The organism is Sphingomonas cannabina (assembly GCF_021391395.1).
In the GTDB taxonomy this organism is placed as follows: Bacteria; Pseudomonadota; Alphaproteobacteria; order Sphingomonadales; family Sphingomonadaceae; genus Sphingomonas; species Sphingomonas cannabina.
The window spans coordinates 3,804,910-3,858,179 of the sequence record NZ_CP090059.1 but is presented as its reverse complement, the minus strand read 5'-3'; the positions used below and the strand labels follow the sequence as shown (position 1 = coordinate 3,858,179).

Genomic DNA, 53,270 nt, shown 5'->3' with positions numbered 1-53,270 from the left:
CAAGATCCGCCAGTACATCGTCAAGACGCTGCCGCAGGCCGCGATCTCGAAGGTGGTGATCGAGCGTCCGGCCAAGCTGTGCCGCATCTCGATCTACGCGGCGCGCCCCGGTGTGATCATCGGCAAGAAGGGCTCGGACATCGAGAAGCTGCGCAAGACGCTCGGCGCGATGACCAGCTCGGACGTGTCGCTGAACATCGTCGAGATCCGCAAGCCCGAGATCGACGCCAAGCTCGTCGCGCAGGGCATCGCCGATCAGCTCGAGCGCCGTATCGCCTTCCGTCGCGCGATGAAGCGCGCGGTGCAGTCGGCGATGCGCCTGGGTGCCGACGGCATCCGCGTCGCCTGCGGCGGCCGTCTCGGCGGCGCCGAGATCGCGCGGTCGGAGGGTTATCGCGAGGGCCGGGTGCCGCTGCACACGCTGCGCGCCAACCTCGACTATGCCGAGGCCGAGGCGCACACCGCTTACGGCGTCTGCGGCGTCAAGGTGTGGATCTTCAAGGGCGAGATCCTGGGTCATGATCCGCTCGCCCAGGACCGTCTGATGGTGGAGGCGCAGACCTCCGGCGTGCGCCCCGCGCGCGATGACCGCGATCGCAGGAACTAAGCCATGCTGCAACCGAAGAAGACCAAGTTCCGCAAGCAGTTCAAGGGCCGCATCCATGGCGATGCCAAGGGCGGCACGGCGCTGAACTTCGGCTCCTATGGCCTGAAGGCGATGGAGCCGGAGCGGATCACCGCGCGCCAGATCGAGGCGGCCCGCCGCGCGATCACGCGTCACATCAAGCGTCAGGGGCGGTTGTGGATCCGCATCTTCCCGGACGTCGCGGTGTCGTCGAAGCCGGCCGAGGTCCGCATGGGCTCGGGCAAGGGCGCGCCGGAATTCTGGGCGGCGCGCGTCAAGCCGGGCCGTATCCTGTTCGAGCTGGACGGCGTGCCCGGCCCGCTTGCGGCGGAAGCGTTCGAGCGTGCGGCGATGAAGCTGCCGATCAAGACCAAGGTCGTGGCGCGTCTCGGCGACACGTCGCACCTGGAGGGTTGATAGAGATGACCAAGGCAACCGATCTTCGGGCGAAGACCGACGATCAGCTCACCGAGGAGCTGGGCAACCTCAAGCGCGAGGCGTTCAACCTCCGTTTCCAGGCGGCGACCAGCCAGCTCGAGAAGCCGAGCCGCGTGCGCGAGGTCCGTCGCGACATCGCCCGTATCAAGACGCTGCAGTCCGAGCGCTCGCGCTCGGCTGCCAAGTAAGGAGTCCCGAGACATGCCGAAGCGCGTGCTGACCGGGGTGATCGTGTCGGACAAGGCCGACAAGACGGTGGTGGTGAACGTCGAGCGCAAGGTGAAGCACCCGCTCTACGGCAAGATCATCCGCCGCTCGAAGAAGTATCACGCCCATGACGAGGCGAACGAGTTCAAGGCCGGCGAGACGGTGCGGATCGAAGAGACCGCCCCGATCTCCAAGCAGAAGACCTGGAAGGTGATCGAGCGGGTCAACACCCACACGACGCCCGAGATGATCGCGGCGGACGCTTAAGTCCGCATTGGAACGAAGGCGCGTCCCGGTCGGAATCGGGCGCAGTTGAGAAGGAACCGGATCGATGATCCAGATGCAGTCCAATCTCGACGTCGCTGACAACAGCGGCGCGAAGCGGGTGCAGTGCATCAAGGTGCTGGGCGGCTCCAAGCGCCGCACCGCCGGCGTGGGCGACGTCATCGTCGTCAGCGTCAAGGAGGCGGTGCCGAGGGGTCGCGTCAAGAAGGGCGACGTCCACCGCGCGGTGATCGTTCGCACGTCGAAGGACATCCGCCGCGCCGACGGCTCGGTGATCCGCTTCGACGGCAACGCCGCCGTCCTGGTGAACAAGAACGAGGAGCCGATCGGCACCCGTATCTTCGGCCCGGTGGTCCGCGAGCTGCGCTCGAAGGGCTATATGAAGATCATTTCGCTCGCGCCCGAGGTGCTGTGATGGCTGCTGCCAAGATCAAGAAGGGCGACCAGGTCATCGTCCTGTCCGGCAAGGACAAGGGCAAGACCGGCGAGGTCGTCAAGTCGCTGCCGAAGGACGGCAAGGTCGTCGTGTCGGGCGTCAACGTCGCCGTGCGTCACCGCAAGCCCTCGCAGGCCAACCCGCAGGGCGGCCTCGAGCGTTCGGAAGCGCCGCTCCACGTCTCCAAGGTCGCGCATGTGACCAAGGACGGCAAGCCGACGCGCGTCCGCTTCGAGGTGAAGGACGGCAAGAAGGTCCGCGTGGCCGTCAAGACCGGGGAGGTCATCAATGGCTGACAACTACACCCCGCGCATGCGTAAGCTGTACGACGACCGCATCGCCAAGGCGATGACGGAGAAGTTCGGCTACAAGAATGTGATGGAAGTGCCCAGGATCGAGAAGATCGTGCTCAACATGGGCGTGGGCGAGGCGACGCAGGACAAGAAGAAGGTCGAGCAGGCAGCGTCCGAGATGGAGCTGATCGCCGGTCAGAAGCCTGTCGTGACGCGCGCGAAGAAGTCGATCGCGCAGTTCAAGCTGCGCGAGGGCATGCCGATCGGCGCGAAGGTCACCCTCCGCCGCGAGCGCATGTACGAGTTCCTCGACCGCCTCGTCACGATCGCGCTTCCCCGCGTCCGCGACTTCCGCGGCCTCAATCCCAAGTCGTTCGACGGCCGGGGCAATTATGCGATGGGTCTCAAGGAGCAGCTGGTGTTCCCGGAGATCAACTATGACCGGATCGACAAGGTCCGCGGCATGGACATCATCGTCACCACCACCGCGAAGACCGACGAAGAGGCTCGCGAGCTGCTGCGCCTGTTCGGCTTCCCGTTCATCGGCATGACCGGTGAGCAGGCCCAGGCTGCGTAAGAGAAAGAGAGCTTAAGTCCATGGCGAAACTGAGTTCGATCAACAAGAACGAGCGTCGCAAGAAGCTGGTGAAGAAGTACGCCGGCCGTTATGCGAAGCTGAAGGCGCAGGCGAACGACGAGAGCCTCGGCGAGACCGAGCGCCTCATCGCGCGGCTCAAGATGGCGGAGATCCCGAGGAACGGGAACCCGACGCGCATCCGCAACCGCTGCGAACTCACCGGCCGTCCGCGCGGCTATTACCGCAAGTTCCGTCTCGCCCGCGTCATGCTGCGCGATCTGGCCAACAAGGGCCTGATCCCCGGCATCACCAAGTCGAGCTGGTAAGGGTAAAAAGATGGCAGTGACCGATCCCCTGGGTGACATGCTCACCCGCATCCGCAACGGCCAGCGCGCGCGCAAGGACTCCGTCCTGACGCCGGCGTCGAAGCTGCGCGCCCGCGTGCTCGACGTGCTCCAGCGCGAGGGCTATATCCGCGGCTACAGCGACGAGCAGATGGGCCCCGCCGCGGGCATCCGCATCGAGCTCAAGTATTTCGAGGGCCAGCCGGCGATCAAGCACGTCGCGCGTGTCTCGAAGCCGGGCCGCCGCGTCTATTCGGGCTCGCAGGAGCTTCCGCGCGTGCGCAACGGCCTGGGCATCACCATCGTCTCGACGCCGAAGGGCGTGCTCTCCGACGCGGAAGCGCGCGAGCAGAACGTCGGCGGCGAAGTGCTGGCGGAGGTGTTCTGATGAGCCGCATCGGCAAGAGGCCGGTTTCGGTCCCGGCGGGCGTCACCGCCACGATCGAGGGTGGCCAGCTCAACGTGAAGGGGCCGAAGGGTACGCTTTCGCTCCAGCTGCGTGACGAGATCAGCTACACGGTCGAAAGCGACGGGATCGTCGTCAAGCCGGCGAACGACACCAAGCAGGCGCGCGCCTTCTGGGGCATGCAGCGCACGCTGGTGCAGAACCTGGTGACCGGCGTGACCGAGGGCTTCTCGAAGCGCCTCGAGATCACCGGCGTCGGCTATCGCGCCAACGCGCAGGGCAAGAAGCTCAAGCTTCAGCTCGGCTACAGCCACGACGTCGATCTCGACGTGCCGGAAGGCCTCGAGGTCAAGACCCCGGATCAGACCACGGTCGAGATCTCGGGCAGCGACAAGCAGAAGGTCGGCCAGTTCGCCGCCGAAGTGCGTCGCTGGCGCAAGCCGGAGCCGTACAAGGGCAAGGGCATCAAGTACGCGGGCGAGTATATCTTCCGCAAGGAAGGGAAGAAGAAGTAATGACCAAGGGTCTCTCTCTCTTCGAGAAGCGGCGTCGCCGCAACCGCACCGCGCTCCGCGCGCGTGGCGGCGGCCGTCCGCGGCTGTCGGTGCATCGCTCGGGCAAGCACATCTACGCCCAGGTCATCGACGATGCCGAGGGCAAGACGATCGCGGCGGCGTCGACGCTCGGCGCCGACAAGACCGGCGCGACCATCGAGGCGGCCAAGGCCGTCGGCGCGAAGGTCGCCGAGGCGGCCAAGAAGGCAGGCGTGACGCAGGTCGTGTTCGACCGTGGCGGCTTCCTGTTCCACGGTCGCGTCAAGGCGCTGGCGGAAGCCGCGCGCGAGAATGGATTGGAGTTCTAAGGCATGGCTGACGAGAACACCCAGGTCGAGGGCGCGCCCGTCGAGGCCGGTGCCCCCGCTCCCGAGGGCGGTCGTGGTCCCCGTGGCGGCCGTGGCCGTGGCGGCGGTGACCGCGGCGGCCGTGGCGGCCGTGACGGCGGTCGTGGCCGGCGCGACGATCGTCGCGGCAGCGGCGAGGAAGGCGGCGAGGAGCTGATCGAGAAGCTCGTCCACATCAACCGCGTCTCCAAGACGGTGAAGGGCGGCAAGCGCTTCGGCTTCGCGGCGCTGGTCGTCGTTGGCGACGGCAAGGGCCGCGTGGGCTTCGGCCACGGCAAGGCGCGCGAGGTGCCGGAGGCGATCTCGAAGGCGACCGCTTCGGCCAAGAAGAAGATGGTCCGCGTGCCGCTCAAGGAAGGGCGCACGCTGCACCATGACGGCCGCGGCCACTTCGGCGCGGGCAAGGTCTACCTCCGTTCGGCTCCGGCCGGTACCGGCATCATCGCGGGCGGCCCGATGCGTGCCGTCTTCGAGAGCCTGGGCGTGGCGGACGTGGTGACCAAGTCGATCGGCACGTCGAACCCGTACAACATGATCCGCGCGACCTTCGAGGCGCTCGGCGAGCAGACCTCGCCCAAGAGCGTCGCGCAGCGCCGCGGCAAGAAGATCGCCGACCTGCTCGGCCGCGGTGGTTCGCAGACCGCCGAGGCGGATGCGGCCGCGATCGCGGAGTAATCTGAGATGGCAGCGAAGAAGGAAGCCGCGGCCGGCACGGTGAAGATCACCCAGACCGGCTCGCCGATCCGCCGGACCAAGGACCAGCGCGCGACGCTGATCGGTCTGGGCCTCAACAAGATGCACAAGACGGTCGAGCTCAAGGACACTCCCGAGGTCCGCGGCATGATCCGCAAGGTGCAGCATATGGTGAGCGTGGAATCGTAAGATTCCACGTCATCCCGGCGAAAGCCGGGATCTCCAGCAACAGGCGAACGGACTGCGGCATGAGATCCCGGCTTTCGCCGGGATGACGATTTTGGGACGGGGCGGCCCTTCCGCCCCTGCGCGACAAAAGCGAAAGCGAGTGCACAGACATGAAACTCAACGATCTCCGTGACAACAAGGGCGCCCGTCAGGGCCGCGTGCGCGTCGGCCGCGGCATCGGCTCGGGCCTGGGCAAGACCGCCGGCCGCGGCCAGAAGGGTCAGAAGAGCCGCGAGGGCGTCTCGATCAAGGGCTTCGAGGGCGGCCAGATGCCGCTCCACATGCGCCTGCCGAAGCGCGGCTTCAACAACATCTTCGCCAAGGATTATGCCGAGGTGAACCTGGGCGCGATCCAGAAGGCGGTCGATAACGGCAAGCTGACCGGCACCGACATCGACCAGGCCGCGCTCAATGCGGCGGGCCTGACCCGCGGCGGCAAGGACGGCGTCCGTCTGCTCGGCAAGGGCGAGCTCAAGGCCAAGCTGAACTTCACCGTCGCCGGCGCGTCCAAGTCGGCGCGCGAGGCGGTCGAGAAGGCCGGCGGCACGGTGACGATCCCCGAGATCGTCCCCGCCGCCGAGAAGGCCGCCGCCAAGAAGAACACCGGCCGCGCCGGCAAGAAGCGGGCGGCGAAGTAAGCGTTATATCGCTTCCCCGGCGAAGGCCGGGGCCCAGCTTCGGGCCGCTCGCAACTGGGCCCCGGCCTTCGCCGGGGAAGCAATGGAGCTTGAGAGGTTAGACAACCTTCCAAGCGTGACTATATGAGCGGCGGCGGGCGGGTTTCGCGCTCGTCGCCGTTTCAGTTTCCAGGACCGCAGACACGATGGCATCCGCAGCCGACAGCCTCGCCAGCAGCATCAACCTGGCCAAGTTCAGCCAGGCGACCGATCTCAAGAAGCGCCTGTGGTTCACGCTCGGCGCGCTGATCGTGTTCCGGATGCTGAGCTACGTCCCGCTGCCGGGCATCGACCCGACCGCGCTCGGCCTGCTCAGCCAGCAGACCCAGGGCGGCGTGCTCGACTTCTTCAACACCTTCTCGGGCGGCGCGCTCACCCGCATGAGCCTGATCGCGCTCGGGGTGATGCCCTACATCACCGCCTCGATCGTCGTGCAGCTCGCGACCTCGCTGTCGCCGACGCTCGCTGCGATCAAGAAGGAAGGCGAGAGCGGCCGCAAGAAGCTCAACCAGTATACCCGCTACGGCACCGTCGCGCTGACCGCGGTGCAGGGCTATTTCATTGCCGTCGGCCTGGAGGCGTTCGGCGCCAGCCAGGGCGTGCAGGCGGTGATCGCGCCGGGCATGCTGTTCCGCATCGCCGCGGTGATCTCGCTGATCGGCGGCACCATGTTCCTGATGTGGCTGGGCGAGCAGATCACCAGTCGCGGCATCGGCAACGGCATCAGCCTCATCATCATGGCCGGCATCGTCGCGCACCTCCCGACCACCCTCGTCCAGCTGTTCGAGGGCGGCCGCACCGGCACGATCGATACCTTCAAGCTGGTCGGCATCATCGTCGCGGTGGTCGGCCTGGTGCTGTTCATCTGCTTCATGGAGCGCGCCCAGCGCCGCATCCTGATCCAGTATCCCAAGCGCCAGACGCAGCGCGGCGTCCAGGCCGAGCGCAGCCACCTGCCGCTCAAGCTCAACACCGCCGGCGTGATCCCGCCGATCTTCGCCTCGTCGCTGCTGCTGCTGCCGCTGACGATCACCCAGTTCGCCGGCCAGCACGCTGCGGGCGAGAGCCGCCTCGGCGACTTCGTGATCACGCTGAACCAGTATCTCCAGCACGGCAGCCCGATCTACATGGTGCTGTACGGGCTCGGCATCGTCTTCTTCTCGTTCTTCTACACCGCGGTTGTCTTCAATCCCGAAGAGACGGCCGACAATCTCAAGCGCTACGGCGGCTTCATCCCCGGCATCCGCCCGGGCAAGAACACCGAAGCCTATTTCGATTACGTGTTGACCCGCATCACCGTGATCGGCGCGGCCTATCTCGCGGTGATCTGCCTGCTGCCCGAATATCTGGTGTCGGCGCTGTCGATCCCCTTCTATCTCGGCGGCACCAGCCTGTTGATCGTCGTCAACGTGACGATGGACACGGTGACTCAAATCCAGTCGCACCTGCTGGCGCACCAATATGGCGACCTCATCAAGAAGGCGAAGCTGAAGGGCGGCCGACTGCGCTAAGCGCAGCGCGTATTCAGGGAGACAGCGTTGAACATCATCCTGCTGGGACCGCCGGGGGCGGGCAAGGGGACCCAGGCGAGCCGCCTCGAGGCCGATCGCGGCATGGTCCAGCTCTCGACCGGCGACATGCTGCGCGCCGCGGTCAAGGCGGGCACGCCGATCGGACTCAAGGCCAAGGCGGTGATGGAGGCGGGCGAGCTCGTCTCCGACGAGATCGTCTCGGGCATCATCGGCGAGCGGCTCGACATGCCGGATACGGCGAAGGGCGCGATCTTCGACGGCTATCCCCGCACCGCCGCGCAGGCCGAATCGCTGGATGACCTGCTCGCCGAGCGCGGCCGCAAGCTCGACCATGTCATCGAGCTGACCGTCGACGAGGACGCGCTGGTCGAGCGCATCACCGGCCGCTTCACCTGCGCCAATTGCGGCGAGGGCTACCACGACAAGTTCAAGCAGCCGAAGGTCCCCGGCACCTGCGACGTCTGCGGCCACCACGAGTTCAAGCGCCGCCCCGACGACAATGCCGAAACGGTCCGCACCCGCATGGCGGAGTACCGCGCCAAGACCGCGCCGATCCTGCCGATCTACGAGGCGCGCGGCATCGTCAGCCGCGTCGACGGCATGGCCGACATCGCCCATGTGACCGAGGCGATCGAGGCGATCCTGGACGGGAAAGCCTGAACTACTAGCCGTCATGCCGGACTTGTTCCGGCATCCACGCGTCAACAGGCCATGAAGCCGGTGGTACAGTGGACCCCGGACTAAGTCCGGGGTGACGTTGTATGTAGGGCGGGCTACTCTGTTCCTCTCAAATGGGAGGGGATCGATGAAGCACCTGTTCGCACTGGCGGCTCTGCTCGCCGCCACGCCCGCCGCGGCGGAGGTCACCGCCTCCACCCCCGCCAGCTTCGTCGTCGAGCAGACGCTCACCATCGACGCCCCGATCGCCACCGCCTGGGAGACCCTGCGCGCGCCGCAGAAATGGTGGGATCCGGAGCACACCTATTCCGGCGACAGCGCCAATCTCTACATGGACGCACAGGCGACCGGCTGCTTCTGCGAGCGATTGCCCGACAAGGGCAGCATCGAGCACGCCCATATCGTCTACGTCGCCCCCGGCCGCATGATCCGTATGGTTGGCGCGCTCGGCCCGCTCCAGGCGGAGGCGGTGGCGGCGACGCTCAGCTTCAAGCTCGACGGCGAGGGTGCCAACGCGACCAAGGTCACGCTCACCTATGTCGTCGGTGGCTACATGCGCCAGGGCGGCGAGACGCTGGCGCCGCTGGTCGACAAGGTGCTCGGTACGCAGCTCGCCCGCCTCAAGGCCGCCGCCGAGGCTCTGCCCGCGCCCGAGCCGGCTAAGAAGAAGTAGCGGCCCAATTCCTCCCCGAGACAAACTCGGGGAGGAATGTTGGCCAACATGACGCGATTTTCATCTCCCCGTCACCTCGCCGTGAGGTGAGCGGGGCTAATCCTTCCCTCGACCCGGCGGCCCCTGCCGGGCCGGAGAGTTGAAGGAGAAATCGCCATGACCCGTCTGCTGCTGTCGACTGCCGCCCTTGCGCTGATCGCCGCCCCCTCGCTCGCCGAGGCGAAGAAGGCCGCGCCGGCCCCGGCCAAGCACCACCATGTCGTGAAGAAGGCCAAGACCAAGACCACGACGACCACGACCGCTCCGGCTCAGACCAAGGCGCAGTAATCATGGGTTCCCTCGGGGAGGCCCCTGCTCCCCGAGGGGGCGCGGCCGGCGGAGAGACTCCCCTCTCGCCGGCCGCTTCCGCTGCGGTGGACAGCGGTGCTATCCAGCGTCGGATGACGCGCAAGATCCTGGTCGTCGAGGACGACGCCTCCACCGCCGCCTATCTCGCCAAGGGACTTGGCGAGGCCGGCTATGCGGTCGAGGTCGCGAACGACGCGCGCGACGGCTTGTTCCTCGCCAGCGAAGGCACGTTCGACGTGCTGGTGGTCGACCGGATGCTCCCGGGCTTCGATGGTCTTGCGATGATCGGCGCCGCCCGCGCCGCCGGCATCACCGCGCCCGCGCTGGTGCTGTCCGCGCTGGGATCGGTCGACGACCGCGTCGGCGGTCTCAAGGCCGGCGCCGACGACTATCTCACCAAGCCCTTTTCCTTCGCCGAGCTGCTTGCCCGGGTCGAGGCGCTGCTGCGCCGCGCCGATGCCCGCAGCGCCGGCGCCCAGACGGCACGGCTCAGCGTCGGCGACCTCGAGATCGACCTGCTCGCCCGCACCGTCACCCGCGCCGGCCGCGCGATCCCGCTCGGCGCGCGCGAGTTCAGCCTGCTGGAGTATCTCGCCCGCAATGCCGGCCAGGTGGTGACGCGCACGATGATGCTCGAGAAGATCTGGAACTATCACTTCGATCCCGGATCGAACGTCGTCGACGTCCACATCGCGCGCCTCCGCCGCAAGATCGACGAGGGCTTTCCGACGCCGCTCCTCCACACGGTCCGGGGCGCTGGGTACAAGCTCGCTGCCGCCTGATCGTCACACCCGTCATGCCGGACTTGTTTCGGCATCCACGGTGCAGCAAGCTGACAGGCCATAGGATAAGCGGCACGGTGGACCCCGGCCCAAGGCCGGGGTGACGGAGTAGGGATGACACTGTCACAGCAAAGCCGCGCAGGAAGCTGGAGATGAGACTCTCCACTACCGCCCGCATGGCGCTCGCGGCGATCCTGCTCGCGCTGGTGTCGGGGCTCGTGCCGGTCGCCTTCCTCTGGCACGCCACCCATGATGACGCGATCGAGGAGCTGCGCCGCGACACCGTCGAGCAGTCGGAATCGCTTGCCGCCGTTGAGCGCCGCGCCGGCGAGGCCGCGCTTCGCGTCGCGATCGAGCAGGCCCGCGCCGCCGACGACGGCTCGCTCGTCGCCGCGATCGTCGACCGCAGAGGCACCCGGCTCGCCGGCGCCGGCCCCGACCGCTTCGACATCACGCTGACCGACCCCGCCTTCCGCATCGAGCGCCTCGCCGCCGACGGCCCCTGGTCGCAGCGGGAGGCCGGCTTCATCGCCCGCCGCATCGGCGCCGGCTGGCTGGTGAGCGGCCGCCAGCTCGACGATTGGGAGACCGCCCAACGCACCATCGAGCGCGCGCTGTTCCTGTCGATGCTGTTCTCCTTCCTGCTCGGCATCGCCGGCGGCCTGGTGCTGACCCGTTACGTCACGCGGCGCATCGACGCCGTCGCGACTACCGCCGATGCCGTCGCGGCCGGCGACCTCGCCCGGCGGGTCGTGGTGGCGGAGGGGCGGGGCGACGCCTTCGATCGCCTGGGCGGGCGGGTCAACGCGATGCTCGACAAGATCGAGCGGCTGATGGGCGAGCTGCGCATCGTCACCGACAGCGTCGCCCACGACCTGCGCTCCCCGATCGCCCGCCTGCGCGCCCGCGCCGAGGCTGCGCTCGCCGCGGAGGACCCGGCCCAGCGCGACGCCGCACTCGCCGGCCTCGTCACCGAGACCGAGATCGTGACGCGGATGCTCGCCGTGCTGCTGGAGATCAGCCGCTCCGAAGCCGCCACCCGCACCAGCTTCGCCGAGGCCGCGCCCGCCGAACTGCTGACCGCGCTCGCCGAGCTTTACGAACCGCTCGCCGAAGAGGATGGGGTGACGCTTCACCTCGCGCTCGACGCCGATCCGTCGCCGATGCCGCTCCATCGCGAGCTGCTGTCGCAGGCACTGGCGAATCTCGTCGACAACGCGCTGCGCCATGCCGGCGACAGCGGCGAGATCGTGCTGCGGCTGACGGCGGGGGAGGGGGAGATCCGTTTCCAGGTCGAGGATCGCGGCCCCGGCATCCCCGCCGAACAGCAGGCCGAGGCCCGCCGCCGCTTCGGCCGTCTCGACCCCGCCCGCAGCAAGCCCGGCGCCGGCCTCGGCCTCGCGCTGGTCGAGGCGGTGGCGAGGCTTCACGGCGGCCGACTCGACCTCGGCGACAACGGACCCGGCCTGATCGCCGCGATCGTGCTGCCGAGGGGCTAGAGTCTGTCCGTCACAGATTGAATCGTCATTCCCGCGAAGGCGGAAACCCATTGTCGCTGAAGCTGAAGTGTCTCACCTCGGCCAGCCGGAATGGATTCCCGCCTACGCGGGAATGACGTCGGTTCAAAGCGATGGCGCGTTGACCGCCAGCTGCGCGTCGAAAGCGCGCTGATAGGCCGGGCGTGCTTCGCCGCGGGCGACATAGGCAGCCAGATTGGCATATTCGTCCAGGATTCCCGACATTCTCAGCCGGAGCAGGACCGACACCATCAGGAGGTCGCCCGCGCTGAACGTGCCGTCGAGCCAATCGGCGGAACCCAGGCGAGCCGAAAGCTTGTCCAGCCGGGCGCGGACTCGATCCATCACCAACGGCAAGCGCTCCCCCGCCCACGGCTTGTCGCCCTCGAATACTCGGGCGGTCACGAGTTCCAGGATCGGTGGTTCCACGGTGTTGAGCGCCGCGAACATCCAGGTGATCGCGCGCGCCCGGGCATCCGGTTCTTCCGGCAGGAGGCCGCCATGCCGCTCCGCGATATGGAAGACGATCGCCCCCGTCTCGAAGATCGAGAGATCGCCTTCCTCATAGGTCGGGATCTGGCCAAAAGGATGGAGGGCCAGGTGCGCCGGTTCCTTCATCCCCGCGAAGGACACGAGACGAACCTCGTAAGGCTGCCCCGCTTCCTCGAGCGCCCAGCGAACGCGGGTATCGCGCGCCAGGCCCTTCCCACCGTCGGGCGATCGTTCAAAGGCTGTGATGGTGATCGTCATCGTGTCCGTCTCCCTGCTTGAGCCGCTCCCTTTTTGCGTCTCACCTTGGCGACGAACGAGCTTTCCGGAAATCGACACGCTCGGCGACATTTTTATCGCTGTCCAGATCGCCGGTTCAGATCATCTTGCGCCTGAGCGGCTTGGCATCGGACCGCCCGCTGGCGCATCACCCCGGTCATGGACCTGCTTACCCTGTTCGGCCTCGCCGCCGTCACCGCCATGCTCGTCTGCTATGCGCTGGAGACGCGGTCTCCCTGGTGGACGCTCGCCTTCGCCGTCGCCTGCCTCATGGGATCGGCCTATGGTTTCCTCCAAGGCGCCTGGCCGTTCGGGCTGGTCGAGCTGGTGTGGTCCGGCGTCGCCTTGCGCAAATGGCTGGGTCTGCACGCCGCTCCGGCACCGCATGCTTGACTCGCCCCGCCCGCGCGCCTATCTGCGCCTCATTCCGAAACACCGGTTGACCCGGCGGCGCGTTCGTGCGCTCGCCGGAATTTCGCGTTTCGGGATGCAACGCGATGAGATGGGGCCAGCCAGCCATGCCGGCCCCGTGGAGCTGGGAGAACAACTTTCATGGCACGTATTGCGGGCGTCAACATCCCGACCAACAAGCGCGTGGTGATCGCGCTTCAGTATATCCACGGCATTGGTCCGGCCAAGGCCAAGGAAATCACCGAGAAGCTGAACATCGCAGCCGAGCGCCGCGTTCAGGACCTGACCGACCAGGAGGTCCTTCAGATCCGCGAAGCGATCGACGCCGGCTACACCGTGGAGGGTGACCTCCGCCGTGAGACCGCGATGAACATTAAGCGGCTGATGGACCTCGCTTGCTACCGCGGCCTGCGCCATCGCAAGGGCCTGCCGGTCCGCGGCCAGCGCACGCACACCAATGCGCGCACCCGCAAGGGCAAGGCCAAGCCGATCGCCGGTAAAAAGAAGTGAGGTTGAGCCGCTGAACGCGGCTCCCTTTCCGCTACTCGAGGTCAGGATTTTCCAATGGCACAAGCACCGCAGCGTCTTCGCCGTCGCGAACGCAAGAACATCACCGCCGGCGTCGCCCATGTGAACGCCAGCTTCAACAACACCATGATCACCATCACCGACGCGCAGGGCAACGCGATCTCCTGGTCGTCGGCCGGCATGATGGGCTTCAAGGGCTCGCGCAAGTCGACGCCCTATGCCGCCCAGGTCGCCGCCGAGGACGCGGGCCGCAAGGCTGCCGAGCACGGCGTCCGCACGCTGGAGGTCGAGGTCAAGGGTCCAGGTTCGGGCCGCGAGTCGGCGCTCCGCGCGCTGCAGGCGGTGGGCTTCCAGATCACCTCGATCCGCGACGTGACCTCGATCCCGCACAACGGCGTCCGCCCGTCCAAGCGTCGTCGCGTCTAAGTCATCCGTCGCCGGCGCGCGGTTGATCGCGCTGCGCCGGCATCCTCACCGGCCGGAGCTTATGGCCAGAAGCTCCCGCCCAAAACCATAGGGGAAGCCCGTGTCCGTCAACGCAAAGAATTGGCAGGAACTCAAGAAGCCGACCGGTCTCGAGAAGAAGCCGGGCGGCGACGGCAAGCGCAAGGCGACCTTCGTCGCCGAGCCGCTGGAGCGTGGCTTCGGCCTGACGCTCGGCAATGCGCTGCGCCGCGTCCTGCTCTCGTCGCTCCAGGGTGCCGCCGTCACCTCGATCAAGATCGAGAACGTGCTGCACGAGTTCTCGTCGCTCGCCGGCGTGCGCGAGGACGTGACCGACATCGTCCTGAACGTCAAGCAGCTCGCGATCCGGATGCAGGGCGAGGGGCCGAAGCGCCTCCAGCTCGCCGCGACCGGCCCGGGCGAGGTCAAGGCCGGCGACATCGCCGTGTCGGGCGACATCGAGGTGATGAACCCCGATCTCGTCATCTGCCACCTCGACGACGGCGCGACGCTCAACATGGAGCTGACCGCCGATGCCGGTAAGGGCTATGTCCCCGCGGCGTCTAACCGTCCGGCGGACGCGCCGATCGGCCTGATCCCGGTCGACGCGCTCTACTCGCCGGTGCGCCAGGTCTCGTACAAGGTCGAGAACACCCGCGTCGGCCAGGAGCTCGACTACGACAAGCTCACGCTGACCGTCGAGACCGACGGCACGGTGACGCCGGAGGACGCGATCGCCTATGCGGGCCGCATCCTGCAGGACCAGCTGGCGCTGTTCGTCCACTTCGACGATTCGGCGGTCACCCGTGCCGCCCCGGTCGGCGTCGCGGCTCCGGCGGCGGGCGCGGAGCCGGCCGGCGACACCGCGACGATCAACCGCTTCCTCCTGAAGAAGGTCGACGAGCTCGAGCTGTCGGTGCGCTCGGCCAACTGCCTCAAGAACGACAACATCATCTACATCGGCGATCTGGTCCAGAAGACCGAGGCCGAGATGCTGCGCACGCCGAACTTCGGCCGCAAGTCCTTGAACGAGATCAAGGAAGTGCTCTCGAGCATGGGCCTGCGCCTCGGCATGGAAATCCCCGGCTGGCCGCCCGAGAACATCGAAGAGATGGCCAAGAAGCTGGAGCAGGAGATTCTGGGGTAAGTCATTCCTCCCCGAGCTCGCTCGGGGAGGATTTGAAGACGGCGATGGTGACGGCCTTACGGTCACCTGGTCTCGGGTTCCGTAAGACGGCCCGTTAACGAACGAAGGAAGTGAACCATGCGTCATCGTGTCGGCGGCCGTAAGCTGCAGCGCACCTCGGCCCACCGCGCCGCCCTGTTCCGCAATATGGCGGCCGCGCTCATCAAGCATGAGCAGATCACCACCACGCTCGCCAAGGCGAAGGAGCTTCGCCCCTATGTCGAGAAGCTGGTGACGCTCGCCAAGAAGGGCGGCCTCTCCAACCGCCGCCTCGCGCACGCACGCCTGCTCGACGACGCGCAGCTCACCAAGCTGTTCGACGTCCTCGCGGCGCGCTACGCCGACCGCAACGGCGGCTACACCCGCATCATCAAGGCCGGCATCCGCGCCTCCGATGCCTCGCCGATGGCGATCATCGAGTTCGTCGACCGCGACGTCTCCGCCAAGGGCCAGGATTCGGGTCCGGTGCTGGGCGACGAGGACTTCGACGAGGCGGCGTAAGCCCTTCGGCAATTTCGGACTTGTGAAGAAGGTCGCGGCCGATAGGCTGCGGCCTTCTTTTCTTGTCTGGGGACCTTGATGCGCCGCGCCCTGCTCCTAGCTCTGCCGCTCCTTTGCCTTTCCGTTCCATCGCCAGCCCAGGACGCCATGCCCGCCATCCATTACCCCGAGACGCGCCGCGTCGATCAGGTCGACGAGCAGTTCGGCGTCAAGGTCGCCGATCCCTATCGCTGGCTCGAGAACGACGTCCGCACCGATCCCGCGGTACGCCAGTGGGTGACGGAGGAGAACAAGGTCACCGACGCCTATCTCGCCACGCTCCCGGGCCGTGACGTCTTCCGCCGGCGACTCAAGGCGCTCTACGACTATGAGCGCTTCGGCCTGCCGGTGAAGAAGGGCGGCCGCTATTTCTACAGCCACAATTCCGGCCTCCAGAACCAGGCGGTGCTCTACGTCCGCGATCGGCTAGACGGCGAAGGCCGGGTGCTGATCGACCCCAACACTTGGTCCAAGGACGGCGCCACCGCTCTCGGCGAGTGGGTGCCGAGCGAGGACGGCCGCTACGTCCTCTATTCAATCCAGGACGGCGGCACCGACTGGCGGACCGTCAAGGTGCTCGACGTCGCCACCGGCCAGCCCGCCGCCGATACGGTCGAGTGGGTCAAATTCTCCAACCTCTCCTGGGCGAAGGACGGCTCCGGCTTCTATTACTCCCGCTTCGCCGCGCCGGCGGAGGGTGCCAAGTTCCAGGCGCTGAACGAGAACCAGCAGGTCTATTTCCACAAGATCGGCACGCTCCAGTCGGCCGACAGGCTGGTCTACGCGACGCCAGACCATCCCAAGTACGGCCACAGCGCGCAGGTGACCGACGACGGCAAATGGCTGGTCATCACCACTGCCGAGGGCACCGACAACCGCTACGAGATCACGGTCGTCGATCTGACCGCGCCCAATCCCACGCCGCGCACCATCTTCAAGGGGCTGGAGAACGAGTGGAGCTACATCGGCAACCAGGGTGGCAACTTCTTCTGGGCAACCAACAAGGACGCGCCGCGCCTGCGCGTCGTCTCGACCAACCTCTACGCCCGCTCGGCGGTCCCGCCGCTCCATGAGGTGGTGCCGGAGGACAAGGCGGTGCTCGACGGCGCCTCGCTGGTCGGCGGCAAGCTGGTGCTCAGCTACCTCGCCGACGTGAAGACCGAGGTCCGCCGCTACACGCTCGACGGCAAGCCCGACGGCACGGTCGCGCTGCCCGGCATCGGCTCGGCGGGCGGCTTCGGCGGCGATCCCGACGATCCCGAGACCTTCTTCGCCTTCACCAGCTTCACCACGCCCTCGACCATCTACCGCTACGACGTCGCCAGCGGGAAGGCGGATGTGTGGGCGGCGCCGAAGGTCGCGTTCAACCCCGTCGACTATGAGGTCGCCCAGCATTTCTACACGTCGAAGGACGGCACCCGCGTGCCGATCTTCGTGTTCCACAAGAAGGGTCTCGACCTGAAGGGCGGCGCGCCGACCATCCTCTACGGCTATGGCGGCTTCAACATCTCGCTGACCCCGGCCTTCTCGCCCAAACAGATGGCGTGGGTCGAGCAGGGCGGCGTGTTCGCGGTCGCCAACCTGCGCGGCGGCGGCGAGTACGGCAAGGCGTGGCACGACGCCGGCCGCCTCGCCAACAAGCAGAACGTGTTCGACGACATGATCGCCGCCGGCGAGTTCCTGATCGCCCAGGGCATCACCACCAAGGACAAGCTCGCGATACAGGGCGGCTCCAACGGCGGCCTGCTGGTCGGCGCCGTGGTCAACCAGCGGCCGGACCTGTTCGCGGCGGCGCTGCCCGCAGTCGGCGTGATGGACATGCTGCGCTTCGATCGCTGGACCGCCGGCCGCTACTGGGTCGACGACTATGGCTATCCGTCGAAGGAAGCCGACTTCCGCACGCTCTACAGATACTCGCCCTATCACAATATCCGCGCAGGCGTGACCTATCCGGCGATCCTGGCGACCACTGCCGACACCGACGACCGCGTCGTGCCGGGGCACACCTTCAAATATGTTGCCGCGCTCCAGGCCGCCGACATCGGCCCCAAGCCGCACCTTGCCCGCATCGAGACCCGCGCCGGCCACGGTTCCGGCAAGCCGACCGACAAGATCATCGAGGAGACCGCCGACCTCTGGGCCTTCACGGCGAAGTGGACCGGGCTGGAGGTGAAGTAATCGACAGTCCCTCTCCCATTGGGAGAGGGAAGGAGCAGCGAAGCTGCGGGAGGGTGAGGGTGACTGCGGCCAGCGATGGTCACCCTCACCCTCCCACCGGCTTCGCCGGCGGGCCCCTCCCTCTCCCGACGGGTGAGGGGATTTTTGCCCGCTTTACAGTCGCGCCGCGCATCCTTAACCGCCGCACATGGACGCCCGCTCTGATTCCATCCTGATCGTCGACTTCGGCAGCCAAGTCACCCAGCTCATCGCGCGCCGCGTGCGCGAGGCCGGGGTCTACAGCGAGATCGCCCCCTTCACCGCTGCCGAGGCCGCGTTCGAGCGGATGGCGCCCAAGGGCGTCATCCTCTCGGGCAGCCCCGCCTCGGTGCTCGACGAAGGCAGCCCCCGCATCCCGCAGCCGATCCTCGATGCGGGCCTGCCGATCCTCGGCATCTGCTACGGCCAGCAGGCACTGACGCACCAGCTCGGCGGCGAGGTGGTGCTCGGCGACAGCGGCGAGTTCGGCCGCGCCTTCATCGAGATCGTCGACGGCTGCGCGCTGTTCGACGGCCTCTGGGCGGAAGGCGAGACCCACCAGGTGTGGATGAGCCATGGCGACAAGGTGACCAGCCTCGCCCCTGGTTTCCGCCCGGTGGCGCAGAGCCCCGGCGCGCCCTTCGCGGTGATCGCCGACGATGCGCGCCGCATCTACGCGATGCAGTTCCACCCAGAAGTGGTGCACACCCCGGATGGTGGCCGGCTACTCGCCAATTTCGTTCGCCACGTCTGCGGCCTTGCCGGCGACTGGACGATGGCCGAGTTCCGCCAGACCAAGATCGCCGAGATCCGCGAGCAGGTGGGGAAGGGCCGCGTGATCTGCGGCCTTTCCGGCGGCGTCGATTCGGCGGTGGCGGCGGTGCTGATCCACGAGGCGATCGGCGACCAGCTCACCTGCGTGTTCGTCGACCACGGCCTGATGCGCGCCGGCGAGGCGGAGCAGGTCGTCAGCCTGTTCCGCAACAGCTACAACATCCCGCTGGTGCACGTGGACGCCGAGACGCTGTTCCTGTCCGGCCTGGCGGGCGTCACCGATCCTGAAGCCAAGCGCAAGTTCATCGGCAAGACCTTCATCGACGTGTTCGAGGGCGAAGCGAAGAAGATCGGCGGCGCCGATTTCCTCGCGCAGGGCACGCTCTACCCGGACGTGATCGAAAGCGTCAGCTTCACCGGCGGCCCGTCAGTGACGATCAAGAGCCACCACAATGTCGGCGGCTTGCCCGAGCGCATGAACATGAAGCTGGTCGAGCCGCTCAGGGAGCTGTTCAAGGACGAGGTCCGCGAGCTCGGTCGCGAACTCGGCCTGCCCGAGGCGTTCGTCGGGCGCCATCCGTTCCCCGGCCCGGGCCTCGCGATCCGCATCCCCGGCGAGGTGACCAAGGAGCGTTGCGACATCCTGCGCAAGGCCGATGCGATCTACCTCGAGGAAATCCGCAACGCCGGCCTCTACGACGCGATCTGGCAGGCGTTCGCGGTACTGCTGCCGGTGCGCAGCGTCGGCGTGATGGGCGACGGGCGAACCTACGACAGCGTGCTGGCCCTGCGCGCGGTGACCTCCACTGACGGCATGACCGCCGACGCCTACCAGTTCCCGGGCGACTTCCTGTCGCGGGTGGCGACCCGGATCGTCAACGAGGTGAAGGGCATCAACCGGGTGACCTACGACTATACGTCGAAGCCGCCCGGGACGATCGAGTGGGAATGATTTTCGCCTATCCGGGCGTATCCAAAACTACGCCAGAGTGCGATCTAACCCACTGATAAATATAAATATTCCTATCAGCATCTATCGATGTCTATCGGTGGGCAGAGATCGGAGCTGTCGGCCCCATTGACGGTCCTTGCCCGTATTGATCGGCGTGAGATTTGGAAGTACCGTCAGGAGAGACGAGGCTCCTGACGGTACTTTTTTTGCGCTAAGCTGCTGACAATGCGCAGACTTTTCCGACGAGAGCCCCCCAAAACCGCGTGACGGTACTTTCTTGGAGGTGGCGTACCATGTTGACGGACGCAGCAATCAAGGCGCTGAAACCTAAAGAGAAAATGTACAAGGTGACGGACCGCGACGGGATGTATGTGCGCGTCGCGCCATCGGGCGCCCTGTCGTTCAGGCTGGACTATCGGCTCAATGGAAGACGCGAGACGGTCTACCTTGGCAAATACGGGCGAGATGGAATCTCGCTCGCGCGAGCCCGAGAGCTGTGCCTGGACGCGCGGCGAGCGATCAGCGAGGGACGATCGCCGGCCATTGAAAAGCAGCGCGAGAAGCGTCGTATCAAGGAAGCAAAGAGCTTCGGCGAGTTCGGCGAAAAATGGCTGGTGAACGCACCGATGGCCGACAGCACCCGAGCTATGCGTCGTTCCATCTTTGAACGGGAGCTGTTGCCGGTTTGGCGCAACCGCCTGCTTACCGAGATCACGCCGGACGACCTTCGAGCCCAATGCGGAAAGATTGTCGAGCGCGGCGCACCGGCGACGGCGATCCACGTCCGGGACATCCTGAAGCAGATCTACGGGTTCGCGATCTTGCATGGCGAGAAGGTGGCCAATCCCGCCGATGACGTCGGACCGGCATCGATCGCGACGTTCACGCCGAAGGATCGCGCTCTGTCACCAGCCGAAATTCGAGTGATGTTAAAAGAGTTGGAAAAGGTCGCCACGCTGCCGACTATCCGCTTGGGGATGCGGCTCTTCCTACTAACGATGGTGCGCAAAAGCGAACTGCAGGACGCGGTATGGGATGAGGTCGATTTCGAAAACGCTGTTTGGACGATTCCCAAAGAGCGGATGAAGCGGTCGAAGGCGCACAATGTCTATCTGTGCCGTCAAACCCTCGACATCATGATTGCGCTCAAAACCTGCGCCGGTAACTCCCGGTATCTGCTGCCTTCGCGGTATGACGCTGATGCTCCAATGTCACGCGCGACGTTCAACCGTGTGACCTATTCGGTTGTGGAGCAGGCTAAACAAGATGGGCTGCCGCTCGAACCGTTCACGGTCCACGACCTGCGGCGGACTGGATCGACGTTGCTGAACGAGTTGGGTTTCAATCGGGATTGGATCGAGAAGTGCCTAGCGCATGAAGACGGCCGGTCATCGCGGGGCGTCTACAACAAAGCAGAATACGAGGTTCAGCGTCGGCATATGATGCAGGAGTGGGCGGACATCGTCGACGCGTGGATAGATGGACGGAAGCATGTTCCGACCCTGCTGCCGCCGGCTATGCCCCTGGTCGAGCTGGATCCCGCCCTTTGACCGGACGTGACTTTCGTTTGGACACGTCCGGATGCTGTGCGCGGCGGACCGGAGATGCCCGCCGCGCCATCAGCCAGGCTTCGACTTCCGCGAGGTCCCAGACGATACAGCGCGGCGACAGGGCAAAGCGCTGCGGAAATTCTCCGCGCTGCTCCATCTCATAGATGGTGCTGTCGGCCAGCGGGACCATTTCGCGCAACTGCTGCCGCCGGATTGTTCTTCGAATTTGCGTGATTTCGACTTTTGCCACGCCCAATCTCCTACGTTGCTGAGGCGATTGAGAACGATAGATGTCGATACTGGAAGTCCCGTTGGAAAGCCGTGCGGCATTTTCGGGCCGTAGCGTACACATCGGCGGGTTTCTCTTGCCTGCTAGGTGCGGCACAGGAGCAGGTAGGAGCTGACGGGCGATGCCAGAAGGTTCGATGCTTGCGAAAATGCCGAGCCCTGGGGAGACACGACTCCCTTCAAAATCCGGTTCCGAAAGGAGTGTTGGTTCGATACCGACCACCCGCACCATCTCCCTTAGGCGTTGAAATAGCGGTGGTCCTCACGGCCCCTCTTGGCTTCATCTCGCCGGTGGCGAAGCCTCCGACTAAGTGCCCTTCGGCGACGGGCTAATCAAGGCCGTGACGCGCCTCATGGCCGAGTAGGCCGAAGGTGAAGACGGTTGTTTCGCAGGACATGACCGCAGGGCTGGCAAGGCTATGCCGAGGGTCATGGATACAAAGTGTCGGCGCCAAGTCGGCTGCTTCCCGAACGAGGCGCCACATGGACCGGTCGGCCTCGCTGTCTTGTTCCCGAGCAGCGGGACAATCGGCTTTCAGGAGGATGTCAGTCGCCCGCTTCAGCTTGGACCATCTCACCATGAAAAGGATATAGCGTGGAGGGTGCGCCAGGCAACGCGGTGCCTCTGGTGGCTACTGTGGCCACCGCGCGTCTAGAACGACCGCTTCTGAGCCGACATTTTGCAAATGCGGATATCTTGAACGTGTTGAAGCAAATTCGGCGCGTGGAGTGGCAGAGAAAGAAACGTCATTCAGTCTCCGATTGGCGCCGTGATATCGCGATGTCTCAGTTTGCGCGATCAACGCCTTTAATTAAAATCCAGATTGTGAGCGTTAGCCCATTAAGGAGCATCGGCGCGATTAGCAGTTCAGATGAATATTCCGGAACGAGCACGAGCGTGATGTTCTTCGTCACGAAGCCGAGGCCAGCGACGACCATGATCACACCCAGAAATCGCGGCAAATACCTTGATTTGAAGGTTAGCCAGCCGCGGATGATCCAGGCGGCTCCATAGAAGAGCATGAAAAAGCCGTTCAAGCTCGCATACAGCGACAGGAACAGGCTCGCTAACGCCTCCAGCTGGTTGGGCTGGAAAGCTGCCGGGGCATTGCCCGCCAGGAACATCGGTGCTGAGACATAGAACATCTTTGTCACGGCGAAGAGGGTCATCGAAACCAGACCGAAGAACGCCGAAAGCAACGCCAACTCGCGGTTGACCGGCTTGAGAAGGACGTAGAACAGCCAGGCCAGGACCACATCGCTGAATGCTTCAAGCAGGTAGGCCGCGAAACCTAGCCTGAAGAGTCTCTCGTTGGATCGGAGTTGATCGGCCGTAGTGGCAGTGTCGCCGGTGATCATGATCGAAGGAACGTGCATTTCCCCGAACCACCCCGCGATGATCGTCACTATCAGGAACAAGCCCGTAGCGCGTGCATAGGCCGTCACTGACGTGTGGCTCAATCGGGATATCTCTGATTGGGATCGCACTGGGCACCTCAACGATCGGACTGAGAATTCGTCAGTATCTGGGGCGCGCTTCTGGCATTCTCTTCCAACCAGCGTGTCAGCAGATCAAACACGCCTGGCGCCATGCCTTCCCGGTTGGTCGCCATAAGCGAGTGGGTTGCGTTGGGAATGATCCGTGTCGTCAGTTGCTTGTCACCGCCGGCGGTCAACGCCCTGCGCATCGCGGCTGAAGCTTGTTTCGCATCAGTCAGGACGTCAGCTTCCCCGAAGATGCCAAGCACGGGGCATCGGACCATTCGAAGCGCCTTTGTCGAGTCAAAGGCCAGAATGTGCCGCCACGACCAGCGCATCTGAGCAAGCGAGCGATACTCATCGCTAACATAATAGAGCGAACTGGCTTTGCCCGCGCGTAGCAGTTCAGCGCGGCGCCGTATGAACTCGTCATAACCGTGGCCAGTGCGGGCCACATTCATCCAGAAGCTGTTGAACGTATCAGCTTCGGCAATGTCCGCTTCGCTCGCGCCGCGCGAGCGCATGAGCGCGCCACCCTGATAGTATAATGTTTCCCAAAGTGGGCCCATGAATCCTGAGGAATTGATGGCGAAGGCGGTGCTTGGTTCGGCGGCCGCTGCTTGCGTTGCGAGCATGCCGCCCTCGCTCGATCCCCAAAAGCCGATGCGCCCGCGATCAATCTCAGGCCTGCCGCTCAGATACCGATGAGCCGCGCGTGCATCAGCCAGCAGATCGTCTGGATAATAGGATGGCGAGAGGGTCTCCGGCGCGCCAGTCGATGCATCGAGCCGCCGACCGTTCGATGCACCTGTGCCCCGCTTGTCATAGGTGAGAACGGCGAAGCCGAGACTGGCGAAGAAGCGTGGATATGGTCCGAACGAATGACGTGTAAGCGGACCCGATCCATGCAGCAGTATAATCGCGGGGTGCGGTCCGGTTCCGGACGGCAACGCAAGCGTGCCCGCAAGCGAAGCTCCGCCCTGGGTGAAGCGCACTTCCTCATCGGACCCTGCGCTTCGCCGCGCCTCGTCCTGAATGCCAGCCGGGCCCTTCCTGATCACCGAACAAACCGAGCCCTGGGAATCTCTTTTGAAATTAAGTGCCAGTAGAACCGGCGTCTCGCCTCCGCCGGGAGGCCCCATAGCAAACCGATCAACATCAACCTGAAAAAGCGGACGCACCAGACTGGTCGAATAGTCGGCAAAGAAGAGAACACCGCGACCGCCATCGGTGATAAACCGGTTTATCCCGATCGCGCGAGAGTTAGACAATCGATAGACACCGCAATATTGCCCGAGCGCCTCGAACGCTGCGCCATCGACACCAGCTTGCTGCGTCGCATTAACGCCCGTGGGAAATGCAATCAGAAGGGGCAACGCCGCGAGCAACTGGCGACGGTCGAGGCGGCATGTCTCCATATCTAATGATGGAAACTGGCTAGCGCCGTTCGAAACGATTGAGGCCATTCGCAACTTGTCCTGCTAAATTGCTGATGTCATCTTTGTCTATCTGCTTGTCAGAAGAATTTGCCCGAGTGCGTCAAGATCATTGACGAAGATGATGTCACCCCGATTGTTCGACTCGTAGACAAAGTCACGCAGGGCGTGACTTCCCTCCATTTCGACGGATAGATCGCCCATTATCGCGACCCTGGTGCGGAAATTGGAGAATTTCTGCAGGATCGCCCCGGCTTTCCTTGTGCTGAGAGGCAGGAAGTCGCTCGACAGCCGCGCTACAGGCAGGGCGATGATGGTCGCACCGGCTGACCATGCCGCATTGATAAGGTCGACGGCGTCACGATCGTCTCGCAGTTTCGGACCACTAGGCGAGATCACAAAGACCCGCTCGTCGCCGACAGCGGTCAGTTTCGAGGGGCGTTCGTCAGACCAATCATTACCGAAGGTCCATTCAAATTCCGCAGCTTCGGCGACACGCGCGTCGTGCGCCGCGTCTTCTCCGACGCGAAAACAGACGAAGCCCTCTACGAGAGCCTCCGGACCGACCTCGGTAACCAGATACTCGGCGACAGTCATCGAGGGGTCGAGCAGGAAGCGTTGTCGAGGAAGGACGGTCTGATCGTAGAACCGCTCCAGTCTTGCTTCGATATCAATTTCTCGCGCGTCTGGCGTATGATCGTGGCCTTTATCGATGCTCAACCGCTTCTGTTCGCGGATCGATGGCGGAACAGTTTCGACGCTCGACCACAATGGTGCTGCGCCAACAATGTGCATGGCAACTTTTCTCGCCACTGAACCGGCAGTTGGGCCAGCCGCTCCGCTGATCGCCACGAGCGCGACCATCCTGCCAAGCCCCGGCGCTGGAGCATGGTGCGCGTACGCGCCGATCACACCTTTGTCGGTGCTGAGAGCGCCCGCTCGCCGCAGATGAACGTTCTCGCCGAACGTCGTCGCCAATCGACGCACATAGTCCGCTACGTTCCCCTGGCCATCCGGCGATGGCGCCACGAGCGTCTCGGCCAACTCGCCTCCCGCAGTGAGGGTTGTCCTCGCGATGGCCTGCGCTGCTTCTTGAAACAGAGGATTGCGGGCGACGAAGTCCGTCTCGGCGGCAAGCTCAACGATGACTCCGCGCCGGGCGTTCACGAGGAAGGCGAGCAGCCCCTCGGCAGCAGGTCGTCGCTCAATCGCGGCGGGAAAAAGGTGCCGTTCATGGAGAAGCTTCACTGCCGCATCGAGGTCACCACCGGTATCAATCAACGCGTTCCTGCAACTCAGCACTCCGGCTGCGGTGCGCTTCCTCAGGGCTTTAACGAGGTTGATATCGATCTTGTTCATAGGGGGCGCGCCTACACCGACGCTGCCGGCTGCGCCGCCAGGAAGGCTTCGATCTTCGGAGCCTGATCGGGTACGAAGTGGTGGGCGTCAGGAAGGAACGACACCGTCAGGTCATGAACGTGCGCCTCGAGACGCGTGCGGGTGCCGGGCGCATCGATGAAGACGTCTTTACCTCCGATGATCGCCAGGACCGGCATCGACAGCCGGTCGAGCGCAGCATCTTCGAAACGGGGAAGCATCGCGGTACGGGGCCGGAAGTGGCGGAAAATTAGCTCGAAGAAGGTAGCCGCTTCCGCTTGGTCAGGAGACGGCGAACCGCTCGGGGCGCCGGCTATCCGTTCCATCATCTTGCGGCGGCCCCACCGGCCAAGCATCAAGAGCGGGAGCGCCCAGATCAGCACGTTCCGAGGCTGCCCGACGCCGCCGGGGTTGATGACGACGAGCTTTTGCACGCGCTCAGGACGACGCGTCGCATAATCGAGCGAGAGCCAACCGCCCAGGGAGATGCCGACAAGCGACGCGCGTTGGAGCGAGAGACCGGCGAGCACGTCATCAAGCCATCGGGCATGCGCGTCTGTGTCGAGCGGGGGGCGGTTGAACGCGCTGAGACCCGCATCGCCGATGATGTCGACAGCAAAGACGCGGAAGCGCTGGGTCCACCCGGCGACGTCGCCCAGCCACATGGCGGAGTTCGAGGCGGTGCCGTGTAATAGGACCACGGCCGGCGCATCGACCGGGCCGCTTTCAATCACGAAGGTCTCGCCTGCCGAGGTCGGCACGAGATGGCGGCGGGTCGGCGACGGCCATTGCTGCAGAAGCTGCTCATAGCGGTTGCGAACTGCTCTCGCGCCATCTGTCGTCCGGAAGGCGGAGGTCATGTCCGCCCCTCTAGCAGGACTTCCGCAAGCTGCAGGATCTCGGCCGCATCCGATGGCCGGGCGACGACGATTATCTTGACCTGATTGTTTGCGGGATCGTGGGTGACGTCTACGCTCACGGGTTCGGTCGACCGGCCGCCGGCCTTGCGGGCGCCGGTCAGAAGCGCCGCCATCCTTCTCGCGAATTCGGCATCCGCGTTGGAGATGTCGACGATCGTGGTCGATCGAACCTCGCGCGACATGCCCCGAGCAGGACGGTGGTCACCAGCCAAGGCGGCAAGGTCGGAGCGCAAGATGCGGTACTGGCGACCGACCTTCGTGGCGCGCAACTGACCCTGACGAATGAACTTGAGCACGGTCTTCGGGTGCAGCTTCAACTGCTCCGCCGCGTAGTCGACCGTATAGAACTCTTCCGACACTTTTCATGACCCCCGGGGAGACCTTTAAATTCCCCAAAATTCCCTATACATGTAACCATACCGGCTCAAGTGGTATTTGTGGGTTATATAGCGGAGCGTAAGGGAGTGGAAGAGAGCTTCGGAGGAAAGTTTGGGGACATACGAGGGTCGTCGGCAGGTCAGTTTGATGCCGCGCTAACAACCCACAGCCTTGGGGACGCCGCTTTCGGCAAAGGGCGTCAGGTCGCCGCCTGGAGCCCCCGAGATCGCGGTGGGCCTGAGCTCATGCCCGCACGGCCTTATGGTTCGAGCCAGCGCCACCAACGACATGCTGCTCACCGCGCTCCATGCCGGCTGCACGGGCCCCCTCGTGACGCTTCTTTTCGTTTTGGCGCGGCTCCCGACAATAACGGCGGCCGTTCTCCTGCTCACGCTCCGCCACGATGTAGGAACCGACGCGAGGTGTGGGAGGCCGAAATCGCTTCGCACTTCCGAAAAGCGATTGCGCCAGAGTTGAGCGAGAAAGTTGCGGCGTTCCTGTGCGGGGCGGTGTCGTGAGGAATGCTCTTCGGCAACTTCACTATCTCACCGTTGCCGCCCAAGCAGGCAGCTTCAGGCGCGCCGCGGAACTGTGCGATGTTGACCAGTCGAGCGTCAGCCGCGCGCTAAAGCAGCTAGAAGACCATCTCGGTGTGTCGCTGTTCGAGCGGACCCGCAGCGGTGTGCGGCTAACCCCGGCGGGACAGCAGTTCTTGGCTGAGGTCGCACCGGCGCTTGAGCAATTTGAGGCGGCACGGCGCTCGGCTCGTGCGATGCGCCGCGCTGAAACGGGCCTGGTGCGCATCGGCATCCTGACGTCGCTTGCCGGGGGATGCCTGCGCCAACTGATCGAAGCCTATACCGAGCAGCATCCGCGAGTGAGGATCGATCTGCGCGACGGCGGTCGGCGCGAGCACATCGCGGCCATCCGCGTTCAGCGACTGGACGCCGCGATCATCACTGGGTCAGATCCAATTCCCGGATGCGAGACGCGCGAGCTCTGGCGCGAGCGCGTCCACGTAGCGCTGTGGGCGGGCCATCCGCTTGCCGGAAGGCCCCAACTCGACTGGCCCGACCTCAAGGGGGCGCACTTCATCGTCAGCCGAAGCGAGCCCGGTCCGGAGGTGCATGACTATATTGTCCGCCGTGCGGCCGATTACAGCACCTACCCCAACATTGAAGACAAGCTGGCGCTGCAAGACACGCTTATGAACCTCGTCAGTCTTGGTCAGGGCATCACTCTGGTTTCCGCTGCGTGGACGGCGGTCAACGTTCCTGGTCTGGTGCTGCGACCCCTGACGGCTCCGGCCGACATCGTGCCGTTCAGCGTCGTCTGGTCTGCAACGAATGACAATCCAGCCTGCCTCAGCTTTCTGCAGATAGCGCAACTGCTCGCAACCAGCAGATTCGGATCGCCGCAGAGCGAGACGATCATAGACACCCAAAGCCGCGACTATGGCTCCGCACGGTCGGTCTTTTGCGACCCCTGATCCCTTCGAGCCTTGGCGAAACCGCGATCAGTTTGGATAAACCGCGCCAGCATCGGTGCGATGAGCTTCGTCGGATCGCTGATGTCTCGTCTGCTCTGCCGAGCAAGAACCTCTGCGTAGGCCACGAGATCGCGATGAAGCATCGCTGGAAGTTCGACCGTCACCTTCACGGGTTTGTCGTCGATCAGTGCACCGAGCTTCAATTTGGCCACATCACCCTCCGTATGGTTCGAGCACAAGGTCGCGGGTAACGATCACGCGGACCGGAAATCCCGGCCTTATCGTCAGGGTCGGGGCAACGTTGAGTTGACGCCGGACGATCTGCTGGCCGGCATCATTGATCGTATCCTGGCCGCCGTTGCGGATCGCCTGAATGAGGCGATCGTCGTTGTCGACGGCGAGTTCGGCGCCAACACTTAGAAGGGTCGAAAGGCCGGCCGCCTTGGCGAGATCCCACCAGTGATAATCGACGCCATCCTGCAGGCCGGCATAGCCCTCCGCATCAGCGCCAGGCTGCCGTTCCAGGACGATGCTTCGGCCGTTCGGGAAGATCAGCCGGTTCCAGACCAGAAGCACTCGGCTCTGCCCGAACTGCACGTTGTTGTCGTACTGGCCGATGACACGCGTGCCCTGCGGCACAAGAAGGATACGTCCGGTCGGACTATCGTAGATGTTCTCCGTGACCTGGGCAGTGATCTGGCCGGGCAGATCGGACCGGATGCCGGTGATCAGAGCGGCGGAAATCACGGCCCCGGCCTGAAGGATATTGGGGGAGACTGGCGCTGCGATCCTGTCCGGCGCCACGGTCCGGCGATCGGCGGCCGCGTTGAGAAACGCGTTCTGCCGATCCTGCGCCGAAGGCGTTGACGGCGGTGGCGCGAGGCCGAGGCTGGCCAAGTCCGGCGCTGGTGGCGTCACGGCAGGTCCCGCCGTGGTCGCGCGCGTCTCGGTCCCAGAGAACAGCCGACTGGTTCGTGCGGTTTCGATTTCCTGAAGGCGCCGCTGCTCCTCGGGGCTGACGCCGGGATTCGGGGTGGCGACATTTGGCGTCGGTACAGGCTGTCCACGATCCTGGGCGCTGACGATGGGGCGACCGAGATCGCCCGGCAGGGGTGGGCCCAATCGCGGCACGCCGCTGTAATCGCGCGGAAGACCGGCGAGGCCATCCGCCGTCGAGCGGTTTTCCGTCGAATAGAGTTCTTCGTTCTGACGGCCCGCGTCTCGGGTCTGGAGCGCGTAGATCAGGGCGCCGCCGAGCCCGACGCTGGCAACCAGACCGACGCCGGCGAGAACCTTTCGGGACAACCGAGTTACGCGCGGCGGCTCTGCGCGCAGCCGCATCGGCGCGGCGCTGGCAGGCTCGCCGGTCAGCGGCTGCGCATCGTCCGGCACTTCCTCATTCCGGGGCGGGTTCTCGCTCACGAGGTCGGCCTCCCGTCGGTACGGGTGATGCGCACGCGCCGCTGGCGGTCGCCGGCGCCGAAGCGCAGCTCGGCGGCGGCGAAGAGGCGGTCGACGATCATGTGGTGTCCGCGCACGCGGTAGTTCACCAGTTCGGAGGTATTGCCTTCCGGGCCAACGACGAAGAGCGGCGGCATCTCGCCTTGGCCTATGCCGCGCGGGAATTCGATGAAGACCTGGCGGCCATCGTCGAAGGCGCGCAACGGCCGCCACGGCGCGCGGTCACCCTCGATCGCGTAGCGGAAGTTGACGTTGGCCAGGTCGACGCCGGATGCGACCGGCTGCGCGGCTTCAGCCCGCTGGTTCTGCCGCCGCAGCGCGATGAGCTGGTCCTGCGGATACTGCCAGGAGACGGAGGCCATATAGGTCCGCTCGGTCGAGCGAAGCTCCATATGGTAGGTGCGCAGGTTGGTGTTGATGACGAGGTTCGTCATCAGATCGGGCCGCGTTGGCTTCACCAGGATATGGATCTGCCGTGTCGCCCCCGATCCGCTCTCGGTGTCGCCGATGATCCAGCGGACCGTGTCGCCGGCGGCGACGGGTCCGGAGCCGACGAGCTGCTCGCCTGGCTGCAACGCGATGTCGGTGATTTGCCCCACGGCGGTGTAGACCTGATAGAGCGCCCCTTGCGTGAAGGGATAAACCTGCATCGAATTGATGAAGCCGTCGCGCACGGGCTGGATACGCGCGGCGGCATTGGCCTGGTTTACCCGCGCGGTCGGATCTGTCGGCTCGGGCGCGCGCCGGGAAGGCTCCACGCGTTGTAACTGGCCGGGCAGCGGCAGCGGGCGCGGCAGCTCCACCACGGTGACCGGGGCTGGCGGATCGACCGTCTGCGCGGCGGGAGCCGCGTTGTCGTAGGAGATCTCGGGCGGCGGGTTGGTGGTGGCGCAGCCGGCGAGCGCGGTCGTCGCCAGAAGGACCATAGGGATTGCAGCTCTACGGAGAGCCGGGAATAGGAATGTGTGTGAAGCCGGGTTTCCGGCTTTACGGAAAGACGGCTTCATTGCCCAAGCTCCCGTGACCAGTTGATGGCGTTGACGTAGATGCCGAGCGGGTTCGCCCTGAGCCGGTCGGCGTTGCGCGGGATCTGCACGACGATCGTCAGGATCGCGGTCCAGCGCGTGGTCTCGGCAAGCTGACCGTTCTCGTATCGGCGCTCGACCCAGGCGACGCGGAAGCTGTCTGGCGAGGCACGGATGACGCTGGAGACGTCGACGGCAACCTGCTGGCGGCCGACCCGCGTGAACGGGTCGTTAGACCGGGCATAATCATTGAGCGCCATGGCGCCGCGATCGGTCGTGAAGTCGTAAGCCCGGAGCCAGTTCTGGCGAACGATGATCGCGTCGGCCGGGATGCTGCGGACCTGCTCGATGAAGCGCGCCAGGTGGAAAGCGATCTGCGGATCGGTCGGACGGTAGTCCGCCTCGGCAGGTGCGACCGCCTGCGCCTGACCGAGCCGATCGACCTGCACCACCCACGGCACGATGGTTCCGCGCGCCGACTGCACGACGAGCGCGGTGGCGAACCCGGCCGAGAGGATCAGGGAGCCGAACGCCATGAGACGCCAGTTCCTTGCCTGCACGCGCGAGGCGCCGATGCGCTCGTCCCAGACCTGGGCGGCGCGCTGGTAAGGCGTCTCTGGCTCGGGGGCTTTGCCGTAGTGGGTGGAGGGGCGTTTGAACATCAGCGATCGCCTTCGGACAGGTTGACGGAAGAGCCGCCGCCATGGGCGTCGCCGGAGCGGACGGCGTGTGCCGTGGCTTGGACAGCGTGGGTCATGCGTTGGGAGCGCCGCATCCGCTGCGCCCAGGCCGGCGGGCCGCCGGCGCTTGCGGGCGCCGCGCCGTCGCCGGCGGCGTCGCCACCGGTCGAGCCCATGGTGGATGAGCCGCCGGTGGCTTCGAATGCGGCCTTGCCGCCAGCATTGAAGCTGGAGCGCATGCTCTCGGCGGCACGCGATGCGGCGCGACGCAGCGGCGAGACAGCGGCACTGCCGCCTGCGCGGGCGACACCGCCGAGGCCGGAAGCAACCCCGGCCGCGCCGGATTGGCCGGCTGCGCCGAGGCTGTAAGCGGTGGATGCACCTCCCGCGACGGCTGCGCCGCCGCGAGCGGCTGCGGCCGCACCGCCGGCCAGAGCCGCGCCACCGGATGCGGCCGCGCCGACGAGGCCAGCCCCTGCCGCGACCATGCCGCCGGCGGCGAGGCTGGTTCCGACCGCCGCGCCCGCGCTGAGCTGTGGGCCGCCGGACACAATGCCGCTCGCGATGCCAGGGCCGAATATTCCGAGGCCGAGCAGCGATAGAGCGGCGAGCACGATCGCCATGGCCTCGTCGATCGACGGGTTCTGGCCGCCGAAGCCGGACGTGAACTCGGAGAAGAGTGTCGAACCGATGCCGATAATGACGGCGAGCACGAGAACCTTGATGCCGGACGAGATGACGTTGCCGAGCACGCGCTCTGCCATGAAAGCGGACTTGCCGAAGAGGCCGAAGGGAATCAGCACGAAGCCGGCGAGCGTCGTCAGTTTGAATTCGATGAGCGTGACGAAAAGCTGGATGGCGAGGATGAAGAAGGCGAGCAGGACCAGCGCCCAGGCGAGGAACATGCAGGCGATCTGGATGAAGTTCTCAAAGAACGACCAATAGCCCATCAGGCTGGAGATGGAATCGAGCAGCGGCCGGCCGGCATCCAGACCCGTCTGCGCGACCTTTCCCGGACGCATGAGGTCAGCGGTCGAGAAGCCTGTGCCGCTCGCCTTCAGGCCGAGGCCGGCGAAGCTCTCGAAGACGATCCGGGCGAGGTTGTTCCAGTTGCCGATGATGTAGGCGAAGACGCCGACGAACAGGGTCTTCTTGACCAGCCGCGCCATGATGTCGTCGTCGCCCCCCCAGCTCCAGAAGAGCGCCGCGAGTGTCACGTCGATGACGATCAGCGTCGTGGCGATGAAGGCGACTTCGCCGCTGAGCAGGCCGAAGCCGCTGTCGATGTAGCGGGTGAAGACCTCGAGGAAGTGGTCGATGACGCCGGTGCCGCCCATGATTTTATCGCGCCTCGTCGGGTTGCGGAGTGTTCGGTGCGGAGGGTGTCGCTGTCGGCGGGTCGGTCCGCTGCGATGGAGGAGTGAGGCCGTCGCGCGGTGCGGGCGGCATGTCCGGCAACCGCTCGGCGGGACGGGCGCCGGGTGCGAGGAAGCGCTGGCGGTTCTCTGCCCAGGCACGGCGGCATTCCGGATCGCGCGGTCCCTCTTCGCCGAGCGCCTGGCAGCGGATCAATGCGTCCCGCAGGGGATCGGCCGGCGCCTCCGCGGCGCGGCCGGACGGCCAGGTCTCGGGCGCCTCCTCTTTCCGGGTCATCTCGATCGCGGTCGCGGTGACCGCGACCGCGACGAACACGACGGCCCCGAGGCGCGCGAGCATCTTCCGGTCCATCGCCGTGCCCTCAGTTACCGTTCGGGAACATGCGCGCATTGCCGGGTTGGTAGCCGCTACCCGGTGTGAGGAAGCGGCGGCGCTGCTCGCGCCCTTGCTCGGCCGCCGCCGCCCGCTCGGCCTCGGAGAGGCTCTGGGCACGTCCGTTGGCAGCGACGACGGCTGTGAGATCGGCAAGCTGCTGCGCCTGGAGCGCCAGGAGCTGATTGCCCGCCTGTGTCGCCTGCAACGCGCCCGTCGCGCCCTGGCTCTGGCCGACCAGGGCCGACATCTCGCTGCGGTTGATATCGATGTTGCCGACGACGCCGGCCTGGACGCGCATGGCGTCCTGCAAGCCGCCGACGGTGTTCTGCCAGCGCTCGCGCGCCTGCGTGACGAGCGCCTGATCGGAAGCCGAAATCGACGCATTGCCGTAGGTGGTCTGGAACGCGCGGTCGATCTGCTGGACGTTAAGCGCGATGCCCTGCGCCTGTTGCAGAAGCTGCTGCGTGCGCTGGACGGACTGCTGAAGCTGCTGGAGCGAGGAGTACGGCAAGCTCGCCAGGTTGCGGGCCTGATTGATCAGCATGGTCGCTTCGTTCTGAAGCTGGGTGATCTGCTGATTGACCTGCTGGAGCGTGCGCGCCGCCGTCAGCACGTTTTGCGCATAGTTGGTCGGGTCGTACACGATCCACTGCGCGGCGGCAGGCGGCGTGAGGACAGGAGACAGAGCAAGAGGGGCCGCAAGAATTGCGGCCGTCATGCGCAAAGTGCGCGCGCGGCTTTGAAGGGAACGTGTCATGGGCGTACCTCCGGTTCGTTTTGGGGGATGACATTGGTGAGGTCGGCGATAAGGTCGGAAGCCCAGTCGAGCCGGTTCGCCGCGAGCCACTCGCGCAGGAACCCGTCCGTGCCGCTGCGGGCATGAACGTCGGCGATCATCGCCTGATGCTGTTTCGACGAGGCCGCGCACAGCGCCAGGGCCACGTCCGACAAGCCCAGTTCGAACAGGCGATTGCCGCGCCGCGACTGGCAGTAATAGTCGCGCTTGGGCATGGCCCGCGCGAGGATCTCGATCTGGCGGTCGTTGAGACCGAAGCGACGGTAGATGGCGGTGATCTGCGGTTCGATCGCGCGCTCGTTGGGGAGCAGGATGCGCGTCTGGCAGCTCTCGATAATGGCCGGAGCGATCGCCGATCCGTCTATGTCGGACAGCGACTGGGTGGCGAAGATCACGCTGGCGTTCTTCTTGCGCAGCGTCTTCAGCCATTCGCGGAGCTGCCCGGCGAATCCTTCGTCGTCGAGGGCGAGCCAGCCTTCATCGACGATCAGGAGTGTCGGCCGCCCGTCGAGGCGATCCTCGATGCGATGGAAGAGATAAGCGAGCACGGCGGCGGCCGCGCCGGTGCCGATCAGCCCCTCGGTCTCGAAGGCCTGGACGTTCGCGGCGCCAAGATGTTCGGCCTCGGCGTCGAGCAGCCGGCCATAGGGACCGCCGACACAATAGGGTCGTAGCGCCTGCTTCAGGTCGTTGGACTGGAGCAGGACGGACAGGCCCGTCAACGTGCGCTCCGCGACGGGCGCGGACGCCAGCGAGGTCAGGGCCGACCAGAGATGCTCCTTGACCTCGGGCGTGACCGTCACGCTCTCGCGGGAGAGGATCGCGATCAGCCAGTCGGAGGCCCAGGCGCGCTCTGCGACGTCATCGATGCGGGCGAGCGGCTGGAGCGACACGCTGTCGTGGGCGCCTTCGGTCAATCCTCCGCCGAGATCATGCCAGTCACCGCGCATGGCGAGTGCCGCGGCACGGATCGATCCACCGAAGTCGAAGGCGAAGACCTGGGAATGCGGATAGCGCCGGAACTGAAGCGCCATCAGCGCCAGCAGCACGGACTTGCCGGCGCCGGTCGGCCCGACGATCAGCGTATGGCCGACGTCACCGACATGGATGGAAAGCCGGAACGGGGTCGAGCCCTCCGTTCTGCCGTAAAGCAGTGGGGGTGAATCGAAGTGCTCGTCCCGTTCCGGTCCCGCCCACACCGCCGACAGCGGGATCATGTGAGCGAGATTCAATGTGCTGATGGGCGGCTGGCGGACATTGGCGTAGACGTGGCCGGGCAGCGAACCCAGCCACGCGTCCACGGCATTGATGGTCTCGGCCATTGCCGTGAAGTCGCGCCCCTGAATGACCTTCTCCACCAGCCGCAGCTTCTCGGCGGCAATGCGGGGGTCATCATCCCAGACCGTGATCGTCGCCGTCACATAGGCCTGACCGGCATAGTCGGCGCCCAGCTCCTGCAGCGCCATGTCGGCATCGGCCGCCTTGTTGGCCGCGTCGGTGTCGACGAGCGCCGACGCCTCGTTGGTCATGATCTCCTTGAGGATGGCGGCGATGGATTTGCGCTTGGCGAACCATTGCCGCCGGATCTTGGTCACCAGCTTGGTGGCGTCGGTCTTGTCGAGCAGGATGGCCCGCGTCGACCAGCGATAGGGAAAGGCGAGCCGGTTGAGCTCGTCGAGGATGCCGGGCGTCGTCGCGGACGGGAAACCGACAATGGTGAGGATGCGCAGGTTCGTGTCGCCGAGGCGCGGTTCGAGCCCGCCGGTGAGCGGTTGATCCGCGAGCAGCGCGTCGAGATACATCGGGGTCTCGGGAACGCGGACGCGGTGCCGTTTCGTCGAAATGGTCGAATGCAGGTAGGTGAGCGTCTCGGCGTCATCGAGCCACGCGCATTCCGGCATGAAGGCGTCGATGAGGTTCAGAATGCGGTCAGTGCGATCGATGAAGCCGCGCAGGATCTCATGCGCATCGACGCCGGCGTGCTCGCGGCCCTCGTAGAGCCAGGTCTCGGCACGCGCCGCGTCCTCGGCGGGCGGGAGAAAGAGAAAGGTGAGGAAGTAGCTCGACTCGAAATGCGCGCCGGCCTCCTCGAAGTCGGCCTTGCGTTCGGCGTCGACCAGCGCGGAAGCGCTGTCGGCGAACACGCTGGCCGGATAGGTCGCGGCGCCGTGGCGCTGCGCCTCGACGAAGATGGCCCAGCCGGAGCCGAGGCGGCGGAAGGCATTGTTGAGCCGACCGGCGACGGCGACCAGCTCGGCCGGCACGGCGCTGTCGAGATCGGGGCCGCGGAAACGCGCGGTGCGCTGCAAGCTGCCATCCTTGTTGAGGACGACGCCTTCGCCGGCGAGCGCGGCCCAGGGCAGGAAGTCGGCAAGCCGGGTGTTGCGGTTGCGGTACTCGGCAAGGTTCATCATCGCGCCGCTCCTCAGACCGACAGGTGACCGGGGATGCGCAAATGCTTGCGCACGACGTCGACGAACTGCGGGTCTCGCTTGGCTGCCCAGACGGCGGCGAAGTGGCCGAGAGCCCAGAGGCCCAAACCGACCAGCCAGAGGCGAAGGCCGAGGCCTAGCGCGGCGGCCAGTGTCCCGTTGAGAATAGCGACCGAGCGCGGCGCACCGCCGAGCAGGATGTGCTCGGTCAGCGCCCGGTGGACGGGCACCAAAAAGCCCGGAACCTCGCCGCCATGATCCGCGCCGTCGGCCATCAGACGAGCGCCCCGCCGCCGAACGAGAAGAACGACAGGAAGAAGCTGGACGCGGCGAAGGCGATCGACAGGCCGAACACGATCTGGATCAGGCGCCGTGCGCCGCCCGAGGTATCGCCGAAGGCGAGCGTCAGGCCGGTGATGATGATGATCATCACGGCGATGATCTTGGCGACCGGCCCCTCGATGGATTCGAGGATCGACTGAAGCGGCGCTTCCCAGGGCATCGACGAACCGGACGCATGGGCGGCCGGCGCGAGGGCGAGCGTCAGGAAGGTGACGGACACCGCCGTGGCGATGTGGCGGCGAATGCGCAAAGCATGCTTGATCATGACGGGTCTCCTGTGAGGGGCTGGCTTGCGGGGGTGACGCGGTAGTCGCCGTCGGGGCCGAGGCCCTCGATGCGGGCAAGTTCGGCGAGGCGGCGCGAAGAGCCGCGGCCGGAGAGCACGGCGACCAGATCGATCGTCTCGCCGATCAGTGCGCGCGGGACGGTGACGACGGCTTCCTGGATGAGCTGTTCGAGCCGGCGCAGGGCGCCGATAGCGGTGCCGGCGTGGATGGTCCCGACGCCGCCGGGATGGCCGGTGCCCCAGGCCTTCAGCAGATCGAGCGCCTCGGCACCTCGGACCTCGCCGATCGGAATGCGGTCGGGGCGCAGGCGGAGCGAGGAGCGGACGAGATCGGAGAGCGAAGCGACGCCGTCCTTTGTCCGCATCGCGACGAGGTTCGGCGCGGCGCATTGCAGTTCGCGCGTGTCCTCGATCAGGACGACGCGGTCCGAGGTCTTCGAGACTTCGGCGAGCAGCGCATTGGTCAGGGTGGTCTTTCCGGTCGAGGTGCCGCCGGCGACGAGAATGTTGCGCCGATCCCCAACGGCCTGGCGCAGCGTCTCGGCCTGACCCGCCGCCATGATGCCGGCGGCGACGTAATCGTCGAGCGTGAACACCGCCACGGCGGGCTTGCGGATCGCGAAGGCTGGCGCGGACACGACGGGGGGCAAGAGCCCTTCGAACCGCTCCCCCGTTTCGGGCAGCTCGGCCGAGACACGTGGGGCGCCGGGATGGACCTCGGCGCCGACATGGTGCGCGACGAGGCGGATGATCCGCTCGCCGCCCGACGGCGACAGAAGCTCACCCGTGTCCGAAAGCCCTTCCGAAAGACGGTCGACCCAGAGCCGCCCATCGGGGTTGAGCATCACCTCGACGATCGCGGGGTCTTCCAGAAACCTGGCGATGGCGGGGCCGAGCGCGGTGCGCAGCATGCGCGCGCCGCGAAGGATCGCCTCCGATTTCTGGTGAGTTGCCGCCACGTCGTCCCCGTTCTCTTGCGGGTCCGCCAAGGGCGGCCCTGGATCGGGGATAAGTAGAAGAGGCAGAAATCATGGCCTGACAACAACCATAATATGGTCGTCGTACTGTGGCGTACAAAGACAGGGGATCGGCGGACTCAGTGGTTGCTCGTCGGTGGTGCGACGATTGCTTTTGACGGCAACATCGCGGCGCGGAGGAGGTAGGAGAGCCCTGCCTGATGAAGTGGAGAAGGTGCTTTGACGCGAAGACTGCTGGAAGGACTTGACGCAAAGACTGCGCGGCGGGTGGCCATATGATGCCTCGGTGCGCAACTGATGAGGGCACGCTCGCGGGCATAATAACCCAATTAGCGCAGCAGAAAGGGCTGCCCTTCATCGTCGCAATCGACGGCCGAAGCGGTGTTGGTAAGTCGACATTGGCCAAGGCGCTCACCGAGAACCACGACGCCTTGGTCATCGAGGGCGACGACTTCTATGCGGGCGGGATCGAGCTGCGGACAGACAGCCCGGCGTCGCGGGCCGCAGCCTGCATTGACTGGACGCGGCAACGATCGGTGCTTGAAGCCCTGGCGGCTAGACGGGAGGCGTGGTGGCGCGCGTTCGACTGGAATGCCTTTGACGGACGTCTGTGCGATGAACCGACTAGGGTCGAATCAAAACCCGTCGTGATTCTGGAAGGAGTTTATGCAGCGCGTCCCGAGCTGGCCGATCTGCTCGATTTGCGCGTCGCGGTCGTGGCACCTGATGAAGTGCGTCTTGTACGGCTCGCCGAAAGGGAAGGCGCGATTGGCCCTTGGGAGCGGCAGTGGCACGAGGCGGAGGAGTTCTACTTCCGGGCGGTGATGCCGATGGCCAAGTTCGACGTGGTCGTCAAAGATTTAGAAGTCTAGTCATGGCCTACTCCGGGCCGGCCGGGGCGTTTATATCCTCCGAAATCTCCTGCCTGAGCTTCGGTCCCTGCGCGAGTCGTCGGCCGAGCGCGGTGACGAACGCCTCATAGCGCTCCGCAGCCTTGGCGCGTGCCGCAACCTGTGCCGGCTCCGGCAGCGGCGGATTAGATGTCAGCCAGAAGCGAACGAAAACGGCGAGCGTCTCGACCGATATGCCGAGATCGCGCTCCATGCGCGCCATGCGGCGGTCAATTTGATCGAGCCGCTTCGTCGCCGCCGCTTCCTGCCGTTCCGCGGCGTCTGGCGAGAGGAATGACGCGATACCAGCCTCGGCGACTAGGGACAGGGATAGGTCGCGCCGCGCGGCATGTTCGGCGAGCGCCTTCATCACGTCCGGGTCGAGATACACGGATAGGCGCTGCTTTTTTGGGAGCTTGATCAAGGCCGTCTCCTATAAATCGATGCCGTCGCCCGGATCGAGCGAGGCTTGGCGAGCGACCTGGCGCATGGTCTGCGTCATGCGGCTAAGGCGGGCGGCATCCTCCTCGAGGTCATCACGGGGATCGATCTCGAACTCGTTTTCGATGACCGGCTTTCGCTCGACGGTCTTGGTGCGGCTCAGTTCGGGCTGATGCCGTCGCTCGGAATCCGTCGGATCGTCATCGGCCCCATCATCCACGGCGATGGGCGTGTTCAGCACCGGCCGTTCGGGCAAAGCCAGCGTGCTCCAATCGTCTGCCCTTGCGCTTGCCGGTTTGGTCAGGCCGGGCGGCGTCAGGATGCGCTCCTGAAATCGGCGATCCTCATAGTAGCGGGCTTTCTTCGCGCGTATCGGCGGAATGCCGGCGACCATGACGATTTCCTCGGAGGGCGGGAGCTGCATGATCTCGCCAGGCGTCAGCAATTGGCGGGCGGTCTCCGAGCGAGACACCATCAAGTGGCCGAGCCAGGGCGAGAGGCGGTGGCCGGCATAGTTCTTCATCGCCTTCATCTCGGTGGCGGTGCCGAGCGCATCCGAAACGCGTTTGGCGGTCCGCTCGTCATTGGTCGCGAAGCTGACCCGGACGTGGCAGTTGTCGAGGATCGAGTTGTTCGGGCCATAGGCCTTCTCGATCTGATTCAGCGACTGGGCGATGAGGAATGCTTTCAGGCCGTAACCCGCCATGAACGCCAAGGCGCTCTCGAAGAAGTCGAGGCGGCCGAGCGCGGGAAACTCGTCGAGCATGAGCAGCAGCCGATGGCGGTTGCCCTTCGCCTGCAGATCCTCGGTCAAGCGCCGGCCAACCTGATTGAGGATCAGGCGGATCAGCGGCTTGGTCCGGTTGATGTCGGAGGGCGGGACCACGAGGTAGAGGGTGGTCGGATGCTTGCCACCGACCATGTCGGCGATGCGCCAGTCGCAGCGACGCGTGACCTCGGCGACGACGGGATCGCGATACAGACCCAGGAACGACATCGCGGTCGACAGTACGCCGGAGCGTTCGTTGTCAGATTTGTTGAGCAGCTCGCGCGCAGCCGACGCGATCACAGGGTGAGGTCCGGCCTCGCCGAGGTGGGCGGTCTTCATCATCGCCGCGAGGGTCGACTCGATCGGACGCTTCGGATCGGACAGGAAAGCGGCGACGCCGGCGAGCGTCTTGTCGGCCTCGGCATAGAGCACGTGGAGGATCGCACCCACCAGCAGCGCGTGCGACGTCTTCTCCCAGTGGTTCCGCTTCTCGAGCGAGCCTTCCGGGTCCACCAAGATGTCAGCGATGTTCTGCACGTCGCGGACTTCCCACTCGCCGCGCCGCACCTCGAGCAGCGGATTGTAGGCCGCCGACTTGGCATTGGTCGGATCGAACAGTAGCACGAGGCCGTGCCGGGCGCGGTAGCCGGCGGTCAGCGTCCAGTTCTCGCCCTTGATATCGTGAACGATCGCCGAGCCCGGCCAGGTCAAGAGCGAGGGCACAACCAGGCCCACGCCCTTGCCGGAACGTGTCGGCGCGAAGCACAGCACATGCTCCGGACCGTCATGGCGAAGATAGTCGCGTTCAAGCTTGCCGAGCACGACGCCGTCCGGGCCGAGCAAGCCTGCGGCCTTAACCTCTTCCGGCCGCGCCCAGCGGGCCGAGCCGTAGGTCTCGACGTTCTTCGCTTCGCGTGCCCGCCACACGGACATGCCAATGGCAACCGCGATGGAGATGAACCCGCCGGATGCGGCAATGTAGGCACCCTCGACGAAGATCGGCGGCGCATAGGCGTCGTAGAAGTACCACCACCAGAAGAAGGCCGGCGGATAGTAGATCGGCCACCCGGCAAGCTCGAACCAGGGCTGCCCGAGCTGTGGCTGGAAGCCGAACCGGTAGGCCGTCCATTGCGTCGCGCCCCAGGTCGTCATCAGCACGATCAGGAAGACGGTGAGGATCTGGCCCCAGAGGATTTTCGTCGCCGACATTGCGGGCACTCCTTTCTTGATTGGGCTACATGCCGAGGCCGCGATTGCGGCCGAAGCTCCAGTCGACGCCGCCGCCTCCGCGCGAGACGCCGGAGACGTGCTGACCGAGCTGACGTTCGAGGGACGGAGACCAGGGCACGAGCTGAAAGCCGAGGCCGTCGTCGATCATGGCGAAGCGGCCCGAGGCGAGCGCGAAGCGCTGCCGATAGGTGCCCGCCACATATTCGCCCGTTCCGGCCTTTGTGAACTGACGCCCGATTTCGGCGGCAAGCTTCTCGCCCAGAGCTTCCACCTCACGCTGGCGCAACTGGTCGATCAGCCCGGGCGCAAAACTGACACCGCGCGACTGCCGCTCGGCGAGGCCCTGGCTGATAAGATGGTCGGCACGGCGGTCCATCGCCTGACGCACCTCCGCACCAAAGCCGCCGCCGCCGAGCGACACCGGCTCACGGGAGATGGCCTGCCGGTCTAGCCAGGTGGCGCCGGTCGCATGCACCTGTCGCTCGATATCGAGATCGGAGCGAACGGCTAGCGCGACACGGCGGCGGCCCTGCGCATCATCAAACTTGCGCAGCTCGACGATCGAGCCTGGAGCGCTGTCGCCAGCGGCATCAAGGTCGGGCAGCTTGATATGGTGGGTGCGCCCGTCCGTGCCGTCGACCACAGCGTAGGCCGTACCCTTCAACTCGTCATCGAGACCGCGATCGACCAGCCGCCCGATGACAGGATCGTCGATGCTCTCGCCGGCGAGCACATAGCTCCCGGCGCCACGCTCGATGCCCCGCTCGGTCAGGCCACGATGGATGCGCTTGATGATGTCGCCGCGTTCGCCGAGTTCGCGCAGCGTTGCCTCCGCATTCTCGGACACGACCCATTGGCCCGGTCCGACCTGATCGGCGAGGCCGAGCGTTTCCAGCTTGCGCAGGCGGCCGATTTTCATCGCGTGGAATTCGTCGGGCTGGCGATCCGGGTGTGGAGCGAGATCGACAACGCCGGTGCGGTAGCTGTCGCGGGCGAGCTGGCGATCGAGGTTGGTCCAGCGCTCCGCCTCGATCTGCCGTTCGAGATTGCGGCGGATCTCGTGATCGGTGCGCGGTCCCAGCTCCTGGGTGACGAGATCTTGCGCGCGGGCGCGCATGCCTTCCTTGATGTAGTCGCGGGCAATGACGAGGTCCTGGCCGTCGTCGGTCTGCCCCCGCAGGATGATGTGGACGTGGGGATTGTCGGTGTTCCAGTGATCGACGCCGACCCAATCAAGCTTAGTGCCGAGGTCCTTCTCCATCTGACCCATCAGCTCGCGCGCGAAGGTCTTGAGGTCAGACATCTCAGTCGCGTCCTCAGGCGAGACGATGAACCGGAAGTGATGCCGCTCCTCCTGGGTGCGCTCGGCGTAGGCCCTGGGATCGGCGTCTTCGGTCTCGGGACCGAACAGCCGGGCCTTCTCCCCGTCCAGGGTCACACCTTCGCGCCGGAGATAGCTGAGGTGGGCGCTGAGCGGCGCGGCCCTAGCGGTATGCCGGACGACGCGTGTCTTGATGACGACATTGCGCGATCGGCTTGTGAGCAGCCGATTGGCCTGTACGGTCGCGCGCTGTCCGCGTCCGAACCGCGAGCGATTGCCCGCGCTGATTTGCCCGGAGTGCGAGACGCGTCCACCGGCCCGCTGTGCGGCGGCGAGCGCTTGGGCAATGAAGGGCCGCGCTTGCTGCGCACGGGTCGAGCGGATGCGACCAGGCCGGATGCGGAAATCGTCCTCGCCGCTCATGGCCGAGGCTCCGCACATCGCGCAAACGCGCGGAAAGTCTTGACGAAATAGCGAATGCGCAGGCTGCGCCGATCAGGCGCACCTCGCGAAAATGCGCCATAAGCCCCTGAAAGCACACGACCGCACCAAGCCGCACCTCGCCGGCTTTTATCTCGCCATCGTGCGGTTGTGCTGACTGCTCCTCCTCTCCGGACCGCCTTCGATCCGCCAGAGCACGCCACAATGCGAACGAGTGCGAATGCGGTCATCGCGGGCCACCAGAGACGCTGCGGGCAACGAAAAGGCGCTCGGTGCGCGAAGCCGCCGGGCCTTGATCGCGCGCCGGGATCGCCGCGGCAGTTTCACCCGGGGCGCGTTCGGGCAGCACCGGCGCGACAGGTCCGCTGCCAGCCGCCTGCACGACGAAGAGCGGCGCGCGGGTCCAGGCCAGCGGATCGGCGGTCGCCACCATGACGGGGCCGGTGAGTTCACCGTCGCCGACAATCGGGGCGAGTGTCGCGACATAGGCGCGCGTTTCAGCCGGCAATGGGCGACCTGCGAGATATTCTTCGTAGCGGCCTGGACCGGCATTGTAGGCCGCAAGGAAGCCGGGCGATCCGTAGCGATCGTGCATCTCGCGCAGATACGCAGCGCCGGCCAGGATGTTGTCTCGCGGATCGTAGGGATTGCTGCCGAGCCGGTGGCGGACGCGCAGTTCAGCCCATGTGGCGGGCATGATCTGCATCAGGCCCATCGCGCCGGCCGACGAGATGGCGCGCACATCGCCGGCGCTTTCCACGCGCATGACGGCGCGTATCCACGCTTCGGGGACGCCGAACCTCTGCGCCGCCTCGGCGATGTAATCGCCATAGGGATCGCCGCGCGATGGTCGTTCGGCTGGAGCCTGCTGGGCGCCGGCTGGGCTTGTCCCCGGTGCGGCGAGGATCAGGCCGGAAAGGAGAAGGAGGGCTGCACGTCGATGGGTGATCCTCCCTCCGACGGCAGGCTGATGGCGCGCCGCGGGCATCGCTCAGTCCCGCTCGCCGCGCTTCGGCGGGCGATTCCAGTGCAGGCCCCAGGCGGACTTGTCGCCGGCCGACTGGAACAGGTTGGCGCGGATCGGATGTTCGAGGGTCGGATCGTCGAGCTGCAGCGAGACGTATTCGCCGGCCTTCTCGCCGGTGCGCTTCCAGCCCGCGCCGATCTCCGCGCCGGTCTCGTTGCTCATGGTGTCGAGCACATGGACGCGGTAGTCCGGCGGGTTCTCCGCATCGGACGGCTCGGCCGCGACGATGATGATGTCCTGATGCAAGGACAGCGTCGTCAGGTGGCCGATGAAGCCATCATTCTCACGCATGAATTGACCGATCACGGGCATGGGTCGTCTCCTTCAGATTGCGGTGGAAAGGGTCATGGGCGGGCCGTCACCGCGTCGGCGCGCCAGACGAAGCGACCATCGCCGTCCTCGTCGGTGTAGAGGGGGGTGGCCCGGCCGATCACGGCGGTGGCCGGAAGCGGGCCGAAGTAGCGGCCATCGAGGCTGTCGCGGACCTGCCAGTTCATCAGGAACAGCTCGCCGTTCTCGACCGACCGGCAGCCCTGCCAGATTGGGAGCGGACGGCCGCGGCGATCGCGATCGAGGGCGTCGCCCATCGGCACGCCGTCGACGGTGATGGCGAGCCCGGTCCGGCAAACCCGCTGTCCTGGGAGCGCGGCGACACGCTTCAACAGCGGCACGCCACGCGGCAGGTAGCCGCCATCGGACAGGAAGGTGGCGAGTGGTTCGGGGGCATCCACCGCAACCAGATCGGTCACGGCGACCGGCCCGGGTTCGCCGATTGTGTAGAAGCCGACGGGCGTGCTGGCGGACGCGTTCCAGATCAGTCTCGGCGCGAAGGATGCTATCGAGGCGACGCCGAGAAGCGACACGGCCACGGTCGTGACGATGGCATAGGAGAGCCGGGTCATGCGCCGATCCCCCGGCGCAGGAGAAAGGCGCGATGTTGGCGCGCATCATAGGCGCGTGGCGTTTCGCCGACGGTCATGCGGTTGTGGACGTGGCGCCAATGCGCGGGCGAGACCTCGATCGGGTCGATGCCGCGCGCCTCGATGGCGTCGATGAGCTGGAGCACGCGCTCAACCTTTGGCCAGCCATCCACATGCAGGAGAACCTCTGCACCGGGCGTAACCGTCGGAACGGTCTGGCACGCTGCGTCGCGCTCCACCGTGCGCAGGATGTCGAGCCGCGAGAGAATGGTGCCGTGCTCGTTCGCCGCCCAGCGCACGAGCGCGAGGACGCTGCCGGGAGGGAAGAACAGGATGCGGCGGCGGCGGTCGAGGATCTGCTCGCGCCGCTCGCGACCGAAGCGCACCCAGTGCTCCGTCTGCTTCTCGATCCAGACGAGCTCGACCTGGGTGAAATCTTCGGACGGCGGCTCGGCGGCAGCACGGCCGGCGCGTTCTGGCGCGGCGACAAGGCCGGTCATTGTCCTTCTCCTGACGCGGGTGGGAATTCACGCTCGAACAGCGCGCGCAGCATGTCGGCGACGGTCTGGCCGCGTTGAAAAGCAGCGATCTTGATGCGGCCGCGCATGTCGGCGGTGACGTCGATCGTCAGCCGGGCCGAAAAATCCTCAGCGGCCTGGCTACGGGAAGCATGGCGTTCGGGCGCCTTGATCCAGTCTTCGGGATCGGCGGGACGCGCCGCGAAGCTGCGTTTCGGGGACCGCTCGTTCATGCGCCGATCCTCGCGACTTCGGCCCCGAGGGCGGCGATCTCACGCGCACCAGGGCAATCCTCGTCCTGCTCGGCAGCGAGCCGGCCGGTCTGCACGACATCGGCAAAGACGATGCGCTGACCGATCGTGGTCGAGAGCAAAGGCGGGTCTTGATCGGCCAGCGTCTCGGCAGTTTCGCGCGCCAGGACCGTGCGAGCCGCGCAGCGGTTCAGCACGAAGCGCGCGGCGAGCTGCGGGCGATAGATGCGCGCCTCGCCGAGCAGCGCCAACATCTCGGCTGAGGCCCAGCCGTCGAGCGGCGATGGCTGCACCGGGATCAGCACGAGGTCGGCGGCGAGCAGGGCCGATCGCATGAGACCGGCGACGCGCGGCGGGCCGTCGATTACGACATGGTCCGCGTCCCGTGCCAGCTCGGGCGCTTCACGGTGGAGTGTATCGCGAGCGAGGCCCACGACACCGAACAGCCGCTCCAGCCCCTCCCGGCTGCGTTGCTGCGACCAGTCGAGCGCCGAGCCTTGCGGATCGGCGTCGATCAGCGTGACGCGCTGTCCACGGCGAGCCCATTCGCCAGCGAGATGAAGCGCCAGCGTCGTCTTGCCGACACCGCCCTTCTGGTTGAGCAGTGCGACGATCATGACGGTCTCCCGGCGATCGGGGACTCGCCCGCAGCGGCCGAAAAAGCGGCTTGCGTTAGAAAGATTCCGTAGGAATCTAGGTTAGATAAGTTACGGGGCTCGCAAGCTGCTGATTCAGCGCGAGGATTCGACGATTCCGGTCCCCGATAGCACGAGAGTCCGGTCCCCGAAGGCACGATAGTGCCGGTCCCTGATAGCACGAGACTATTCACAGCTTATCCCCAGGGCGCTTGATCGAGCGGCGGCGCTGGCGGGCGATACCGAGCGCGTTCGGATCGATGGGTTTGAAGGAAAGGATTTCGGGACCGCCGAGGCACTGCTCTATGGTCAAGCGATAGCCCGGCAGCGGCTGGCGGCGGACGATGTCGCGCAGGTCGTAGGCGAAATGCTTGAGCGGCGAGAGCGAGCCGGACTTGGCATGGAGATGCGGGAAGTCGAAGCTCCAGCCGAACTCCTGTTTGCCACCATGCTTGCGGACCAGGCGATAGAGCCAGCGTTCCAGGCCGCCCGTCAGGCCGAAATAATTGCGGTCGATCGTCAGCACGAGCGCGTCGTCGAGAACGGCGGCGTAGAACCAGTCCGGCACGATCAGCTCGAGGCCGAGCGGCCGGCCTCTGCCGTCGGCGCGCTCTTTCCACTCGTTGATCCAGGAGAAGCGGTGCAGCCGTCGCTCGGTCGGCTGGCGGATTGACGTCGCCACTGTCGTCGACTGGAGGCGGTCGAGCGCGGCCTTCAAGCGGTCGTAGTCGCGCAAGGAAACGCCGCGGCCGATGAACTGCAGAATTTCGTAGGGGGTGGTCGCCATCAGGCGCGACGGCCGCAGGCCGTGATCGCGCGCCTCGACGATCTGGGACGCAGCCCAGATCAGCACGTCGGCGTCCCAGATGGTGGCCATGCCGTGCTCGGGGACGGCTTCGACACGGATGACGATGGAGCCGGTCTTGAAGTCGATCGGCGCTACCCGCTTGGACTTGCCGAGCGCGAAAAACGGGTACGCCATCAGGTCCTGCGCATCGCGGGGCGCGAGATCGCCAGGCAGCGCCCGAAAGAGATCGAGCTGCTCGCGTTCGCTGCTGTGATGGCGCGCCGACATTGCCTGGAGGCTCAGCGCGGGAACCGGCCGACGGCGGCAGGGGAGGCCGCGGCTTGGCGCTTTGCCGGGAGCACGGTCCCGCCGCGCGGGTCTGAGGTCGATGTGACGAGGCCGCGATCCGCCCAGGCTTGGAGGTCGTCGACGGAGTAGACGACGCGGCCGCCGAGCTTCCGGTAGGTCGGGCCGGTGCCGTAGGTACGATGCTTTTCGAGGGTGCGCTCAGAGAGGCCAAGGAAGCGGGCGGCCTCCTGCGTTCTCAGGTATCGTGGCGGTAGACTGGCGGCTTTTTCGGCCATGATCGAACCTCCGTGGTCTCGCGGGAGGCCGCTTCGGATGGGCGGCGGGTTGCGAGCACGGTGGCGCGAAGACGGCCCCTTGAACGATGTCGAAGTAAGGAGCTTAAATTCGACACCCGATAGGTGTCAGCGCTCGCGGCGGGGACGGCGCAGCAGCGCCCGATATCCGCCGCGCACCATCTTCATGCCGTCGCGGGCAAGCCGGATGGTGGTTTCGCGGATGGGATGTCCGACCCATGACGCGGTGTCGATCTGGTGCTGCGGGAAGAGGTGTTCGGCGATGGTGCGATAGATGGCACCTGCGAGACGCGCGTCGACAGCACGCAGCATCTGCCGCGCCCGCTGCAGCCGCTGGGGTGTCACGCGGGAATCTGGAGTCACCGCGCGGCCCGTTGCGGCCGCCCAGAAACGGCCCAACGCCGTCAGGCGATCGGGTGTCATCTCATCGAGCGGGATTACTGCAGCAAGTGGGGCGCCTTCCGTCGAATCGGAAAGAGTGACATCGAAAGGTTCGCCGTTGAGGTTTAGTCGGAGAAGCGCTGCGCCGCGGTCTTGGACGGCGTGAGCGCGAAGACGATCAACGGTGAGATGAGATTCTCCGGATAGGGCGGGGCCGCCTTGGAGAATGATCGCCGCCGGATCGGCTTGAGGGGTCCAGAAGATCGGCTGAGCGAGCCCAGTGATGCGTGGGTCTGCTGCGAAAAGACAACCCCCATTGATGTGCAAAGGCCGTCGCTGTTTCGTCGGTTAATCGTCCAGAGGACAGTAATCTTTGAAAGTCCGCCCTATACTCTGGGTTTCTCCTGAGAAATTCCCATGCAAGTTCGCTGGTCGTAAGCTTATCGATATAGTCATAAGCGGTCTCAGACCGCCAACTTTCTTCCTCGGACATCCTCCGCCGCCTCCGCGCAAATGTTAAGCAACGCGAGTAGTGAAGCGATGACGATTCCAAGTTGAGTTGATGCAGGGAAGAACGAAGTCGGATCAACGTGATGCATGTTCTGCATCACCTCAGTGCAGGCGAGGCCCAAGGAACTCGCTGTAGCCGCTTCGGGTCATCCATTTTGCGCGGGAGAGATGAGCGGCGTGGACGCGTGCGGCCCGCTCCGGTTCGGTTTTGGCACAGATTCCGAAGAGCACTTGTACGACTTCTTTCCAGTCTGCTCCGTCGGCGTCAGCATCCAGAAGGCGCAGGTAAAGCTTCAGATGCGCCTTGTCATAGGCGGTGAGCGCTGCGCCATCAGGCGGCTGATCCAGAAAGTCTTCTTTGGTCACTGAATTCCCCCTTGATAGATGTATCCATTTTGAAGGGAATTGTTAACGCTGTTTTGAACGCAGAGGCCACCGGCTGACCGCACGGGTAGCGACAGAGCGGCGCGATCGCCCGCCGACGCGTCAGTCGTCTCTCTTCCTGTTGACAAGCATCACTCCCACTCCCTGGTCGGAGTTCAGGAAGACGATCCCGCTACCTTCGAACGCGCGACGGACTTCATCGCGCGTGCTTTCATACACCTCAAGGCCGCTTTCGGACTCGAGGCGCTTCAGCGCGGTCAAAGATACCCGGGCCCGGTCAGCGAGCGTCTCCTGTGTCCAACCCAGCAACGCGCGTGCGGCCCGCGATTGTCGGGCGGTGATCATGCATGATCACCTCCCACTCGGAACTACGCGCACGCCAGAACTACGACTATATTAGTCGTTCTTGAGGACCGAATCTAGCGTCGAGAGCCTCGATAGCGTTGTCACTTCGGTCGGAACAGCAGCAACTGATTCGGTCGCCCTGGGCGCCGAAGGCCCCGGCCTTCCGGCCGGGGCCTTCGCGGGGCCTCAGTCGCCGCGCCGCCCGTTGGGGCGGGACCAGATCAGCGAGAAGGTGTCTTCGCCTTCGTCGTCGAAGAGGTTGGCGTAGATCGGGGCGTTGAAGCTCGGATCGTCGAGCTTGAGGCCCAGATAGTCGCGGCCTTCGTTGGAGCGCTTGGTCCAGGCGGCGCCGATTTCGGCGCGGCCGACCAGGACCCGGTGGCTGGGAGCGTTCTCACCGGTGGCGCGCTGGTCGGGGACGATGCGCACGTTCTTGGCCTGGACGCTGAGGGTGACGATGTCGCCGGTGAACTCGTTCGAGCCGGTCTTCTTGAAGGTGCCGATGGTCGCCATTGTAAGTCTCCGTTTTCCGTTCCCGAGCCCGCACCATTGCGGCCTCGATGGCGATCGGTTGGCCGGAGGCGATCGACGGCGCACCCCGAAGGGGCCTGACAGCCAAGGAGGGGCTTTCTTGTCTCGCGAGGAATGGCGGCGCAGCCGGCAGGGGAAGAAAGTTTGACGCGGCTGTTGCGTCATAGCGATCGAGGCGCAGCCGGCCTTCGGCCAGATCAGGCCATTGAAGAGGCCGTTTGGAGCGGTCGAGGCACGGTCAGATAACGGAGAAGATGGCGGCCGTCCTACATCGGCAAACCGGCGTCACGACATGCTCACCGGCTTCGTCTCCTCCCGCCAGGCTGACGCTGCTGCATCCTGGCCTTCCGCCGCCACCACGGAGATCCCCGCGCCGGATGTCCGGTGCCCCGCCGAGACATGGGTCTGCCCTGCAGCGCTCCAGCGAGGACCGCTTTTCCGGGCCAGCGTCGATCCGCACCGCACGCGCCCATCGCTCCGACATGAGACGATGGGACGACCACGACCACGGCTGCCCTGATCCTCCTGACGGCGATGACGAAGATCAGGCGCTCGCAAGGTCCCGGCCGGACGGGGCCGGAGCCGCCGCCATTCCCGCGACCCGCACGAAGGCGGTGATGCCGACCGCGACCGCGCCGATGACGGAGAACATGATCTGCCACGCGTCGGACGGCATGAGGTGCTTCACGATGCCATGGGTGGCATGGAAGCCGGCGATCGCCGCCGGCGCGACGAAGGCCGCGGCCACGATCAGCTTCAGCCACATGGGCCGGACGAAGGTAATGAGCAGATGCCCGGCGGCGAGCGTGATCGCCGCCGCGACGGCGCCGACGAGGATGGCGCCAGGAATGCCGGCGCCCGTGCCGTGCGCCCAGGCGCCCGCCGTCACGCCGATGAACGCCGGCAGCGCGAAGACGGCCAGCGTGAACAGCAGCCAGCAAAGCAGGCCTATCGCCGCGAGGGATGCAAGTATTGCGAGGATGATCATGGTGGTGGCCTCCGTGTGGACAAGGTCTGACGGTCGCGCATTCCACCACCACCACGGCGCGGCTGAAGTATAGCGCAGGAGCGCGCGTGCCGGGAGCGGAAATCGGCGGCGATTTCCGCTCCTGCGACCGGGTCGCCCCGGTCAGGGGGCGAAGGGGTCGATCTCATGGACGATGGCGGCGGTGTCGCCGTCATATTCGCTGGCGGGCGTGACCGACAGCGTGCCGTCGCCGGCCTGGAAGATGATGATCGCGGCCATCAGCGTGGTGGCGAGGCTGAAGGCGAAGGCGTGTGCGTCGTTCAGGGACATTGATCCGGCTCCTGTTCGAGCGGAGGGCCATCCCCCGCTGACAGGTGCCCGATGTGTCGGGCTGAGCGCTGCAATCACCGCGCAGGCGAAGCCGCAGCGGCGGCATGCTCGCATAGCCGACCCTTTACGGGTTGATGGCGTCAAGCGATCAGTCTGACCAAGGATCAGCGCAGAGAAGCGGGGGGTGCGTCGGCCGGTCCGAAATGGTAGTCGATGAATATATCAACAGCCCAGGTGCCAGACTTCAGCCGGATGTCTCGCGCAGCCGAGGCGACAGTATCGGCAGGGGAAGTGTGGCGAGTGGATTTCATGTGCCTGACGGCAACGAGGCGCTGCGGGCCGACATTCCTGCGATCGTTGAGCTGATTGAGCGAACCGCGCGGTGGGTTCATCCAGACACTTTCCGCGCGCTTCCGGTGTGGGCACCGCACACGGCGCGAGGTCGCCCACTCTACGATGCCGGCTGGTCTCGCCGATATACCAACACGCGCAAGGCGACGGGCGTCACTGCCGAGAAGTTCGAGGGAAATGTGGCGGCGCTCAACGCCCTGGTGGCGGCGCTCGATGTGGCGGCCCCCAAGCCTAAGAATTGGACGGTCTGCCATATCTGGGGCTACGACGATCCGTCGTTCGCTCAGCGCAGCAATGTAGTGCAGGATCCTCGCTATTTCTCGTGCGTCGCGAACATGGTGTGGTTGCCGACATCGCTGAAGGGATTCACTGACACGCTCCCTGAGATCAAGGCGATGCTGCGGGTCTGCTCGTTTCATCTTTATGGGTGGGCATGCGAGCATGAGTCCGTGCAATCGCAGGCGGAAGAGGTACGATCAGGTTGGACGCCGTCCAATTACCCGAAGAGCTGGCCGAGCCCCGATCGCCCGGGCATCCTGCCGCCCGGCACTGCACCATTCACGCAGCGCATTGAGCGTGAAATCGCGAAGCGTAAGTCGAAGATGCGGTCCGATTTGGCCAATGCAGAGTACCTCCATTACCCGAAGGCTGAGGTTGAGGACGTGTTGAAGTTCTGGAAAGTCGACTTGAGCTAGGCGGCGCTCACGCGCCGCCGAACTTCCAGACCGGGATGCCGAGCTTCTTGGCCTTGTCGGCAAGGTTGTCGTGGATGCCGGTGCCCGGGAAGTGCATCACGCCCTTCGGCACGATCTCCAGGATGTTGTCGTTGCGCTTGAAGGGTGCGGCCCGGCCGTGCTTCGTCCAGTCGGGCCCGAAGCCGATCTGCGGGACGTTCCGATTCTTTGCCCAGAGCGAGGCGATCTTCTCGGCACCCTTCGGCGATTTGCCGTGGATCAGCACCATGTCGGGATGCTTCTCGTGGACCTGATCGAGCTTGGCCCAGATCAGCCGGTGGTCATTGAAGTCGAGCCCGCCGGTGACGACGATCTTCGGGCCCGGCGGCAGGAGGACCTCCTGGTCGGCACGCTTCTTCGCCATCAGGAAATCGCGGCTGTCGATCATTGCCGAGGTCAGATTGCGATGGTTGACCTTCGATCCGCTGCGCGGGAGCCAAGTTTTGCCGACGTGGCGCTCATAGTGATCGGCGGCCTGGTCGCGCATCAGTTCGAACGCGTTCTGCCGCTCGATCAGCGTCATGCCCTCGGCGATCAGGCGCTCCAGTTCGACCGACTTCACCTCGCTGCCGTCCTGTTCGCGCTGCGCCCGCTTCTGGGCCTGCTCGTTGTCGTCCAGTTCCCGGCCGATCCGGTCGGTGGCGCGGTGGAAGACGTTGACGGTCGACCAGAGGAGATCGTCGAGGTCGGGTTCGAGGCGAGTATCCTCCAGCGTGACGATCAGGGCGTCGAAGATGTCGGCAATTGCGCCCGCGACCTGGTTGCCGTCGGGCAGAAGCCGCTGATCGGGCTCGTCGG

At 65.6% G+C, this 53,270-nt stretch carries 68 protein-coding genes (2 of these 68 only partly in view); 31 read left to right on the top strand and 37 right to left on the bottom strand.

The window, feature by feature from the left end:
• The 20 genes from rpsC to LZK98_RS18055 all read left to right on the top strand — a co-directional run.
• A protein-coding gene (rpsC, locus tag LZK98_RS18150) for a 30S ribosomal protein S3 (RefSeq protein WP_233783917.1) crosses the window boundary here: on the top strand, nt 1-607 show its 3' portion. Its footprint begins 110 nt before the window's first position; only the last 607 of its 717 coding nucleotides appear in the window; the start codon falls outside the window, past its left edge; the stop codon is at nt 605-607.
• Nucleotides 608-610: 3 nt separating this feature from the next.
• A complete protein-coding gene (gene rplP / locus LZK98_RS18145) occupies nt 611-1,042 on the top strand; it encodes a 50S ribosomal protein L16 (protein ID WP_233783916.1) in 432 nt (143 codons plus the stop codon).
• A 5-nt stretch (nt 1,043-1,047) separates the two neighbouring features.
• The gene (rpmC, locus tag LZK98_RS18140; protein WP_233783915.1) at nt 1,048-1,251 is read left to right on the top strand and encodes a 50S ribosomal protein L29; all 204 of its coding nucleotides are present in this window, start codon (nt 1,048-1,050) and stop codon (nt 1,249-1,251) included.
• A 13-nt stretch (nt 1,252-1,264) separates the two neighbouring features.
• A complete protein-coding gene (rpsQ, locus tag LZK98_RS18135; protein WP_233783914.1) occupies nt 1,265-1,537 on the top strand; it encodes a 30S ribosomal protein S17 in 273 nt (90 codons plus the stop codon).
• Nucleotides 1,538-1,601: 64 nt separating this feature from the next.
• The gene (rplN, locus tag LZK98_RS18130; RefSeq protein WP_233783913.1) at nt 1,602-1,970 is read left to right on the top strand and encodes a 50S ribosomal protein L14; all 369 of its coding nucleotides are present in this window, start codon (nt 1,602-1,604) and stop codon (nt 1,968-1,970) included.
• The gene (rplX, locus tag LZK98_RS18125; RefSeq protein WP_233783912.1) at nt 1,970-2,287 is read left to right on the top strand and encodes a 50S ribosomal protein L24; all 318 of its coding nucleotides are present in this window, start codon (nt 1,970-1,972) and stop codon (nt 2,285-2,287) included. Before rplN ends, rplX begins: the two co-directional genes overlap by 1 nt.
• Complete coding sequence (gene rplE / locus LZK98_RS18120; protein ID WP_233783911.1) at nt 2,280-2,861, top strand: 50S ribosomal protein L5; 582 nt, start codon at nt 2,280-2,282, stop codon at nt 2,859-2,861. Before rplX ends, rplE begins: the two co-directional genes overlap by 8 nt.
• A gap of 20 nt (nt 2,862-2,881) precedes the next feature.
• Nucleotides 2,882-3,187 carry a 30S ribosomal protein S14 gene (gene rpsN / locus LZK98_RS18115; RefSeq protein ID WP_233783910.1) on the top strand — a complete coding sequence of 102 codons (306 nt, stop codon included), beginning with the start codon at nt 2,882-2,884 and terminating at the stop codon, nt 3,185-3,187.
• Nucleotides 3,188-3,197: 10 nt separating this feature from the next.
• Nucleotides 3,198-3,593 carry a 30S ribosomal protein S8 gene (gene rpsH / locus LZK98_RS18110; RefSeq protein ID WP_233783909.1) on the top strand — a complete coding sequence of 132 codons (396 nt, stop codon included), beginning with the start codon at nt 3,198-3,200 and terminating at the stop codon, nt 3,591-3,593.
• Nucleotides 3,593-4,126, top strand: a complete 534-nt coding sequence (rplF, locus tag LZK98_RS18105) for a 50S ribosomal protein L6 (protein WP_233783908.1) — start codon at nt 3,593-3,595, stop codon at nt 4,124-4,126. The genes rpsH and rplF overlap by 1 nt, the downstream gene beginning before the upstream one ends.
• Nucleotides 4,126-4,473 carry a 50S ribosomal protein L18 gene (gene rplR / locus LZK98_RS18100; protein WP_233783907.1) on the top strand — a complete coding sequence of 116 codons (348 nt, stop codon included), beginning with the start codon at nt 4,126-4,128 and terminating at the stop codon, nt 4,471-4,473. The genes rplF and rplR overlap by 1 nt, the downstream gene beginning before the upstream one ends.
• 3 nt (nt 4,474-4,476) lie before the next feature.
• Entirely contained in the window at nt 4,477-5,187 is a 711-nt protein-coding gene (rpsE, locus tag LZK98_RS18095) for a 30S ribosomal protein S5 (protein WP_233783906.1), read from the top strand.
• Between the two features lie 6 nt (nt 5,188-5,193).
• Nucleotides 5,194-5,394, top strand: a complete 201-nt coding sequence (rpmD, locus tag LZK98_RS18090) for a 50S ribosomal protein L30 (RefSeq protein ID WP_233783905.1) — start codon at nt 5,194-5,196, stop codon at nt 5,392-5,394.
• Between the two features lie 149 nt (nt 5,395-5,543).
• A complete protein-coding gene (gene rplO, locus LZK98_RS18085; protein ID WP_233783904.1) occupies nt 5,544-6,071 on the top strand; it encodes a 50S ribosomal protein L15 in 528 nt (175 codons plus the stop codon).
• A gap of 185 nt (nt 6,072-6,256) precedes the next feature.
• A complete protein-coding gene (secY, locus tag LZK98_RS18080) occupies nt 6,257-7,621 on the top strand; it encodes a preprotein translocase subunit SecY (RefSeq protein WP_233783903.1) in 1,365 nt (454 codons plus the stop codon).
• 27 nt (nt 7,622-7,648) lie between these two features.
• Nucleotides 7,649-8,302, top strand: a complete 654-nt coding sequence (locus LZK98_RS18075; protein ID WP_233783902.1) for an adenylate kinase — start codon at nt 7,649-7,651, stop codon at nt 8,300-8,302.
• A gap of 145 nt (nt 8,303-8,447) precedes the next feature.
• Complete coding sequence (locus LZK98_RS18070) at nt 8,448-8,993, top strand: SRPBCC family protein (RefSeq protein WP_233783901.1); 546 nt, start codon at nt 8,448-8,450, stop codon at nt 8,991-8,993.
• A gap of 156 nt (nt 8,994-9,149) precedes the next feature.
• On the top strand, nt 9,150-9,320 hold the full coding sequence (locus LZK98_RS18065) for a hypothetical protein (RefSeq protein WP_233783900.1): 171 nt from the start codon (nt 9,150-9,152) through the stop codon (nt 9,318-9,320).
• A 113-nt stretch (nt 9,321-9,433) separates the two neighbouring features.
• A complete protein-coding gene (locus LZK98_RS18060; protein WP_233783899.1) occupies nt 9,434-10,123 on the top strand; it encodes a winged helix-turn-helix domain-containing protein in 690 nt (229 codons plus the stop codon).
• Between the two features lie 152 nt (nt 10,124-10,275).
• Nucleotides 10,276-11,622 carry a sensor histidine kinase gene (locus LZK98_RS18055; protein WP_233783898.1) on the top strand — a complete coding sequence of 449 codons (1,347 nt, stop codon included), beginning with the start codon at nt 10,276-10,278 and terminating at the stop codon, nt 11,620-11,622.
• Between the two features lie 123 nt (nt 11,623-11,745).
• Here the strand turns inward: LZK98_RS18055 and LZK98_RS18050 are convergent, their stop codons facing one another.
• Complete coding sequence (locus tag LZK98_RS18050) at nt 11,746-12,390, bottom strand: glutathione S-transferase family protein (RefSeq protein WP_233783897.1); 645 nt, start codon at nt 12,388-12,390, stop codon at nt 11,746-11,748.
• Nucleotides 12,391-12,567: 177 nt separating this feature from the next.
• On the opposite strand from LZK98_RS18050, the gene LZK98_RS18045 reads away from it, so the two are divergent.
• From LZK98_RS18045 to LZK98_RS18010, 8 genes are all read left to right on the top strand, one after another.
• Nucleotides 12,568-12,801, top strand: coding sequence for a hypothetical protein (locus tag LZK98_RS18045; protein WP_233783896.1), 234 nt, complete (start codon nt 12,568-12,570; stop codon nt 12,799-12,801).
• 159 nt (nt 12,802-12,960) lie between these two features.
• A complete protein-coding gene (gene rpsM / locus LZK98_RS18040) occupies nt 12,961-13,329 on the top strand; it encodes a 30S ribosomal protein S13 (RefSeq protein ID WP_233783895.1) in 369 nt (122 codons plus the stop codon).
• A gap of 54 nt (nt 13,330-13,383) precedes the next feature.
• On the top strand, nt 13,384-13,773 hold the full coding sequence (gene rpsK / locus LZK98_RS18035) for a 30S ribosomal protein S11 (RefSeq protein WP_066579261.1): 390 nt from the start codon (nt 13,384-13,386) through the stop codon (nt 13,771-13,773).
• 100 nt (nt 13,774-13,873) lie between these two features.
• Nucleotides 13,874-14,938 carry a DNA-directed RNA polymerase subunit alpha gene (locus LZK98_RS18030; RefSeq protein WP_233783894.1) on the top strand — a complete coding sequence of 355 codons (1,065 nt, stop codon included), beginning with the start codon at nt 13,874-13,876 and terminating at the stop codon, nt 14,936-14,938.
• A gap of 117 nt (nt 14,939-15,055) precedes the next feature.
• Nucleotides 15,056-15,478, top strand: coding sequence for a 50S ribosomal protein L17 (gene rplQ, locus LZK98_RS18025; protein ID WP_233783893.1), 423 nt, complete (start codon nt 15,056-15,058; stop codon nt 15,476-15,478).
• Nucleotides 15,479-15,556: 78 nt separating this feature from the next.
• Nucleotides 15,557-17,695, top strand: a complete 2,139-nt coding sequence (locus LZK98_RS18020) for a prolyl oligopeptidase family serine peptidase (protein WP_406693471.1) — start codon at nt 15,557-15,559, stop codon at nt 17,693-17,695.
• A gap of 187 nt (nt 17,696-17,882) precedes the next feature.
• Nucleotides 17,883-19,439, top strand: coding sequence for a glutamine-hydrolyzing GMP synthase (gene guaA, locus LZK98_RS18015; protein ID WP_233783891.1), 1,557 nt, complete (start codon nt 17,883-17,885; stop codon nt 19,437-19,439).
• Nucleotides 19,440-19,732: 293 nt separating this feature from the next.
• Complete coding sequence (locus LZK98_RS18010; protein ID WP_233783890.1) at nt 19,733-20,989, top strand: tyrosine-type recombinase/integrase; 1,257 nt, start codon at nt 19,733-19,735, stop codon at nt 20,987-20,989.
• Here LZK98_RS18010 and LZK98_RS18005 read toward each other — a convergent pair.
• The 6 genes from LZK98_RS18005 to LZK98_RS17980 all read right to left on the bottom strand — a co-directional run bounded on the left by LZK98_RS18005 (nt 20,955) and on the right by LZK98_RS17980 (nt 26,848).
• Nucleotides 20,955-21,239, bottom strand: a complete 285-nt coding sequence (locus tag LZK98_RS18005; protein ID WP_406693469.1) for a helix-turn-helix transcriptional regulator — start codon at nt 21,237-21,239, stop codon at nt 20,955-20,957. The two genes, LZK98_RS18010 and LZK98_RS18005, sit on opposite strands and share 35 nt — an antisense overlap.
• Nucleotides 21,240-22,063: 824 nt before the next feature.
• Nucleotides 22,064-22,723, bottom strand: a complete 660-nt coding sequence (locus tag LZK98_RS18000; protein ID WP_233783889.1) for a DUF4386 domain-containing protein — start codon at nt 22,721-22,723, stop codon at nt 22,064-22,066.
• A 50-nt stretch (nt 22,724-22,773) separates the two neighbouring features.
• On the bottom strand, nt 22,774-24,222 hold the full coding sequence (locus LZK98_RS17995) for an alpha/beta hydrolase family protein (protein WP_233783888.1): 1,449 nt from the start codon (nt 24,220-24,222) through the stop codon (nt 22,774-22,776).
• A 39-nt stretch (nt 24,223-24,261) separates the two neighbouring features.
• The gene (gene tsf / locus LZK98_RS17990) at nt 24,262-25,551 is read right to left on the bottom strand and encodes a translation elongation factor Ts (RefSeq protein WP_233783887.1); all 1,290 of its coding nucleotides are present in this window, start codon (nt 25,549-25,551) and stop codon (nt 24,262-24,264) included.
• An 11-nt stretch (nt 25,552-25,562) separates the two neighbouring features.
• Complete coding sequence (locus tag LZK98_RS17985; RefSeq protein WP_233783886.1) at nt 25,563-26,429, bottom strand: alpha/beta fold hydrolase; 867 nt, start codon at nt 26,427-26,429, stop codon at nt 25,563-25,565.
• Nucleotides 26,426-26,848, bottom strand: a complete 423-nt coding sequence (locus LZK98_RS17980) for a helix-turn-helix domain-containing protein (protein ID WP_233783885.1) — start codon at nt 26,846-26,848, stop codon at nt 26,426-26,428. The genes LZK98_RS17985 and LZK98_RS17980 overlap by 4 nt, the downstream gene beginning before the upstream one ends.
• A gap of 533 nt (nt 26,849-27,381) precedes the next feature.
• On the opposite strand from LZK98_RS17980, the gene LZK98_RS17975 reads away from it, so the two are divergent.
• Nucleotides 27,382-28,356, top strand: coding sequence for a LysR family transcriptional regulator (locus LZK98_RS17975; protein ID WP_233783884.1), 975 nt, complete (start codon nt 27,382-27,384; stop codon nt 28,354-28,356).
• Here the strand turns inward: LZK98_RS17975 and LZK98_RS17970 are convergent.
• The 11 genes from LZK98_RS17970 to trbB all read right to left on the bottom strand — a co-directional run bounded on the left by LZK98_RS17970 (nt 28,320) and on the right by trbB (nt 38,089).
• Complete coding sequence (locus tag LZK98_RS17970) at nt 28,320-28,568, bottom strand: DUF2274 domain-containing protein (RefSeq protein ID WP_233783883.1); 249 nt, start codon at nt 28,566-28,568, stop codon at nt 28,320-28,322. The two genes, LZK98_RS17975 and LZK98_RS17970, sit on opposite strands and share 37 nt — an antisense overlap.
• A gap of 1 nt (nt 28,569) precedes the next feature.
• The gene (locus LZK98_RS17965) at nt 28,570-29,697 is read right to left on the bottom strand and encodes a TrbI/VirB10 family protein (protein WP_454877252.1); all 1,128 of its coding nucleotides are present in this window, start codon (nt 29,695-29,697) and stop codon (nt 28,570-28,572) included.
• A 77-nt stretch (nt 29,698-29,774) separates the two neighbouring features.
• Nucleotides 29,775-30,824, bottom strand: coding sequence for a P-type conjugative transfer protein TrbG (gene trbG / locus LZK98_RS17960; protein WP_233783881.1), 1,050 nt, complete (start codon nt 30,822-30,824; stop codon nt 29,775-29,777).
• A complete protein-coding gene (gene trbF / locus LZK98_RS17955; protein WP_233783880.1) occupies nt 30,821-31,504 on the bottom strand; it encodes a conjugal transfer protein TrbF in 684 nt (227 codons plus the stop codon). The genes trbG and trbF overlap by 4 nt, the downstream gene beginning before the upstream one ends.
• The gene (trbL, locus tag LZK98_RS17950; RefSeq protein WP_233783879.1) at nt 31,504-32,859 is read right to left on the bottom strand and encodes a P-type conjugative transfer protein TrbL; all 1,356 of its coding nucleotides are present in this window, start codon (nt 32,857-32,859) and stop codon (nt 31,504-31,506) included. The genes trbF and trbL overlap by 1 nt, the downstream gene beginning before the upstream one ends.
• 4 nt (nt 32,860-32,863) lie before the next feature.
• Nucleotides 32,864-33,238 carry a putative entry exclusion protein TrbK-alt gene (trbK-alt, locus tag LZK98_RS17945; protein WP_406693464.1) on the bottom strand — a complete coding sequence of 125 codons (375 nt, stop codon included), beginning with the start codon at nt 33,236-33,238 and terminating at the stop codon, nt 32,864-32,866.
• A 22-nt stretch (nt 33,239-33,260) separates the two neighbouring features.
• The gene (gene trbJ, locus LZK98_RS17940; protein ID WP_233783877.1) at nt 33,261-34,031 is read right to left on the bottom strand and encodes a P-type conjugative transfer protein TrbJ; all 771 of its coding nucleotides are present in this window, start codon (nt 34,029-34,031) and stop codon (nt 33,261-33,263) included.
• Nucleotides 34,028-36,484: a conjugal transfer protein TrbE gene (trbE, locus tag LZK98_RS17935; RefSeq protein WP_233783876.1), complete on the bottom strand. Its 2,457-nt coding sequence runs from the start codon at nt 36,482-36,484 to the stop codon at nt 34,028-34,030. The genes trbJ and trbE overlap by 4 nt, the downstream gene beginning before the upstream one ends.
• 11 nt (nt 36,485-36,495) lie before the next feature.
• Nucleotides 36,496-36,777, bottom strand: a complete 282-nt coding sequence (locus LZK98_RS17930) for a VirB3 family type IV secretion system protein (RefSeq protein ID WP_233783875.1) — start codon at nt 36,775-36,777, stop codon at nt 36,496-36,498.
• Nucleotides 36,777-37,106: a TrbC/VirB2 family protein gene (locus LZK98_RS17925; RefSeq protein WP_454877251.1), complete on the bottom strand. Its 330-nt coding sequence runs from the start codon at nt 37,104-37,106 to the stop codon at nt 36,777-36,779. The genes LZK98_RS17930 and LZK98_RS17925 overlap by 1 nt, the downstream gene beginning before the upstream one ends.
• Nucleotides 37,106-38,089 carry a P-type conjugative transfer ATPase TrbB gene (gene trbB, locus LZK98_RS17920; RefSeq protein ID WP_233783874.1) on the bottom strand — a complete coding sequence of 328 codons (984 nt, stop codon included), beginning with the start codon at nt 38,087-38,089 and terminating at the stop codon, nt 37,106-37,108. Before trbB ends, LZK98_RS17925 begins: the two co-directional genes overlap by 1 nt.
• A 416-nt stretch (nt 38,090-38,505) precedes the next feature.
• Here trbB and LZK98_RS17915 point away from each other — a divergent pair, with 416 nt between their 5' ends.
• Complete coding sequence (locus LZK98_RS17915) at nt 38,506-38,979, top strand: uridine kinase family protein (RefSeq protein ID WP_233783873.1); 474 nt, start codon at nt 38,506-38,508, stop codon at nt 38,977-38,979.
• A gap of 7 nt (nt 38,980-38,986) precedes the next feature.
• Here LZK98_RS17915 and LZK98_RS17910 read toward each other — a convergent pair whose 3' ends face one another.
• From LZK98_RS17910 to LZK98_RS17830, 18 genes are all read right to left on the bottom strand, one after another.
• A complete protein-coding gene (locus LZK98_RS17910; RefSeq protein ID WP_233783872.1) occupies nt 38,987-39,421 on the bottom strand; it encodes a ribbon-helix-helix protein, CopG family in 435 nt (144 codons plus the stop codon).
• Nucleotides 39,422-39,430: 9 nt separating this feature from the next.
• The gene (locus LZK98_RS17905) at nt 39,431-41,416 is read right to left on the bottom strand and encodes a conjugal transfer protein TraG (RefSeq protein WP_233783871.1); all 1,986 of its coding nucleotides are present in this window, start codon (nt 41,414-41,416) and stop codon (nt 39,431-39,433) included.
• A gap of 25 nt (nt 41,417-41,441) precedes the next feature.
• Entirely contained in the window at nt 41,442-43,181 is a 1,740-nt protein-coding gene (locus LZK98_RS17900; RefSeq protein WP_233783870.1) for a relaxase/mobilization nuclease domain-containing protein, read from the bottom strand.
• Between the two features lie 244 nt (nt 43,182-43,425).
• A complete protein-coding gene (locus LZK98_RS17895; protein WP_233783869.1) occupies nt 43,426-44,187 on the bottom strand; it encodes a lytic transglycosylase domain-containing protein in 762 nt (253 codons plus the stop codon).
• A gap of 3 nt (nt 44,188-44,190) precedes the next feature.
• Nucleotides 44,191-44,538 carry a DUF736 domain-containing protein gene (locus tag LZK98_RS17890; RefSeq protein WP_233783868.1) on the bottom strand — a complete coding sequence of 116 codons (348 nt, stop codon included), beginning with the start codon at nt 44,536-44,538 and terminating at the stop codon, nt 44,191-44,193.
• Nucleotides 44,539-44,570: 32 nt separating this feature from the next.
• Nucleotides 44,571-45,128, bottom strand: coding sequence for a S26 family signal peptidase (locus tag LZK98_RS17885; protein WP_233783867.1), 558 nt, complete (start codon nt 45,126-45,128; stop codon nt 44,571-44,573).
• The gene (locus tag LZK98_RS17880) at nt 45,125-45,646 is read right to left on the bottom strand and encodes a DUF2840 domain-containing protein (protein WP_233783866.1); all 522 of its coding nucleotides are present in this window, start codon (nt 45,644-45,646) and stop codon (nt 45,125-45,127) included. The genes LZK98_RS17885 and LZK98_RS17880 overlap by 4 nt, the downstream gene beginning before the upstream one ends.
• Entirely contained in the window at nt 45,643-45,897 is a 255-nt protein-coding gene (locus LZK98_RS17875; protein WP_233783865.1) for a hypothetical protein, read from the bottom strand. The genes LZK98_RS17880 and LZK98_RS17875 overlap by 4 nt, the downstream gene beginning before the upstream one ends.
• The gene (parA, locus tag LZK98_RS17870) at nt 45,894-46,532 is read right to left on the bottom strand and encodes a ParA family partition ATPase (RefSeq protein ID WP_233783864.1); all 639 of its coding nucleotides are present in this window, start codon (nt 46,530-46,532) and stop codon (nt 45,894-45,896) included. Before parA ends, LZK98_RS17875 begins: the two co-directional genes overlap by 4 nt.
• Nucleotides 46,533-46,740: 208 nt before the next feature.
• Nucleotides 46,741-47,625 carry a replication initiator protein A gene (locus LZK98_RS17865; protein WP_233783863.1) on the bottom strand — a complete coding sequence of 295 codons (885 nt, stop codon included), beginning with the start codon at nt 47,623-47,625 and terminating at the stop codon, nt 46,741-46,743.
• Between the two features lie 11 nt (nt 47,626-47,636).
• Nucleotides 47,637-47,921 carry a helix-turn-helix transcriptional regulator gene (locus LZK98_RS17860; protein ID WP_233783862.1) on the bottom strand — a complete coding sequence of 95 codons (285 nt, stop codon included), beginning with the start codon at nt 47,919-47,921 and terminating at the stop codon, nt 47,637-47,639.
• Nucleotides 47,922-48,047: 126 nt separating this feature from the next.
• Nucleotides 48,048-48,362 carry a DUF2285 domain-containing protein gene (locus LZK98_RS17855; RefSeq protein WP_233786632.1) on the bottom strand — a complete coding sequence of 105 codons (315 nt, stop codon included), beginning with the start codon at nt 48,360-48,362 and terminating at the stop codon, nt 48,048-48,050.
• Between the two features lie 136 nt (nt 48,363-48,498).
• On the bottom strand, nt 48,499-48,813 hold the full coding sequence (locus tag LZK98_RS20740) for a transcriptional regulator domain-containing protein (protein ID WP_406693457.1): 315 nt from the start codon (nt 48,811-48,813) through the stop codon (nt 48,499-48,501).
• 119 nt (nt 48,814-48,932) lie between these two features.
• Nucleotides 48,933-49,196, bottom strand: coding sequence for a DNA -binding domain-containing protein (locus LZK98_RS17850; RefSeq protein ID WP_233783861.1), 264 nt, complete (start codon nt 49,194-49,196; stop codon nt 48,933-48,935).
• A 120-nt stretch (nt 49,197-49,316) separates the two neighbouring features.
• Nucleotides 49,317-49,559 carry a helix-turn-helix domain-containing protein gene (locus LZK98_RS17845; protein ID WP_112755261.1) on the bottom strand — a complete coding sequence of 81 codons (243 nt, stop codon included), beginning with the start codon at nt 49,557-49,559 and terminating at the stop codon, nt 49,317-49,319.
• Nucleotides 49,560-49,745: 186 nt separating this feature from the next.
• Nucleotides 49,746-50,072, bottom strand: a complete 327-nt coding sequence (locus LZK98_RS17840) for a DUF736 domain-containing protein (protein ID WP_233783860.1) — start codon at nt 50,070-50,072, stop codon at nt 49,746-49,748.
• A 562-nt stretch (nt 50,073-50,634) separates the two neighbouring features.
• Entirely contained in the window at nt 50,635-51,078 is a 444-nt protein-coding gene (locus LZK98_RS17835) for a hypothetical protein (protein WP_233783859.1), read from the bottom strand.
• Between the two features lie 141 nt (nt 51,079-51,219).
• The gene (locus LZK98_RS17830; protein WP_008125146.1) at nt 51,220-51,387 is read right to left on the bottom strand and encodes a hypothetical protein; all 168 of its coding nucleotides are present in this window, start codon (nt 51,385-51,387) and stop codon (nt 51,220-51,222) included.
• Between the two features lie 311 nt (nt 51,388-51,698).
• Here LZK98_RS17830 and LZK98_RS17825 point away from each other — a divergent pair, with 311 nt between their 5' ends.
• Nucleotides 51,699-52,433: a hypothetical protein gene (locus LZK98_RS17825; protein ID WP_233783858.1), complete on the top strand. Its 735-nt coding sequence runs from the start codon at nt 51,699-51,701 to the stop codon at nt 52,431-52,433.
• A gap of 7 nt (nt 52,434-52,440) precedes the next feature.
• Here LZK98_RS17825 and LZK98_RS17820 read toward each other — a convergent pair whose 3' ends face one another.
• A protein-coding gene (locus LZK98_RS17820) for a DUF2493 domain-containing protein (protein WP_233783857.1) crosses the window boundary here: on the bottom strand, nt 52,441-53,270 show its 3' portion. 94 nt of this gene lie beyond the right edge of the window; 830 of the gene's 924 nt are visible here — the last part of the coding sequence; its start codon lies beyond the right edge, outside the window — the gene reads right to left on this strand; it ends in the stop codon at nt 52,441-52,443.

Bases quoted from the DNA above. Each gene is read 5' to 3' on its own strand.
- rplP (WP_233783916.1), top strand. From the start codon at position 611: ATGCTGCAACCGAAGAAGACCAAGTTCCGCAAGCAGTTCAAGGGCCGC.
- rpmC (WP_233783915.1), top strand. From the start codon at position 1,048: ATGACCAAGGCAACCGATCTTCGGGCGAAGACCGACGATCAGCTCACC.
- rpsQ (WP_233783914.1), top strand. From the start codon at position 1,265: ATGCCGAAGCGCGTGCTGACCGGGGTGATCGTGTCGGACAAGGCCGAC.
- rplN (WP_233783913.1), top strand. From the start codon at position 1,602: ATGATCCAGATGCAGTCCAATCTCGACGTCGCTGACAACAGCGGCGCG.
- rplX (WP_233783912.1), top strand. From the start codon at position 1,970: ATGGCTGCTGCCAAGATCAAGAAGGGCGACCAGGTCATCGTCCTGTCC.
- rplE (WP_233783911.1), top strand. From the start codon at position 2,280: ATGGCTGACAACTACACCCCGCGCATGCGTAAGCTGTACGACGACCGC.
- rpsN (WP_233783910.1), top strand. From the start codon at position 2,882: ATGGCGAAACTGAGTTCGATCAACAAGAACGAGCGTCGCAAGAAGCTG.
- rpsH (WP_233783909.1), top strand. From the start codon at position 3,198: ATGGCAGTGACCGATCCCCTGGGTGACATGCTCACCCGCATCCGCAAC.
- rplF (WP_233783908.1), top strand. From the start codon at position 3,593: ATGAGCCGCATCGGCAAGAGGCCGGTTTCGGTCCCGGCGGGCGTCACC.
- rplR (WP_233783907.1), top strand. From the start codon at position 4,126: ATGACCAAGGGTCTCTCTCTCTTCGAGAAGCGGCGTCGCCGCAACCGC.
- rpsE (WP_233783906.1), top strand. From the start codon at position 4,477: ATGGCTGACGAGAACACCCAGGTCGAGGGCGCGCCCGTCGAGGCCGGT.
- rpmD (WP_233783905.1), top strand. From the start codon at position 5,194: ATGGCAGCGAAGAAGGAAGCCGCGGCCGGCACGGTGAAGATCACCCAG.
- rplO (WP_233783904.1), top strand. From the start codon at position 5,544: ATGAAACTCAACGATCTCCGTGACAACAAGGGCGCCCGTCAGGGCCGC.
- secY (WP_233783903.1), top strand. From the start codon at position 6,257: ATGGCATCCGCAGCCGACAGCCTCGCCAGCAGCATCAACCTGGCCAAG.
- LZK98_RS18070 (WP_233783901.1), top strand. From the start codon at position 8,448: ATGAAGCACCTGTTCGCACTGGCGGCTCTGCTCGCCGCCACGCCCGCC.
- LZK98_RS18065 (WP_233783900.1), top strand. From the start codon at position 9,150: ATGACCCGTCTGCTGCTGTCGACTGCCGCCCTTGCGCTGATCGCCGCC.
- LZK98_RS18060 (WP_233783899.1), top strand. From the start codon at position 9,434: ATGACGCGCAAGATCCTGGTCGTCGAGGACGACGCCTCCACCGCCGCC.
- LZK98_RS18055 (WP_233783898.1), top strand. From the start codon at position 10,276: ATGAGACTCTCCACTACCGCCCGCATGGCGCTCGCGGCGATCCTGCTC.
- LZK98_RS18050 (WP_233783897.1), bottom strand. From the start codon at position 12,390: ATGACGATCACCATCACAGCCTTTGAACGATCGCCCGACGGTGGGAAG.
- LZK98_RS18045 (WP_233783896.1), top strand. From the start codon at position 12,568: ATGGACCTGCTTACCCTGTTCGGCCTCGCCGCCGTCACCGCCATGCTC.
- rpsM (WP_233783895.1), top strand. From the start codon at position 12,961: ATGGCACGTATTGCGGGCGTCAACATCCCGACCAACAAGCGCGTGGTG.
- rpsK (WP_066579261.1), top strand. From the start codon at position 13,384: ATGGCACAAGCACCGCAGCGTCTTCGCCGTCGCGAACGCAAGAACATC.
- rplQ (WP_233783893.1), top strand. From the start codon at position 15,056: ATGCGTCATCGTGTCGGCGGCCGTAAGCTGCAGCGCACCTCGGCCCAC.
- LZK98_RS18020 (WP_406693471.1), top strand. From the start codon at position 15,557: ATGCGCCGCGCCCTGCTCCTAGCTCTGCCGCTCCTTTGCCTTTCCGTT.
- guaA (WP_233783891.1), top strand. From the start codon at position 17,883: ATGGACGCCCGCTCTGATTCCATCCTGATCGTCGACTTCGGCAGCCAA.
- LZK98_RS18010 (WP_233783890.1), top strand. From the start codon at position 19,733: ATGTTGACGGACGCAGCAATCAAGGCGCTGAAACCTAAAGAGAAAATG.
- LZK98_RS17995 (WP_233783888.1), bottom strand. From the start codon at position 24,222: ATGGCCTCAATCGTTTCGAACGGCGCTAGCCAGTTTCCATCATTAGAT.
- tsf (WP_233783887.1), bottom strand. From the start codon at position 25,551: ATGAACAAGATCGATATCAACCTCGTTAAAGCCCTGAGGAAGCGCACC.
- LZK98_RS17985 (WP_233783886.1), bottom strand. From the start codon at position 26,429: ATGACCTCCGCCTTCCGGACGACAGATGGCGCGAGAGCAGTTCGCAAC.
- LZK98_RS17965 (WP_454877252.1), bottom strand. From the start codon at position 29,697: ATGCGGCTGCGCGCAGAGCCGCCGCGCGTAACTCGGTTGTCCCGAAAG.
- trbG (WP_233783881.1), bottom strand. From the start codon at position 30,824: ATGAAGCCGTCTTTCCGTAAAGCCGGAAACCCGGCTTCACACACATTC.
- trbF (WP_233783880.1), bottom strand. From the start codon at position 31,504: ATGTTCAAACGCCCCTCCACCCACTACGGCAAAGCCCCCGAGCCAGAG.
- trbL (WP_233783879.1), bottom strand. From the start codon at position 32,859: ATGGGCGGCACCGGCGTCATCGACCACTTCCTCGAGGTCTTCACCCGC.
- trbK-alt (WP_406693464.1), bottom strand. From the start codon at position 33,238: ATGCTCGCGCGCCTCGGGGCCGTCGTGTTCGTCGCGGTCGCGGTCACC.
- trbJ (WP_233783877.1), bottom strand. From the start codon at position 34,031: ATGACACGTTCCCTTCAAAGCCGCGCGCGCACTTTGCGCATGACGGCC.
- trbE (WP_233783876.1), bottom strand. From the start codon at position 36,484: ATGATGAACCTTGCCGAGTACCGCAACCGCAACACCCGGCTTGCCGAC.
- LZK98_RS17930 (WP_233783875.1), bottom strand. From the start codon at position 36,777: ATGGCCGACGGCGCGGATCATGGCGGCGAGGTTCCGGGCTTTTTGGTG.
- LZK98_RS17905 (WP_233783871.1), bottom strand. From the start codon at position 41,416: ATGTCGGCGACGAAAATCCTCTGGGGCCAGATCCTCACCGTCTTCCTG.
- LZK98_RS17900 (WP_233783870.1), bottom strand. From the start codon at position 43,181: ATGAGCGGCGAGGACGATTTCCGCATCCGGCCTGGTCGCATCCGCTCG.
- LZK98_RS17895 (WP_233783869.1), bottom strand. From the start codon at position 44,187: ATGCCCGCGGCGCGCCATCAGCCTGCCGTCGGAGGGAGGATCACCCAT.
- LZK98_RS17890 (WP_233783868.1), bottom strand. From the start codon at position 44,538: ATGCCCGTGATCGGTCAATTCATGCGTGAGAATGATGGCTTCATCGGC.
- LZK98_RS17885 (WP_233783867.1), bottom strand. From the start codon at position 45,128: ATGACCCGGCTCTCCTATGCCATCGTCACGACCGTGGCCGTGTCGCTT.
- LZK98_RS17880 (WP_233783866.1), bottom strand. From the start codon at position 45,646: ATGACCGGCCTTGTCGCCGCGCCAGAACGCGCCGGCCGTGCTGCCGCC.
- LZK98_RS17875 (WP_233783865.1), bottom strand. From the start codon at position 45,897: ATGAACGAGCGGTCCCCGAAACGCAGCTTCGCGGCGCGTCCCGCCGAT.
- parA (WP_233783864.1), bottom strand. From the start codon at position 46,532: ATGATCGTCGCACTGCTCAACCAGAAGGGCGGTGTCGGCAAGACGACG.
- LZK98_RS17865 (WP_233783863.1), bottom strand. From the start codon at position 47,625: ATGTCGGCGCGCCATCACAGCAGCGAACGCGAGCAGCTCGATCTCTTT.
- LZK98_RS17860 (WP_233783862.1), bottom strand. From the start codon at position 47,921: ATGGCCGAAAAAGCCGCCAGTCTACCGCCACGATACCTGAGAACGCAG.
- LZK98_RS17855 (WP_233786632.1), bottom strand. From the start codon at position 48,362: ATGACACCCGATCGCCTGACGGCGTTGGGCCGTTTCTGGGCGGCCGCA.
- LZK98_RS20740 (WP_406693457.1), bottom strand. From the start codon at position 48,813: ATGTCCGAGGAAGAAAGTTGGCGGTCTGAGACCGCTTATGACTATATC.
- LZK98_RS17845 (WP_112755261.1), bottom strand. From the start codon at position 49,559: ATGATCACCGCCCGACAATCGCGGGCCGCACGCGCGTTGCTGGGTTGG.
- LZK98_RS17840 (WP_233783860.1), bottom strand. From the start codon at position 50,072: ATGGCGACCATCGGCACCTTCAAGAAGACCGGCTCGAACGAGTTCACC.
- LZK98_RS17835 (WP_233783859.1), bottom strand. From the start codon at position 51,078: ATGATCATCCTCGCAATACTTGCATCCCTCGCGGCGATAGGCCTGCTT.
- LZK98_RS17830 (WP_008125146.1), bottom strand. From the start codon at position 51,387: ATGTCCCTGAACGACGCACACGCCTTCGCCTTCAGCCTCGCCACCACG.